This is a genomic window from Vibrio kasasachensis (assembly GCF_050337565.1).
Taxonomy (GTDB): domain Bacteria; phylum Pseudomonadota; class Gammaproteobacteria; order Enterobacterales; family Vibrionaceae; genus Vibrio; species Vibrio kasasachensis.
This window is the reverse complement of sequence record NZ_JAKJTB010000012.1, coordinates 288,357-346,027: the sequence shown is the minus strand read 5'-3', so window position 1 is coordinate 346,027 and position 57,671 is coordinate 288,357. Positions and strand designations below refer to the sequence as shown.

Sequence of the window (57,671 nt, the reverse complement as noted above, 5' to 3'; positions counted from 1 at the left end):
GCGCCGCAGAGGTCATCAATTTTTATTTGGTTCGCGTAGTTTTTTTCAATGAATTGGCGTGCAAGCTCGACGCGACGAGTGGATTCATCGTCAACATCCATTTCATGCATCCCATAGGCATTGAGTGACAAAGTGGTAGATTCATCATCCGCTAATGCGCATAAGGCTTGCAATACGCGCATCAACTGATGGTGTTGTTCATAGTGCTCAATACCACTAAGCAATTGATAGATATGATCTGCCGTATCAACACTGAATTGTAACCCGTAAGCGGCTCGTTTGAGTAAACGTCGAAGGTTTTTAAGCTCGGGCATTGTTTGGATGAGTGACTCTATCCATTGATGACGAAACCAAAAAATCAATGAATGATGCCCATGCTCTTCATCGCCGTCACTTCGCCCAGTGACCAAATGAGGCAGTCCTGGTCCGTAGAGCTGCATACTGTTGTGGTGGATATCACCAATACTGTCACCAGCAAAATAGCGCCCTTGAAATACGTTATTTTTATCGCGATAAAGCACCAACTCGTATTCTGAATGATAGTGCCAAGGGCAGGTGAACTCTTCTATCTTTCCGCGGCAATGGTACTCCTTGATTATCCAATTGAAGTTGTTTTCGCTGAGCACATTTTCAATGGTTGGCTTCATTCCCAAATCCTCATTCTCATTCTTCATGTTAAGGGTATTGAATATATCCTATTCAGTCAAAAAACATCCTTCATTTGACTGAAAAGTATCATCAAATGGAGGATAGTCATTAATATCTTTTTGAAAAACATGATTAAACTGAGGTCGCTGTCTCCAAGAGCTCCTGAGTACTTGGGTATGAATGAATAAAGGATTTATAGGAGAGGTTTATGTTCAAGAAAAAAGAAGCGCTGATATTCTTGATAATGACATTTATTACTGGGATTAGTGGCTCGTTTTTCTATCCGCTTTCAAGTCTATTCATCATAGAAGCGTTAGGTGCGAGTCCAATGATGCTGAGCGCCTATATGATCCTTTCGATTGTATCTTCCGTCTCGGTATCTCAGCTGATAGCAGCAAAATCGGATAAGGGGTGGAACCGGAAAAACATTTTACTGTTCTCGACGAGTTGTTATCTGATTACGATGATCGCGTTCAGTTTTATTCGAGACTACTACTTAGCAGTCGGATTTTCGATGGTTTTTGGTGCCTTGAGTGGGGCTGGGATGGGGCAATTATTTGCGCTAGGTCGAGAGTACGCGGACGAACATATCGAAGACAGTACCACATTCTTGTCGGTCATGAGGGCGGGTATTGCGATTGCATGGGTTGTTGGTCCGCCAGTCGCATTTACCTTAAAAGGGGCGTTCGGCTTTAGTGCGTCATTTATGGCCGCTGGTGGCGCAACGTTGATCGCCTTGTTGTTGGGGTTTCTCTATCTGCCAAATAGTGTGATAAAAGCGCAACAACAACTAGAGGTAACGCCAGAAGTAAAGCCAGTGGGGGCTACGGTCGTTCTATTTTGCGTAGCACTGCTTTTTATGTTTAGTGCAAACAATTTATATGTGATTACTATGCCTCTCTATTTGTCACAAGAGCTAAAAGTCGACGCAAGTTGGGTTGGCTACATGTTTGGCATGGCGGCGCTGTGTGAAATTCCATTTATGATTAAGGCAGGTCGTTTGGCTGCAAGGTTTAGCACCATGAAATTACTGGCTTTATCTTTGGTCAGCGGCTGCCTGTTCTTTGTTGCAATGCTTAATTTGACTGAGTTTTGGCAACTGTTGCTTATCCAGATCTTAAACGGCGTTTTTATCGGTATTACGGCGACATTAGGTATGGTCGCGATGCAAGACATGATGCGAGATCGATTGGGTACGGCATCAACACTGTTTTCAAACCTGCTGCAAATCAGTATGTTGGTTGCGAGTTTGTCGGTTGGTTTGGTTGGTGAACTGTATAGTTATTACGCGGCGTTTTATGTCTGTTTAGCACTGGCGGCTTGTTCATTGTTGCTATTGATGTATTTTGTGGTGGCAGAAAACAGAGTCAATCAAGCTGAACTAGCACAACTGACTGGTTAGAGACAACGGCCATTTATTGTTCTCAACAGGAGGAACAATAAATGGTCTGCTTGATAGATTGCTCGCACGGCGCACTGAATGCGGCGTTGGTAATTGGTCGTGGTGGTGAAAAAGTGAGTCGCTAGCTCCATGCACAATAGGTTGATTATTGGCAAGCTAGTGACTGATTTTCATTGAAAGTGTTGCTTTTAAGCCGCCCATAGAGCTGTGGCTTAGATGAAAGGTCCCGCGGTAGCTATGCGCCATTTCGCTGACAATATTCAAACCCAACCCGGTACCTGGAGTGGTTTCGTCTAACCGCACTCCGCGTTTAACAACATTATTGAGCTGCTCATTAGGAATGCCAGCACCGTCATCTTCAACAACGATGTTCACGGTATTGCTATCTTTTATTTCCGCGTATACGCGAATAATGCTGTTGGCCCATTTGTAGCCGTTTTCTAACAGGTTGCCGACCATTTCATCCAGATCGGTCTGTTCCACTGACACTTCGAGTTCTGACTCAATTTCATTGATCAGAGTAACGCCTCGTTCCGCGTAGACTTTGTCAAACGCCATTGCTATAGCATCAATGCGTTCCGCTGGTGATGCCTTAACTGATAAGATATTCCTTGAGCCCGCCATACGAGCACGACCGAGATGGTAGTCAATTTGGCTCTGTATTTGATTAACTGGATCAAGCAGTTGCTTCTTGTTGCTTTCAGGTAAGTGTTGAATTTCGTTTTTTAATACAGATAGCGGGGTTTTGAGCGCATGAGACAAATTGCCAGCATGGTGGCGAGCGCGCTCTAATAGTTCTTGGTAGTGAAACAGTAGCGCGTTAAGATCAGAAACGACCGGAGCGATATCTCGTGGATAATCGTCACCGAGGCTGGTTCGGTCTCCTTGGCGCAATTGATTCAGTTCCTTGTGCATTTTGGTCAAGGGGCTTAGAGACCAAGCAATCTGCACGAATATTACGGCTAAAACACCTAAATAGAGTAGAGCGAGAATAACCCACAATTCTCCCATCAGTTTACTCACTGTATCCTCAATAGGTTGTTCGTCGATACCGATCAAAATTGAAATCGGTTTATTGTATTCAGGAAAGTAGACCGAGGTTTCGATAAAAATCAAAGGTTCATTTTTAGCGCCAAATGCATCCGATTTTTTCTTATCAAATTCAATGGTTCTATCCCACAATGATCGAGAGCGTATTTGATTGTCTTGAGTCGATGCAGACCAATAAAGCCCGCTGTATGGCTGTGAGAATCGAGGATCGGAAAGTTGGGTTGAAAGCGTCAATACCCCCTCTTTATTGACTTCTAGATTGCCAGTAATTTCATCCATATAAATGGAAAGCTGTGATTTAGTGTCGGTGACCATGTAATTGTATACTTGCGATGGCACCATAACACCAGCTGCGATGATCATTGCAGTTAGCCAAATGACAGCCGCCAATACTAGGCGGTTTTTTAAGCTGAGTTGTTTGATCAGTGACAGCTTTTTACTCGGCATTCAATTGATATCCTAAACCACGTACGGTTTTTATTACGTTAGGGGCGATTTTTTTACGAATTCGTCCAATAAATACTTCGATAGTGTTGGAATCACGGTCAAAGTCTTGCTTGTAGATATGTTCCACAAGCTCAGTACGCGAGATAACCTTGTCGGAATTGTGCATAAAGTAGGCAACAACTTTATACTCCAATGCTGTTAGGCTTACCCCTTCACCTTGCCACATCACTTTTGACGTTCGGGTATCAAGGCTTAAGTTGCCCACTTGCATGATTGGTGAGGCATTCCCGGATGCTCGGCGTAATTGAGCTCGAATACGCGCAGTGAGCTCAACCATTTCAAATGGTTTGGTTAAGTAGTCATCCGCGCCTGCGTTTAAACCCTCAACACGCTGTGTTAACGTATCTCGAGCACTTAAAATAACCACGGGTGTATTGATATTCTCATCTCGAATACCTTTAAGTACGGTAAGACCATCTAACTTAGGTAAGCCGAGATCAAGAACTATTACATCCCACTCTTCAGATGTTGCGCGATAGAGTGCATCAATACCATCTTGTGATAGTTCAGGTACCCATCCTGTGTGTTCTAATGATTCAATTATTTGTTCACCGAGACGAGGCTCATCTTCCACTATTAGTATTTTCATTATTTTAGTCTTCTGTGTTTTTTAACGCTTTTTTTAAGTTTCTACCGCGAATTTCTATCATATCTAAGGTCTGAGCGTTGTACTCAACTTTGATGATATTGTTGTTATAGTTAATTTTTAGCTCATAAACCCAAATGTCGTCATCTTCTTCTAGCTCAACTTTTATAATTCGCCCGCGCAGATCTCGCTCAACAGCGGCGTACATTTCTGAAAACGGACGAATGTAACCTTTTTGTACCGCTTCGTAGACTTCGTCTTGATCTTCTTCAAATTCAATTTTGGTTCCGGGCTTTTCCACATCACGCACTAAGTCATGACCGTTATCATGCTTGTCGGCGTAACTCGGAAAAGCGAGGACCGTACATCCAACCAGTGTTACAAGGCTGATGAATAGTTTTTTAAACATAGAGTTACCTTTGCTCAAACATCCTATGGCGTCGTTCGCTATCGCATTTTTAATAGCATCAACTAACCCTATCATTGAGTATAAATATTTAAACATGAACGCAAAGTGAATTGGTCTAATTTTGATTAGCCAGACGTTAGCTCGTCTTCAAAAATTCGATCTCGCATTTTCCAAAAACGGCCAACTTTTCTCGCGATTACAAATTGAGGTGGGCGAAATCTATGTTGATGTGAGACCACTTTAGTAGGTGAGGTCTCTATAAATGGTCGGTGCTTGTCTGCCAAGTGTGGTCGTACGAATTGCTCCAGAAAACGTTGTTTTTGTTTGGGGGTTGTTAGCGACCAATATTCATGCACTGCAGCTTGGTTGTCACCATGATAGGTTACCTTCAACTGATTCTTACCTTTATCATCTTTAAATGTCGATAGGTCCATTTCTAAACACTCAAAGACTAGAGCATCTTTTAGGTTTAACGCCTCTTTAAGCTTTTTGTCAGGGTCGACTAAGGTCGCATCACACTCATGGCAAATACGCGCGGCGATGTCATTGTCTGCGCCGCACTCACCACAGTATTTGGCGCGGAATCGATAGCCACAGTGCTCGCGCTCAGCGGTTTCTTCGTCTTCAAAGTAGCCTTGGCAACGCCGACCAAAATGTTCAATTAAAAAGCCGTTGGTGTCTAGCTTACCCCAGAAGTTGTTATTGAAACCACAAGCAGGGCAGGGAATCGTGATGATTTCGCTGTCTGAATCGGGTTTTGGGTTACCCACTTCAGGTTGGTAAAGATCGTAACTGTTACCGGCGTAATCCAGCACCAAGCATTCTGTTTTACCGGGAGATAAGCGTAGACCGCGTCCAACGATTTGTTGATACAAGCTGATTGATTCAGTTGGGCGTAAAATAGCAATTAAATCGACATGGGGTGCGTCAAAGCCAGTAGTCAGAACGGAGACGTTAACTAAGTACTTAGTTTTTTGGTCTTTAAACTGTTGGATAATCGCATCACGTTCAGGTGTAGGGGTATCTCCAATGACTATTTCGGCTTGCTCTGCGGGTAACAACCCATGGATTTCTTGGGCATGACGCACTGTCGCTGCAAATATCATTACGCCATATTTGTTCTGTGCCATTTGGATGATTTGTTCAACAATTTGAGGGGTTGCGCGCTTGGCTTTGTCGATCACCATATCGAGTTCGGCTTCTTTATAGCGCCCTGTGCTGGCAGGTCTAAGTTGTGAAAAGTCATAACTTAATACTGGGGCATCCATCAATTTTGCTGGGGTTAAAAAGCCTTCATCGAGTAAATATCGAATAGGTAATTCAAAGATACAATCACGAAAGTATCGCGGCTCTTCACTTCGTACCTGCCCTCGCGTGTGGTATTGATATATCCATCCCACTCCTAAACGATAAGGGGTCGCGGTTAACCCCAGTACCTTCATTCCCGAATTAAGTTCACGTAGATGAGCAATGACTTTTTGGTAACTTGAATTTTCATCCTCAGGTACACGGTGGCATTCGTCGATAACCAGAAGAGAGAATTGGTCTTTAAACTCGTTAAGATTGCGTACTACTGATTGAACGGAAGCGAATACGACTTGTTGATTGGTTTCTTTACGACCAAGTCCCGCCGCAAAAATAGCGCCAGTTAAGCCATAACCTTCGTACTTTGAATGGTTTTGCTCAACCAATTCTTTTACATGAGCGAGTACCAAAACTCGCCCTCTCGCAAGGCGAGCAAGTTCAGCAATGACGAGGCTTTTGCCTGCGCCAGTAGGTAGCACAATAACGGCTGGCGTTGAATATTTTCGGAAGTAATGAATAACCGCTTTTACTGAATCGGTTTGGTAAGGGCGCAGGGTGTACATAAATTCTGTGAAATAGCTCAACTATTTAGTTTAGGCACACTATAATAGCGCAGCTAACAAAGATGAGGTATCTATGGCTCAAAATAAAGTGCAGCAAGACAAAGCACGCTTGGACAAATTTTTATGTGATGCGCTAGGCGTAACGCGCAGAGAAGCAACCATACTGATTAAGCGTCGCGAAGTAACGGTTAATGAAGAGGTATGTAAAGTTGCTTCAGTTAAAGTCACCAGTGAGTGCCGGGTGGAATGGCAAGGTCGTGAACTGAAAATGCGCGGTCCTCGTTACATCATGCTATTTAAGCCCGATGGTTTTGTTTGTTCTCATGAAGATGGTTTTAACCAAACAGCCTTCGCATTGATCGATGAGGTAAAAAAGGAAGATCTGCATTTTGCTGGTCGCCTTGATGTCGACACGACTGGTTTGGTGTTGATGACCGATGACGGAAAATGGTCACATCGTATTACTGCTCCAAAGCACAAATGTGAAAAGACTTATCGTGTTTTGCTCGCTGACGCTATTGGCGCTGATTACATTGAGAGATTTGCTCAAGGTATTGAGTTACGTAACGAGGCAGAAGCAACAGCGCCTGCAATTCTTGAGATTGTCGATGCATCCAATAACGAAGTTCTGTTGACCATTACCGAAGGTAAATACCATCAAGTGAAGCGTATGTTCGCAGCACTTGGAAATAAGGTTGATGAGTTGCATCGTGAACGTATTGGTAACATTGTACTTGATGAGACTCTTGAACCTGGCGAATACAGAAATCTAACGCAAGAAGAAATCGATTCGGTGTGGAAATAACGGGCAGTGATGCTTAGCTAGCTACGACTTCCTGACAAGAAAGAATACCGAGTTTAGGAAATTATTTATTTCCTATTGGGAAGTAGTGTTTTGCGCTGTTTTCAACGACGATAGACCCGATACTCTAAGGATAGGTTTTGTCTCAAACTCTGTTTGGTTGCAGCATGGATTGCTGCAGCGCAACCGCAACCGACTAGGAGACGTATGTCTAACACTGCTTCATCACAATCAGCTGCCCCACAAATCAGTTTTATTCTCTTTCTTGTATTGGGTGCGATTGGTGCGCTAACTCCTTTAGCGATTGATATGTATTTACCTGCGATGCCAACGATTGCTCGCGACTTAGGTGTTGGCGCGGGTGACGTTCAATTTACTTTAATGGCATATACTGCGGGGTTTGCTTTAGGTCAACTGGTTCACGGACCATTGGCTGACAGTTTTGGTCGCCGACCAGTCTTGATCCTGGGTGTGTTATTTTTTGGTTTAGCCTCAGTAGTCAGCGCGACTACTAATGGTATCGACGCTTTAACATGGGTTCGAACCGCGCAAGGTTTTGCTGGGGCGGCTGCGGCGGTAATCATTCAAGCGGTTGTACGCGATATGTTCGACCGTGAAGATTTTGCTCGCGCTATGTCCTTTGTCACCTTGGTCATTACAATTGCCCCTTTAGTAGCGCCAATGATTGGTGGTTATCTGGCCATTTGGTTTGGTTGGCGTTCTATTTTCTGGGTTTTAGCCATTTTTGCTGCCATTGTTATTTTATTGGTATTGTGGAAAATCCCAGAAACGCTCAGCGTAGAGAAAAGGCAGCCACTGCGATTGGCTACGACATTGCGTAATTACATGCGGTTATGCCGTAACCCAGTGGGAATGGGATTAGTGCTTTCTGGTGCATTTTCATTTGCAGGTATGTTTGCTTTCTTAACCGCAGGCTCGTTTGTATACATTGATATTTATGGCGTAAGACCGGATCATTTTGGTTACCTATTTGGCTTAAATATCATTGCAATGATTGTGATGACGAGTATCAATGGTCGTTTAGTGAGAAAAGTGGGTTCACATGCGATGCTACGTTTTGGTTTGTGGGTACAGTTAGCCGCTGGCTTGGGTCTCTTCACTGCTTGGTCGTTAGATTTTGGGCTGTGGGGTATTGTTATTTTTGTGGTGATGTACATAGGTACGTTATCAACCATCGGTAGCAACTCGATGGCTTTATTGTTAAGTGGTTACCCAACCATGGCGGGGACCGCATCTTCATTAGCGGGTACATTGCGTTTTGGTATTGGCTCCATAGTTGGTGGCGTTGTAGCAGCATTGCCAAATGGTGTTGCTTGGCCGATGATTTTAGTTATGACGGCATGCTCGGTTTTGTCTGCCGCATTTTATTGGTTATACGGAAGAAAGGCTTAATGGCTGAATATACAGTTGAAATTCAAAAGTTGGTAAATGCAGCATTGGAAGAAATCCACGCTGAACATCAGGCAAAAAAATTGGTCAATGCGTCAGTTTCAAACAACAACTTCCTGATTCGATGGGTAACTAAGGCCTTGAAGTCCCAGCGATTTGATCGCAGTGTGGTGGCTGACTTGACGCGTTGGCAGAAAGAGGGGCGTACTAAAGGGAATGCCTCTAATCTTATGTTTACCTTTGAGCGTATTTCAGCATTTTATGCAGAATTTTTTCCAATCGATGAAGAGTCAAAAGCGATTAAAGACAGCCAAATTAATGAGTTCCTTGATTTTATGGAACAAAATGATTGGGAAGTGTCGACCTCTGAGCCATTAATTGGTGTGGGTAAAGTACAAATCTATATTGAAGGTCAAAACTCATTTGCACTGTGTACTGAACAGTGTGATAGCTGTTTCGATGGTGAGTTAATGGTGAAACCAATGCGTTGGTTTGTTCGCGGGAATCATGCGCAATTTATCGAAATGGCAGCTAACGCTGGGTTTATGCTACATAAGGTGACGGATTATAAATCTAACGTAAAATATCATGGCGAATACATCCTGTTTCCGAATAACTTAGGTACACAATTAGCTGAAATCCCGAAGGATTTTATAGTTAACAAATAATGTGACAATTCACATACACTCGATTTGAGTTTATTTAAAGAGCTTTCCTAGGGAAGCTCTTTTGCTTTGTGGACAATGGCTTTAACCATGCCCTTAAATATAAATAAGTGCGCAGGCATCATTGCAAACCAATACAGTAGTCCTTTGAAACCTTGTGGGTGCCACCAAGCGGTAATGTTGAGTGTTCGCTTGTCACCATGATCTGTAACCGTAAATTCCAATCGCCCAAGTCCGGGACCTTTCATGCCAAATAATAACGAGAGAAACTGGTCTTTTTCACACCGAATTACTTTCCATGAATCAATACAGTCACCAATTTTTAGCTCAGGTCCTTGGGGCGAGCGACGAATTGGCTTGTTGCCGCCAAAGAAGATATCTAGCCACTCTCGAGTACGCCAAAGAGCATTGGCAAAGAAGTAGGGATCTTTTGGGTTACCAATGGTCTTAATCATCGTCCACAATTGTTTGGTATCCAATGTTGTTTCAATAGTAGCTCCAGTTTGTTTAGGGTAATAGCCATAGCCAGGCTGCCAGCGCTTAAGTGCGGCCGGGTCAAAGCCCCAAACATTGCTGAGAACAAATTTACCTTCTTGCTTAATACTCGCATTTACCATTTGTTTGAAACCAATAAGAGGCTGTGGAAATCGTTCTTCTATCAGTTTGGAATCCGCAATAAAGTCATGCTCTAAACCGGCAAGTAGAGCAGAGCCGATGTTCGAAGGAACCGACGTGACCATACCAAGCCAATATGACGCCATTTTAGGTGTGAGTAATGAGGTGGCATAGAGGCGGTAAGGGCGTTCGCTCGCATGACAAATATGTTTAAATTGTTCTCGATATGAAAGTATATCTGGACCACCAGCTTCGTATAGCTGATGCTCTCCCGTTGGGTGGCTAGCGAGCTGTAATAAGTAATAGTTGAGGTTTTCTAACGCAATTGGGTTGGCTTTGGATTCAACCCATTTGGGTGTAATTAGTGCAGGTAAGTTGTAAACAAAATCGCGCATTATTTCGAATGCCGCTGACCCAGGACCGATAATAACTCCGGCTCTAAGTTCTGTTATTGGCGTGTTACTTTGACGCAGTATATCACCAGTTATTTTTCGCGCTTGTAAGTGTTCTGAGTTTCCAGTTTGCGGTTGCAGTGCGCTTAAATAGATAACTTGTTCAACCTTGCTTTGCTGTAAAGCGGCTTTAAAGTTTTCAGCCAGTGACACTTCATAATCAACAAAATCGTGCCCCTGTGCCATGCCGTGTACTAGGAAGTATACGATATCAAACTGTGGAACTAACGCTAAGGTCGCTTCGCGATCGGCGAGATCAAGGTAAACGAGGGTAAGATGAGAGTGAGGTAAGGTACGAGCCTCTAGATAATCGATTTGGCGCGCGGCTGCGGTGACGTTGTAACCTTTATTGCACAGTTGCATTAGCAACTGCGAGCCAATATAACCAGAAGCACCAAGTACGAGTACATTCTTCATCATTCACCTGATCTAATCTATGTGATTGTTTTTAATTGAGTATATAATGCACAGCTCAGTTGGCAATATGACCATGTAAAATAGTCGAGGTTGTTTTCAATGTTTCTTTCTCAGGTGCTTACCCATACCCGAGGCGACTTTGTTCGTCGCCTGCTCGCGATTGCGGTGCCAATTACATTACAAAGCATTATGTTTTCAAGCCGAAGTCTTGTTGATGTGCTAATGCTAGGGCAACTGGGAGAGGCTGAAATTGCCGCGATTGGGGTCGCAGCGAGAGCCACATTTGTTACCACGATCATGCTGGTGGGTGTGACAACTGGTGGTGCGATGTTGACAGCACAGTACTGGGGGGCAGGAGATAAGCAAGGCGTACGGGAAAGTACCGCTTTGACTTGGTTTATGGCCACGATTTTCGCTTCCTTTAGCGTGCTTCTATTCATCTTCTTCCCACATGAAATTATGGGATTAACCACTGACTCACAACTCGTTAATCAGTTAGGTAGTGATTATTTGGTGTTGACCTCTGTGACTATGCTAGTGGTCGCTTGTGTGGCGAGTATGGCGGTGGGTCTGCGCGCCGTTCATCAGCCTGGCTTGAGTACATTTTTTAGCGGTATTGGCATTTGTTCCAACATCTTTCTCAATTGGGTGCTTATTTTCGGAAAGTTCGGTGTGCCAGCGATGGGGATCAAAGGTGCAGCAATTGCAACGGTGATCAGTGGCGCGATAGAAGTGGCCACTTTATTTGGGTATCTGTATTTCAAAAAGCATTTATTGGCTTTTTCGTTCACGGATATTCGAGCTATGCTAAAAATTGATAAAGTGACGCGTTTTTTGAGGCTTTCTATGCCAACAACGCTGAATTTTCTCGCATGGGCAGGAGGCTTATTTGCGTATCATGCAATCATGGGGCAATCCGGTGTGCAGGGGCTTGCTGCATTAGCGGTGATGACTCCCGTTGAATCTATCTCGTTGGCCATGTTGATTGGTATGGCCAATGCTTCTGCTGTACTTATTGGTAATCAAATTGGTGCTAAGAAATATGATGAAGCTTTTTATCAAGCGATTGGCATCCTATTTTTGAGTGTTTTTGTTGCGTTGGGCGTAGCGACGCTTCTTTTCATTTTCCGCGAATTAGTGCTTGATTCCTTTACTGCCCTAGGACCAGAAACAAGGGCACTTACCGACAAATTTATCGTAATTCTAAGTTTGGGTATCATTTTGCGCTGTGTTCCAATGATGGCGATAGTTGGCGTATTGCGTGCGGGTGGGGATGTAAAGTTTTGCCTATACCAAGATCTAATTGCTCAGTGGTTAATTGGCATCCCGCTGGCTGCCGTTGCAGCAATATATTGGGGCTGGCCACCAGAAGCTATTTATGTGTTGTTTTTGACCGAAGAGCTGATCAAATGGAGTGGTTCTATTTATCGAGTTAAAAGTAAGAAATGGTTGAAGAATTTGATTGAAAATTAGCAAGATAGATTTGTATATATGCATTCAAGTGCTACTCATGTGATCTGCTGTCCAAAGTGCTTCCTACTAGACGCTAATTAGTGTAGATTCACACTCCTAATTTTTCGATTGCGAGTGTTGGATGTTACGGCTAACAGACCTATGTAAAGGCTATGTTGATGGTGGTGAATTTCACCCAGTTTTACAAGGTGCTGAGTTGGTACTAGAGCAAGGCAAACAGATCGCATTAATGGGAGAGAGTGGCTCGGGTAAGAGCACATTACTTAACTTGATTGCTGGATTGGATACAGTCGATTCCGGTGAAATTGAGTTTCCTCATTTTATGATGCACCAGGAAACTGAAAGTAATCGCACAGCGTACCGACGTAATAATATTGGTCTCATCTTCCAGCAATTTAACTTACTACCCACGCTTAATATTGCGGACAATATCCGTTTTTGCCGCCAACTTAAAGGCTTACCAGACGATCAAGGTTTATGGCGCCAAATCCTTTCTGCTCTCGATCTTATGCCTTTGCTTGGTCGTTATCCTGAAGAAGTCTCTGGTGGGCAGCAGCAGCGAGCGGCTATCGCTCGCACTCTCTACATGGAACCGAAGCTGCTTTTAGCTGATGAACCAACTGGGAGCTTAGATGAACGAAATGCTGAAGCCGTCATGCGTTTGTTAACCTCTCTCACTCGCCAACTTGAATGTACTTTATTGTTGGTAACACATAGCGAAAAAGTGGCTCAACATATGGAAGGTCGCGTGCGCCTGCAAGGAGGGCAATTGCATGTTATGGCCCGTAGTTAAAGCGTTACTTGGCCATTACAGACGTTATCCTTTTCAAATCCTTCTTGTCTGGCTTGGCTTAACACTTGGTGTATCACTCCTTGTTGGCGTGACGGCCATTAACGAACATGCTAAAGAAAGCTACCAGCATGGTGAAAAGCTATTTTCCAATCCACTGCCTTATCGTATTCGTCCTAAACATGCTATTAATAATATTCCGCAGGGATATTACATTCAATTACGACGAGAAGGTTTCACTGAGTGCGCACCTTTCACTAGTGTTAACATTAATACCGCTAAGAACTTAGACCTAACACTCATTGGAATTGATCCAGTGGCAATGTTACAGCTAGAGCGTAATGTTTCTCTGCAACAATTGAGTGCGCTTGGTTTGATGAGGGCACCTTACCCAATTTTAGTTAGTCATGATCTTGCAAGATACATGCGTTGGCAAGACGGAGATTCGATTCGCCTAGCCGATGGCAGTGAATTGGGTCCTCTTCTTATTGAAAAAGAGCAAAAACTTAACGGTACGCGAATCATCGCCGATATGGCCCTAGTGCGCATGTTAGAGCGCAGTGCGGGAATATCTTCGATTGCTTGTGCTGAAATGACGCAAGCTAAATTAGAAAAACTCAAAATTTCGTTGCCTCATGGCTTGTCATTAGCTCGCAGCTCTCAGGCTGAGCTTGAATCGCTGACCCAAGCATTCCACATGAATTTGAGTGCCATGGGGATGTTGGCGTTTTTGGTCGGCTTGTTTATTTTCTACCAAGCGATGTCATTATCGCTAACCCAAAGGCAACCTTTGGTAGGCATTTTGCGCCAAACAGGTGTGTCAGGTTGGCAGTTAACGCAAGCATTGCTGATGGAGTTAGTGGTTTTAGTTTTGGTAAGTTGGTTATGCGGCAACGTGTTTGGCATGTTATTAGCTAATCAGCTTATTCCAAGCGTGTCGGCGAGTCTAGAGGATCTCTATAACGCGAATGTTGGATTCGCCATTCAGTGGAGCTTTAAGTCGAGCGCTTACAGCTTAGCAATGGCTCTAATCGGTGCGTTCGCGTCATGTGCATGGCCACTGGTTCGTTTGCTTCGCTCTCAGCCTATTCGTTTGACTATGCGTTTGTCACTGTTGCGTTTTACGGGAACAGAATTTTTAATTCAAGCCTTATTAGCTTGTGGTTTAGCCGTAGCGGCTGTTGCCATTTATCAAGCTCCCCAATCACAAGAGTCAGGCTTCATTATTATCGCACTGATGTTATTGAGCGTAGCGCTGTTTACGCCGTTTCTGCTTTGGCGTCTATTTACTAGTTTCAGTTATTCGATGCGTTGGGTGAAAGTGCGTTGGTTTTTCTCTGACGCGGCAGCAAGTATGAGTTATCGTGGCGTTGCGACAATGGCATTTATGCTGGCAATGGCGGCGAACATCGGCATTGAAACTATGGTAGGTAGCTTTCGAGATACAACTGACAAGTGGTTAAGCCAGCGTTTGGCCGCAGACTTGTATATTCATCCCAATAGCAGCTCGGCTGCGCGTTTAAGCTCTTGGCTTTCTAAGCAACCGGAAGTGAAATCCGTCTGGTGGCGCTGGGAGAAGGAAACACCGACCCCAAGTGGTTCATTGCAAGTCGTGAGTACGGGTGCTTCGGAAGGAGAGCTGCAATCACTTACGGTGAAGCTTGGTGTACCGAATTACTGGTACCATTTACATCATTCGAAAGGGGTCATGGTAAGTGAGTCTATGGCACTCAAACTTGGTATTCGACCCGGAGATTATATCGACTTACATGGTAAGGCGGGGCAAGGTTGGCAGGTTGTAGGGGTTTATTACGATTATGGTAATCCATATAATCAGGTGCTGATGTCCCATCGAAATTGGCTCTATACTTATGCAGGAAGTGGTAGTGTTGCTCTAGGTACGGTATTGAAAGATGGGGTTAGTTCTGAAGGGTTGAAACGGCGGATGGAATCTGTGTTTAGGCTCGGCTCTGAGCGTATTTTTGACAACGGAAGCATACACAAACAAGCCATGTCGGTGTTTGATCGGACGTTTTCGATAGCGGATACGCTAGGGAACATTACATTGGTTATTGCCGTGTTTGGTATTTTCTTCTCAACTGTAGCAGGAGAAGTGGCACGCCAACGGCATATTTCGCTATTGCGCTGCTTGGGAATGTCAGGTAAAGAATTGATCATAATGGGAAGTTTGCAGTTGTTTGTATTTGGCGCAATAGCCATTATTATTGCCATGCCATTGGGCTTAGCATTGGCGAATTTAGTAGTAGACATTGTGATCAAGCAGTCTTTTGGTTGGACATTAGAGCTTCAGTTCATTCCTAAAGCGTATATCAATACTATTTTGCTGGCGATGCTTTCACTTGTTGTGGCGGGCGCAATGCCAGTTCTTCGTCTGGTAAGAAATACCCCGATGAAGTCGCTTAGGGATGCGTTATAAATGAAACGATCGATCATAACTAAGCTATGTATTGTGGTTTCTATCGTTGTCGTACTGATTGTGGCTGCGGTATGTCTGACTTTTGGCGAAGGGGAAGCGAAATCGAGTAGCAACACCCACCAAGAGGTTAATGTTCTACTCAACAGTAATCCGGAACAATTTGACACGGTCACTTCGGGAAGCACTGTCGCGATTCCACGAGACTTTGCACCAAATCAAGACTATCAACATGGCTGGTGGCATTTCTTTGCGAGCGTAAAGGATGAACAAGGGCAACGCTATGGCATTCAATGGAGTTACTTCCGGATCGCCAGTGATGATCAAGATCGAGGTGGATGGCAAAATTCGCAATTGTATATTTCTCATATTGTTGTTTCTAACGATCATAAAGTGTGGAAAGAGCAGCGTCTGGCACGGGGTGGTATCGGTCAGGCTGGTGTTGAAGATATACCTTTCAAAGTGTGGATAGACAATTGGACTTGGAGTTCGCTTGGACGTACACCGTTCCCTGGAGAATTATCCATTGCGACGGACAATGTAAAACTTCAGTTAGACAGTATTGCTTCTGGTCCATTTGTTTTGCCAGGTCAACGAGGCTATGTGGCGAAAGATGATAAAACCGCCTTGGCTTCTCACAATCTGACGGCTCCATTTATTGATGTGTCTGGAGAACTATCGCTAGATGGTGAAAAAAGTTTTCGTATTGATGGTGAAGCATGGATGAGCAAAGAGTGGGGCAGTAGTGGCTTGTTACCCAATGTGCAGAAAGGCTGGGACTGGTTTGTGTTTCATTTAGATCATGAAACCACATTGTCGGTGCATCGCTATCGCTACCAAGATGCTCAATACCATACGGTTGCAACACTGTCGACGAATTCTGGCAAGGTCATTTCTTTAAAACAAAATGAGATTACGGTTGTACCACTGCAATCAACGCTACTGAATGGTAACAAGCTTGTGCCATTGAGTTGGGTCATTAACATTCCGAAGTACCAAATAAGCCTTACTACACAAGTATTAAATGCAAACATGTGGTTGCCATTTATACTTCCATATTGGGAAGGTCCTATTTCTACTACTGGCAGTCATACGAGTTTCGGCTTTATGCAGTTAGCTGGTTATTGATCTAAAGCTCAAAATCTAAAAATATGAGAATTTCACGATGTTTGTCATTTGTGAAATTTTTCTATGTTTCCTATTCTTTGTGCAGCAATCCCAAATAAAAACCTATTTGAAAGCAGGGAGTTGTAGCACGCTAAGATAAATCAATAAGATAGAATGCTAAGGAATATGCGTTCAATTTGGTCGTTTTGTTCGGAATTTCCGAGGTTTAACCTCCAAACAAGCGATTTTTCTAAACCGAAGGATAGCTATACACTCTCGCTATTCTTTGTTAATCGTTAACATAATAAATATAAGGACGATCACATGAGTGATATCTTTCGCGACTTCTTCAAGCTGGAATCAGCGGGAGGCGTGTTGTTGGTCATTGCTGCTGCTGTAGCAATGACTATTGCCAATTCACCATTAAACGAAACTTACCAAGCATTTTTGCATACTTATGTATTTGGTATGTCTATATCTCATTGGATCAATGATGGGTTAATGGCAATATTCTTCTTACTGATCGGTTTAGAAGTTAAACGTGAACTGCTTGAAGGTGCTCTAAAATCTAGAGAAACGGCTATATTCCCTGCAATTGCAGCGGTTGGCGGAATGTTAGCACCAGCGTTGGTTTACTTGGCATTTAACTTTAATGATCCTGCTGCGATTCAAGGTTGGGCTATTCCGGCTGCAACGGACATCGCATTCGCATTGGGTATCATGGCACTGCTAGGTAGCAGAGTGCCAATTAGCTTGAAAGTATTCCTACTGGCTCTAGCAATCATTGATGACCTTGGTGTTGTTGTGATCATCGCACTGTTCTACTCAGGCGATCTTTCAACGACGGCATTGGCGATTGGTTTTGCTATGACGGCAGCACTCTTTGTCCTAAACTCTCGGAAAGTGACTAAGTTACTGCCTTACATCATAGTGGGTGCAATACTTTGGATTGCGGTTCTTAAATCTGGCGTTCATGCGACGTTAGCTGGTGTTGTGATTGGCTTTGCCATCCCATTACAAGGTAAGAAAGGCGAAAAATCTCCGTTGAAACATATGGAGCACGCTCTACACCCTTACGTGGCATTTGGTATTCTGCCGTTGTTCGCGTTCGCTAATGCGGGTATTTCATTGCAAGGTGTATCAATGGATGGATTGACCTCAATGCTGCCATTGGGTATTGCGATGGGTTTACTGATCGGTAAACCGCTAGGTATCTTTAGCTTTAGCTGGATAGCAGTAAAAATGGGTGTTGCGAAATTGCCTGAAGGTATTTCGATGATGCATATCTTCGCAGTCTCTGTACTTTGTGGTATCGGTTTTACGATGTCGATCTTTATCTCTTCACTGGCCTTTGGTCCGGACAATGCGGCATTTGATACTTATGCGCGTTTGGGTATATTGATGGGTTCGACTACTGCTGCAATATTGGGTTACTTCTTATTGCATATCTCATTGCCGAAGTCTAAAGCGAAAGCATAAGATATACCCGTCATACTTGAAGTCGCAGCGGTGTTGGCTGTGTTCGTGCGCCCCAATCACATAGTTCACCTATGCTCAGGGACTTTCTTACTTGCCGCCTACCTGCATCTTCAAGTTTCTTGGGTATAGAAAAACGCCTCGGTATTTACCGAGGCGTTTTTGCATTGTTTAGAGATTATTTTTCAATCACACTGAAAATGGTCCACTCCTTAGCAACTTCTTCGTCGAAACCGACGACCGTCGCAGTTACCTTACGATTTTGTGCATGAGATAGTTCATCATTGCCATCTGATTCAAGATTGCTTTCGCCATAGCCTACGATGGTGACTCTGAAAGGCGCAAGCCCATTACTAATCAACTCTTGCTCTACAGCAATAGCCCGTTTTTTCGATAGGGTAAGGTTATATTCGGGAGCCCCCACTTTACTAGCGTAGCCTTGTACTTCAATCGATGTTTCTGGGAAGCGCTTGAGAAAATCAGACATAGTACGAATTTGATTTTCGAACAGAGGCTCTATTTTGGATGAGTCGTTGGCAAATAAAATGCGTAACTGCAATTCGTCTTCAGTCTCAATGACAAAACCACATCCATCATTGTCTATCTGCGAACCTAGTACAGTACCTGCGCAGAGATCCCGAGCGTTAACAACGCCATCGCGATCATCGTCGACTAGATCGGCAATCTGGGATGACTCAGGTGTTGCCATATAATCATATTCATCATCTTCACTGTTAGCCAATGAATAATTCGCTACAAATATACCGATCAGCAGTGGGAGTAAGGTTTGTGTTTTCATCATTAGTACTCCACTTGTTCAGTCCATTCTGAAGGGATTTCTATCAATAACGCATCCAACAAGTTTCCTGTTGCATTCATGACTCGGTACTTGGCGTATTGTTCTGAATAGTGAGCATCAAGATAGTCTTTACGTGCTTGGAACAATTCATTCTCAGTGTTGAGTAGATCCAACAAGGTACGTTTACCTATACGGTACTGTTTTTTGTAAGCAATCACAGTTTCAGATGCTGAGTCTACATGATCAGAGAGAAAGTTCTTTTGTTGCAGTGTTAGGTCTAACGCACTCCAAGACAGACGAAGGCTCTCTTCAACCTGACGATAAGTATTGTCACGCAGGTCTTTGGATTTGTTAAGTTGGTAGGCTGCCCGCTCTGACAAATCGCTATCGCTACCGCCATTGTAGAGATTGTATCGTAATCTCAACATCGCGAGTGTTTCTTCACTGCGTCCTTCGTCGCCTCCAGCATCATCGCGCCAAGACTGACTTGCCTCAATGGAGATAGTTGGATAGTAGTTGCCTTTGGATTGTTTATATTGGTATTTGGCTGCATCAACATCCACTTTTGCGACCATGATAACCGGGTGATTCACATACGCTTCGTCAATGGCTTCAGATAACGATAAAGGCAGTTTTGATTCATCTGCTCGTGGGTATATCAACCCTAGTGGTTGTTGACCGACTAAACGGTGAAATTGGGTATGGGTATCAATTAAGTTATTTTGGGCGGCTAATAAGTTGCCATGAGCTTTAGCAATACGAGCTTCGACTTGGGTAACATCAGCGGTAGAACCGATGCCTGAATCCGCTCTTTTTTTGATGTCGCGATAAATTTCTTTGTGTACCGCTAAATTACTTTCAGACAGCGCGAGTATTTCGGTAGATTTAACTGCATCGAGGTAAACCTGAGTTACTTTTAGCGCCATATCAGAAGCGTCAGAAAGAAGTTGTAAGCGGATAGATTCGGCATCGGCGCCTGTTCGGCTAATATCGTTTATGGTTGAATTACCATCCCACAATAGTTGAGTAAGGCTGAGCGTCGCTTCTTTACGGGTAAGATCGGTATCATCTCGTCCTGTGGAGTTTGCAGGGTCTATTCCTTCATAACCGATACCAGCGTCTAAATCGATGCTAGGTAAGTACGCACCGCCGGCTGCATCATGCTGCTTCATCGAGCTTTGGTATTCGTTATAGGCTTGCTTTATTTCGGGGTTATTTTTTAGGGTAATAGCGACAGCTTGCTCTAAAGTTTGAGCATGTAACTGACTGCTTGTGATAGGTAACAAGGCGATAAGTAATGCCATTTTTATTTTCACGATACTCTCCCTATCCGAAGAACTTTAAATCTATATAGCGTTGTCAGATCGGTCATTTAGAATTTGTTTATGATGTAGAGATTAGTTTAGCTTGGTACAAAAGTAGAAATTTGCTAGAAAAAATCTCGTGATAATTAAGCTACTTGGCTATTTTCGATAGTACTTTTTTGTTATCAACTGGTCGTGAGCCCCCCTAAACGCTAGCTTTAAAGGAAGCTGTGATAAACCTGATATCGAACCGATATCCATAGTTAGTAGGGGATCGGCTTATGAATATAGTATCTTTAGCACCATTACTCTTGGCTGATGGTGTTGTTGTCATTAATGGCTTAGGGCAGGCGAGATTATTGCAGCCTGGTGAAAATGCAGGTCCTGGGGAAGTGATTATTTCTCAAGGTAATCCGCAGGAATTATTGCAAGTCGAAACAGTTGATAGCAACGGTCAAATAGCGCCACTTAATCTTGATCCTCAAACGCAAAGTATCGTTGAGCAGTTGGAATCAGGGCAAGACCCTACGATTTCTGAAGAGTTTGCTCCGGAAGCGGGTGAAGAATTGGGTTCAAGTCCAACAGTATTTGGTGCAATTTCACGAGATGGAAGCGAGACTATTGCTACGACGTTATTTGAAACACGTGGTCTGGAATCGGTTGGTCTTTCTGAAACGCAAAGTTTGTCTTTACTGGAATTACTCAATGCGTTCAACCAGATCACACCAGAACCGCCGAATGCCCCCCCTTCTTCTGACAACTTTACTTTTAGTTATGCAGAAAACTCAGCAGATGACACTGTCATAGGGACAGTAATCGCGACCGACCCTGAGGGCTTGCCTGTCACTTATTCAATCGAATATGGTGAAAATGATCCTTTAGACGGGCTATTCGAGATTACTGATGCGGGTGAAATCAGTTTAACGCCAGAAGGTGTTGAAACGTTTACCAATGATTTTGAATCGGATCCTAATAGTCATCAAATTACGGTGGTCGCTTCAGATGGTGTCAATGAAACGCCGATAGTCGTTACTCTAAATGAAACGGATGTAAATGAACCTCCCGTGTTTGATCCTCCAGAGGATGGTGATGAATACATTTTCTGTTACGACGAAAATTCCGTTGATGCTTATGTGATCGGTAGTGTCAATGCTGTTGACCCAGAAGGAGGTTCGGTAACTTACTCCATTGAATACGGCGTTAACGACCCGCTAGATGGTTTGTTTGAGATTGACGCCGACGGCAACATCTCTCTGACCGCTGAAGGTGTCGATGCGTTTACCAATGATTTTGAAACCTTAGGTAATCAACATCAAATTACAGTGATCGCTTCCGATGGCGTGAACGACACACCGATTACGGTGAAACTGCACGAGCAAGACCTCAATGAACCACCTGTATTTGACCCACCAGAGGATGGTGATGAATACATTTTCTGTTACGACGAAAATTCCGTTGATGCTTATGTGATCGGCAGTGTCAATGCTGTTGACCCAGAAGGAGGTACGGTAACTTACTCCATTGAATACGGTGTTAACGACCCGCTAGATGGTTTGTTTGAGATTGACGCCGACGGCAACATATCTCTGACCGCCGAGGGTGTCGATGCGTTTACCAATGATTTTGAAACCTTAGGTAATCAACATCAAATTACAGTGATCGCTTCCGATGGCGTGAACGACACACCGATTACGGTGAAACTGCACGAGCAAGACCTCAATGAACCACCGGTATTTGATCCACCAGAGGATGGTGATGAATACATTTTCTGTTACGACGAAAATTCCGTTGATGCTTATGTGATCGGTAGTGTCAATGCTGTTGACCCAGAAGGAGGTACGGTAACTTACTCCATTGAATACGGTATTAACGACCCGCTAGATGGTTTGTTTGAGATTGATGCCGACGGCAACATATCTCTGACCGCCGAGGGTGTCGATGCGTTTACCAATGATTTTGAAACCTTAGGTAATCAACATCAAATCACAGTGATCGCTTCCGATGGTGTGAATGAAACGCCGATTAGCGTTAAGTTACACGAGCAAGATGTTTACGAGCCAATCCCCAATAATCCTCCAGAAGCAGAAGATTTTAATGTTGATGCAGGGGCGCAAATTATGGTTCCTATCACTTTTGATTCGTTAATTGGCAGTGAGGACCATATCTCCGACATTGAAGATGATGCGAACGACGTTAAAGTTAAGATCATGATCACCTCTTTACCTGAAAGCGGTGAATTGCTTTATACCGATGAAAGTGGTGTCACGCGCAAACTGACAGAGGATGACCTTCATGTACTCGGTGATACCATTGACCCGGATAAACTGTTTATTTCTGACAATATCGCTTACGTCCCCGGCAATGGAGATGAATTTGAGTTGGGTTACAGTGGTGACCCGGAAGACATTGTTTTAGAAGATGGGTTCTTTAATTGGGGTGAATATGTTAGCGATACTGAACGTCTAATTACACTAGAAAATGGCAATACAGTAGGTATCAGCATTACCGATAACAATGACAAGCCTTTAAAACAGTATACAAATGGTCCCTCTCATATTGGATATGGTATTGGTGATACCGATGGTAGCGGGATGAATAAGAAAGAAACCCTTGCGATTGATTTGACCAATAATCCCCTTGCTGTCATTACGTTAGGTTTAGATGGTATGGGGGGGCATTTTGTAGCGAGCAGTAACGTTCATATTGAAGCAACATATACCTTGCAAGATGGCACGGTTGTCGTCGAAAAATACCAGAAAGATCCGGGTGATGTGGGCAATGAGCAGATCCTGTATGAGTTTACCTATTCTTCCCCTGATAATCCCGTTGTTGGGGTAGAACTGAGTTCAAATGGCGGCAGTTGGGAGTTACGCTATCTATCAGGGCTACAAAATAGTGAAGAAGAAGTGACGTTTGATTACATCGCTGTTGATTCTGACCTTGCAGTGAGTAATGAAGCAGAGGTGGTCATAGATACTTCTGATTCAACTGGTTACACAGTGTTGGCTGCGGAGAACGAGGAGTCTCTAGAGGCATTACTTGGTAATGACTTGTTAATTGGTGACGAAGGCGAAAACGTGTTTACTTGGTTGGATGCGACCTTGGATTCTGGTACTGATGTGGTTAAAGATTTCACTTTAAATGAGGACCTTATCAATCTAGATGATTTGTTGGATCAAACTGACAGTGCAGATATAGATGAATTGATGGCTAAGATTGGCGTGTCAATTGTTGATGAAAATATCGAGTTGTCTATCCCGCATGGCAGCAATGAACAGACAATTGTTATAGAAAATGGTGTCGACATCCTTAGTGCATACATAGCTCCAGATGACAGTTATGATTCGCTCGAATTACTTGCTCATATAATCAAAAACGATGCCGCTTAATAGTGGTGAGATCATTGGTTGAGCCCCTTGTTGCTTATTATGTTTGGTAGGAAGGGGCTCAATAAAGGTAAGATAGCTGTTAATAGAAATATTAAAAAACATTGCCAAGAAATGACCGTTTATGATATTTTCCTGCGCAATCTCGGAGATGATTCTGGGGGATACGCGAGTGAACATTCGGGCTGAGTGAACACTCGTAGGGTAGGTATCGATAAACCTTTATCGATAGACGGGATACTTATGCTGCAATAGCGGCATGTGAATGGGAAACCCAACATTGAAAATATACAACACACACTCTCTAATCAGCTTTGTTCTACCAAAATGTCCTGTATTACAAAACAGCAGCATAACTGAGCCTTGATCCCTTACTTTGACATGTAATCCATCTTTTTGATGGAATCGATTTCGCACGCCTATAGCTTGCGGAAGCACTGTTGTATCTCGCGTATTTAATTATTGTGCGAGTAGACTGCATTTCAAGGGATTATTCATGAGCACAGCCTTTGAAGTCGATATTGAAAATATCGCAACTTATTGTTCGACCCAAATTCCACACGTGGAAGGAACATACGACCTAGCACTTGACCAATTATTAATTGAGCAAGAGCAAAGTGAATCTCAAGTTCGTTCTTACCCACGCCGTCTTCCGATTGCGATTAAAAAAGCCTATGGTGCGTTAGTGGAAGATACGCGCGGTCAGATGTTTCTAGATTGTTTAGCCGGTGCGGGTACATTAGTACTTGGTTATAACCATCCGGAGATAAATCAAGCACTAAAAGACCAATTGGATTCGGGTCTACCATATCAAACGCTTGATATCACCACAGAAGCTAAAAACAACTTTATTAAACGAGTCAAACGGTTTTTACCTAGTGAACTAGCAGACAATGCTGTCATTCAGTTTTGTGGACCTTCAGGTGCAGACGCCGTAGAAGCCGCGATCAAACTGGCCAAGCAAACCACCGGACGCAATACCATGTTTGCCTTCCGAGGTGCGTATCATGGCATGACGAATGGCACTATGGGTATGATGGGAAACTTGAATACCAAAGCTCGTCGTACTGGGCTTATGTCTGATGTTCACTTCATGCCATTCCCATATGATTTACGCTGTCCTTTTGGTTTAGGTGGTGAAGAGGGCGCTAAAGCGAGTATTCGCTATATTGAACGTCTGCTAGAAGATGATGAAGCCGGGATTATGAAACCTGCCGCCATGATCGTTGAGCCGATTCAAGGGGAAGGTGGTGTTATTTCTGCCCCCGCATTTTGGCTTAAAGAGTTACGTCGAATCTGCGATGATCATGGGATTTTATTGATTTTCGATGAAATTCAATGTGGAGTTGGTAAAACTGGAGACCATTTCGCTTATCAAGAGTCTGGTATTCAACCTGATATCCTGTGTCTTTCCAAAGCGATAGGTGGTGGATTACCGATGTCGCTTTTAGTCATCAATAAACGATACGACACTTGGCTTCCTGGTGAACATACCGGAACTTTTCGTGGTAATCAGTTAGCGATGATTTCAGGGGAAAAGGCGCTAGAAATTATAGAACGCGATGGGCTTGTCGAACATGCCAATGTTGCCGGGCAGTATTTTAGACATGGTCTGGAAGCGATCCAAAAACGCGTAGACTGCATTGCAGATATACGTGGCAAAGGGCTGATGATCGGTATAGAAATTAGCCAACCCGGTGGTGCGCTAAATAAATTTGGTGAGCCTGTTGCTGATGGTGGGCTTACTTTACGGATTCAGCGAGCCGCACTCGAACGTGGTCTAATGGTTGAAAAAGGTGGTAGAGAAGGGGCTGTTATTCGCTTGCTACCTCCTTTGATTATCTCCTATGAGCAAATTGATTTTGCGCTACGCGTAATTGAAGAAGCCATTTTGGTTGCGGGTGGTAATCCAGTTGAAGCTAAACAGCAAGATGATTGGCGTGAACACTTTATTCATACGGGTTCGCAAGGTAGTGATTGTTTTGCCAAAGCGATGAATCATACTACTTCGGCAATGAAGCAAGTGTTTGAGCAAATAGATGCCCCATACTCAGGTGTTGAGCCAACATTGCTACAAAATGCCATCAATGCGGTCGATTTAGACAACCAGCAGAATAGCTTAACCCAAGTTATCTCGGATACCGCTGAGCTAGTAGCGAAAAACTCCATTATAGTGCAACACCCGAATTGTATAGCCCACCTACATACCCCACCGTTAATGCCATCAGTAGTAGCTGAAGCAATGATTGCGGCATTGAATCAATCAATGGACTCATGGGATCAAGGCTCTGCCGCTACCTATGTAGAACAAAAAGTGGTTGATTGGGTGTGCGGCAAATATCAACTGGGTACTGATTCCGATGGTATTTTTACTAGTGGTGGTACACAAAGTAATTTGATGGGCTTATTACTCGCTCGTGATTGGATTGCAGATAACCGTGCAGCACACTCAATTCAGAAAGATGGCTTGCCCGATTTTTCCGATAAGCTGCGTATTCTTTGTTCGAATAAATCTCATTTTACGGTTCAAAAATCAGCGTCGTTACTTGGTTTAGGTGAGAAAAGCGTTATCAGCGTTGAGTGCAATGGTAACGGTACACTGAAAATAGAAGCGTTGAGTGATGAAATTGAAGCACTTAAAGCGCAAGGTTTGATCCCATTTACGATAGTGGGCACCGCGGGGACAACTGATCACGGTGCTATTGATGATTTAGCAGCCATTGCGCAGATAGCCAAGCAACACCAACTTTGGTTCCATGTGGATGCAGCCTACGGTGGTGCGCTGATATTAAGTCAACATAGACAGCGGCTCTGTGGAATTGAGTTAGCCGACTCTTTAAGCGTTGATTTTCACAAATTGTTTTTCCAAACGATCAGTTGTGGTGCGCTGCTTATCAAAGACAAAGCCAACTTTAAGTACTTGCTTCACCATGCCGATTATCTTAATCGAGAGCATGATCAGTTGCCCAATTTGGTTGATAAATCTATTGCAACGACTAAACGTTTTGATGCGTTAAAGGTCTTTATGACTATGCAAAGCGTCGGACCTCATGCATTGGGCGAAATGTACGATCACTTAATTGAGCAAACGCAACAAGTCGCTGAACTAGTTCGCCAGCATGACGGCTTTGAACTACTTGCCGATCCTTCACTAACTACTGTGCTGTTTCGTGCAGTAAATCAGACGGTCTCGGATTTAGATGCATTTAATCAAGCTCTGAGGCTTGAAGCTCTAACGCGCGGTATTGCTGTACTAGGTGAGACTATCGTGGAAGGCAAATCTGCCTTGAAATTTACAATTTTAAATCCGTGTTTAAAGATGTCAGATTTTGAATCTTTACTTAACGAGGTTAATTCTCTAGCGGCTGAGCTAGTTAAATAGGGGTAATGGAAAACTATGGCAATTCTACAAATTGGTGCAGGTGGTGTTGGTTGGGTTATTGCTCATAAAGCAGCGCAAAACAATGACGTTTTAGGTGATATTACGATTGCATCACGCACAGTTAGTAAATGTGAAAAAATCATCGAATCTATCCAGAAAAAGAACAATCAAAAAGATAGTTCGAAGAGACTTGAAGCGCGCAGTGTTGATGCCGACGACGTCAATGAATTGGTTGCGCTGATCAACGATGTTAAGCCCGATTTAGTTATAAATGCCGGACCTCCTTGGGTCAACATGGCAATTATGGAAGCGTGTTACCAAACGAAGGTTTCCTACTTAGATACCTCGGTTGCTGTGGATCTATGCAGTGAAGGGCAGCAAGTACCGGAAGCTTACGATTGGCAATGGGGCTACCGTGAAAAATTTGCTGAGGCAGGCATCACTGGTATTTTAGGCGCGGGTTTCGATCCGGGTGTGGTTTCTGTTTTTGCAGCCTACGCCGTCAAACATCTATTTGACGAGATTGATACTATCGACGTGATGGATGTGAATGCTGGTGACCACGGTAAGAAGTTTGCGACTAACTTTGACCCAGAAACCAATATGCTAGAAATCCAAGGGGATTCTTTCTATTGGGAGAACGAAGAATGGAAGCAGGTGCCTTGCCACTCTCGTATGCTTGAATTTGATTTCCCTAATTGTGGTACGCACAAAGTGTACTCAATGGCGCACGATGAAGTACGCTCGATGAAAGAGTTTATCCCAGCAAAACGCATTGAGTTTTGGATGGGTTTTGGTGATCGTTACTTGAATTACTTCAACGTAATGCGTGATATTGGTCTATTGAGCCCTGAAGCGTTAACACTGCATGACGGCACCGTGGTTCAGCCACTACATGTATTAAAAGCGTTATTGCCAGATCCAACTTCGCTTGCTCCGGGCTATACAGGTAAAACATGTATTGGTACTTGGGTGCAAGGTCGTAAAGATGGTAAAGACCGTAGTGTCTTTATTTACAACAATGCCGATCATGAAGTGGCGTATGAAGATGTTGAACACCAAGCGATTTCATACACAACGGGTGTACCCGCTATTACAGCAGCTCTGCAATACTTCCGTGGTGAGTGGGCTGAGAAAGGTGTGTTCAATATGGAGCAGTTAGACCCAGACCCATTCCTAGAAACTATGCCTACAATTGGTTTAGATTGGGATGTATTGGAGCTAACAGTGGGTCAACCAGACATCAAGATATTGAAATAATGCTGGTTAAATAAGAATACCTCAGCCGATACAATCGTATCGGCTTTGTTGGATTTATTAGTGGCGGTAGAAATGCATCACAACGAACTTAAAACCCCTTACTTCATGATCAATGAAGAGAAGTTGCTAGCTAATCTTGAGATAGCTAAGCAGCTAAAAGAAATATCAGGCGTGAAGCTGGTGCTAGCGCTCAAATGTTTTTCCACTTGGGGTGTATTTGACATTATAAAGCCGTATCTAGATGGGACGACCAGTTCGGGACCATTTGAGGTAAGGCTGGGGTATGAAACGTTTGGTGGTGAAACGCATGCTTACAGTGTCGGCTATAGTGAAGATGATGTACGTGAAGTCGCCGATATTTGTGACAAGATGATTTTCAATTCGCAGAGCCAACTTGCCGCATATCGTCACTTAATTGAGGGAAAAGCATCACTTGGGTTACGTTTGAACCCGGGTGTTAGCTATGCTGGGCAAGATCTCGCCAATCCCGCGCGCCAGTATTCTCGCTTAGGTGTGCAAGCCGATCAAATTCAACCAGAGATATTTGATTCGATTGATGGCGTGATGTTTCACATGAACTGTGAGAACAAAGATGTCGATGCGTTTATTGCGTTACTTGATTCGATCTCTAGTCAATTTGGTCAGCATCTAGATAAGCTCGAATGGGTAAGCCTAGGTGGGGGAGTGTTTTTCACTTATCCAGATTACGACATCGAAAAACTAGGTTTAGCTCTTAAAGCATTTTCAACAAAACATGGTGTTCAACTCTATCTCGAACCGGGCGAAGCAATTATTACTGCAACGACGGATCTTGTCGTGACAGTGGTGGATATCATTGAAAATGAAAAGAAAACCGCAATTGTTGATTCTGCAACCGAAGCTCATCGGCTGGATACACTTATTTACAATGAACCCGCTTCGATCTTAGAAGCAAATGAGGGTGGGGCGCATCAATATGTGATTGGTTCGTGTTCATGCTTAGCGGGCGATCAGTTCTGCGAAGCGAGTTTCGATAAACCGTTAGCAATAGGTCAACGTCTGCATATCCTCGATAGTGCAGGCTACACCATGGTTAAGTTAAATTGGTTTAATGGTTTACGTATGCCGTCGGTGTATTGTGCTCGGTCCAACGGGGACATTCAGAAATTGAATGAGTTTGATTATTCAGATTTTAAACGCTCACTTTCACAGTGGAGTATAACTTCAATCTAAATATGCAGTTCCAATGAACAATAAAGCCCGCGTTAGCGGGCTTTATTCATCGAGATAAATCGTTAGTTATTTTTGAACAACAACTCGCGTATCTTCACTTAAAGATTCAAGTTCTTTAGCGACATCCTCAATGAGTACATTACGCGGTAACCGCAGTGAAATTTGCGAAGTGAATAGGCTTGAACTCACTCCACCCCCACCAGCAATGAACACTCGTTGACAATCTATATCCAGAATGTCGATACCTTGGTCATCCAATAGATGAGTTATTTCATTTACTAGACCTGCACGGTCATTAGCATCGAGCCTAAGTTGGAAAATAGTTTCGGCACTGTGTTTATGTGCTGAAGAATCAACAATTCCTATCAATAAGTTAGGTTGTTCTTTAAACGCTTGTTTAACGATATCTGCATTCTCACTAGGCATTTCCACCTTAATAACAGCAGCGACTTGATCTTCAATAAAATTGATTTTGCTAATGAGCCATTTACCACCATTTTCATGAGTGACTGCGGCAAGTTTTTTAATTGTGGAAGGTGACGCTTTTCCGACAAAGTTTACGATGAAAGTGGTTTTCATATGATGCCTCCTGAATGCATGCGAAAGGCGGAGATAAAAAGCGGAACAGATGATTATTCTTGTTTTGCTTTAGTTTCAGTGTAGAACGCAAGGGCTTGTTAGGTTTGATCTATGTCAATTTTTTGACCTAAATTACTGCTTGTGTGGTGAGAATCCAACGTTAAGCACAAATATATCTTCGGGGCTTTCCATTAAGTAACAAAAATTTAAAACGTTACTTGCAACTCGACACCATAAAATACAGTGTCATAACTTGCCCCCGCATTGGCAGCAAATTGGGCTGCTTCTTGGTTGCCAAACCAAGGAGTACTGCTGTATTTCAGTTCGACACTGCCACCCCATGCGTTAGTCACCCATCCGTGAATGTGCCCAACTGGATTGAGGAAGAACAAGGTGACACTTCCCATCGATTCTGACCCCCAAACTTCGCCACCTGATGCAACAATGTCTTGCTCGGCTTCGAACATGAGCTCACCTACCACCGAGCCGAAGAAAGGCGTGATGAATAGATCTTGCCATGAAGGCACTTCGGCAAATGCTTCTACGCCATACTCCCAAAAAAAGGTGGAAAGAAACGCCGAATATAGAAACGAATCGAATTCATCATAGCCAGCATGGCGTGCCGCTGTGTAATAGACCCCGCCAAAGTACGGGTGCATGATATAGTTCAAAAAGTGTTCGTCACGATCCCATACAGGACCTTCTTTCACATTGTCGACCCATTTTTGTCCGAGATTGGAGAGGTCACGATCGTCTGATTCCCACTTAGTTATGGATTCTGGCAGCAAAGTCATCAACCCTACGGTAACCACACTGAGCCCGAGAATCGTGTAGGTTTGTTCTTTGAGGTAATCCCAATCTTGTTGGTCAGAGATCTGTAAATATCGTGGTGTAGATGAAAGTTCTAGCTCTAAATCAATTTCACTGTGATGTAGAGCGTTAAAGTCTTGAAAAGAGTAGAAGCTGGGCTCCGGACTGATTACACTGTTAGATTCAAACAGTTCAAAACGCAATGAGTCGAGTTCATTGCTTATTGCGCTGGTAGATGCTAATAGTGAAAGCGCTAAAATGGCGGTATGTGTTTTTCGCACAAGTAGCTCCGTTATTATTCTTTTAATGATGCTAGTCACAGGTAACTGCCGAAGCAGCCAATAAATCAACAAGAAATTGACGAAACATTCTCTAGACAGTGTAGTAAATACAAATAGGAGTGTTGGTATGGATTTGGATAAATCGATCAATCGTTAATTTTCTGTGGAAGGGAAAATATTTTGAAAATCGCAATGTTAAGTACAGGCGAAGAGGTATTGCATGGAGACATCGTTGATACGAACGCGTCATGGATGTCTGAGATGTTCTTCCAGCAGGGCTTCCCTTTAACTAAACGCTCTACGGTTGGTGATACCTTTAATGGCTTAGTCGAAGAATTGCTGATGTTGAGCTTTAACAGCGACGTAGTGGTGGTGAATGGTGGGCTCGGTCCAACGAGTGACGATCTTAGTACCCAAGCCGCGTCAGTCGCCGCGGAGTTGGATTTAGAGCTCTCTGAAGTATGGCTAAAACGCTTACAGCAGTTTTTCGCTGAACGTGGTCTTGCTATGCCGGAAAGCAACCGTAAACAAGCGATGTTGCCTGCAGGGTCGACTTTAATTGATAACCCGATTGGTACGGCATGTGGTTTTAAAATGCTGATCAATGAATGCGTTTTCTATTTTACTCCTGGTGTTCCTAGTGAGTTTAAGCGCATGGTAATTGAACAAATTATTCCTGATCTACAACGCAGTTACAGCAAAGTAGAAGGTTTGGATTGTGGGCGGGTTTATACGTTTGGCACATCAGAGTCTGCACTATCAGACAAGCTGGATAAACTGCACTTACCGCAAGGTTACCAATTGGGATACCGTTCGTACTTGCCTTATATCGAGGTGAAACTGTTTGGTCCTAAAGGCGATCTTGATACTCGCCTTAAATTGATGCAGATAATTTACAAATTGATTGAAGCGAACGTGGTGAGTATCGATCAACCAATGGATGAATACGTTGGTCAGCTCATTGCCGAACGGAAAATGTCGATTTCGCTTGCTGAGCGATCAACGCATGGCAGCGTAGCCAATTGGTTGCATTCAAATCAAGATGCGCAGAATTATTGTGGGCATGGTTGGGTACTTGGCGGCAAAGTTGAAGTCGGCGCGGGCGAGGGTGATCTGCTTGCAGAAACGTTAGCGCTGGCTGGCGCAACGAAAGAAAAATGCGCGACCGATATTGCCATTGTGTCAGGCAGACTGGTTGAGAATACTTTTACTGTTTCATTGGCCACTCCGGAAGGAGAATGGGGGCAAGTGTTAACGTTTAATCGTCGTTTTACTCGCCAAGACCAAGTCACGCTAATCACCACAGTTTGTACTGATATGCTGCGTCGTTATTTATCAGGGAAGCCAATGTTTGCGGACTATAGCTCGCTAACGAGAGACAAACAAATGCACGTACCCAGAAGTGTATTAGGTTGATCTTTTTAGAGGTTGAATACTTTAATCAAAATTGGCAACAAGCTTATTCTAAATTCATCTAAGAGTTAATTACTTGTTTATTAATGTAATTTAAAAATTTCTTAGATTTGAAACATATGACTTGGTAAAAAGATCATAAACTAAAAGTTCTTGATCAGAAACGCGCTAAGGAGAGTGGTATGTTTCAGCAGTCTAAGATTTTGGTTTGGTATCAAGTCGCGAGCCAGAAAGTGGTGTTAGGTGAAGCATTTAACTCTAATAAATATGATGTGCATTCTTTATGGCGTCGTACCCCAGAAGAAAATGATCCGCACCAAGGGATGGGTTTTCGCTTGTCACTGTTTGATGATGGTGGGAGGGAGATTGCTGGAAAAGCAATTTCAATGAGCACTGCGGACCTATTACTATCCGGTGAGTGTTTAAACGAAGTTTACTAATTCTGAGAAACGAATAAAAAAAGACCAGTCACTGACTGGTCTTTTTGCATTTATGCACGCTTAACTTTGAGTTTATATACAACTTCATCAAGTTCAATATCGGTTTTTGCCCGTGTTATACAAGGCAAAATTTCATCCGCTTGTGTATATGCCATTGCAAAACCAACGTATTCGACCTCGCCAGATTTGAGCTTGCAGCGACATGCGCCACAGTGCCCATCACGGCAATTGTATTCAACTTCAATCCCGGCATTCTCGATTGTTTCCAGTAGAGTATTACTCGGGTTCGAGGCGATGGTGACCTTTCCGTTAATTTTTACACTGGGCATTAAAGCTCGAAGTCCTTAAAGTCATCTGCTTTTGCATCACTTTCAATCTGACCAACTAGGTAAGATGAAATTTCAGCTTCTTGAGGTGCAACTTGAACGTTGTCAGAAGACAACCAAGCATTAATCCAAGGGATCGGGTTTGACGTAGCATCAGGGTACGCAATCGGCAAACCGACTGCTTGCATGCGCACGTTGGTGATGTACTCGACGTATTGGCATAAGATATCTTTGTTCAAACCAATCATTGAGCCATCTTTAAATAGGTATTCTGCCCATTCTTTTTCTTGCTCAGCGGCTTCTTTGAATAGGTCAAAGCATTCTTGCTTACACTCTTCAGCGACTTGCATGAATGTGAAGTCATCTTGGCCATTACGCAGCAAGTTAATCATATGCTGTGTGCCAGTAAGGTGCAGCGCTTCATCACGAGCGATTAGCTTGATGATTTTTGCATTACCTTCCATCAACTCACGTTCGGCGAATGCGAATGAACAAGCAAAACTGACATAGAAGCGAATGGCTTCCAATGCATTAACTGACATCAGACATACATATAGCTTTTTCTTCAAACCATATAGGCTGAGGTTGACTGTTTCACCAGCAATCTCGTGCGTACCTTCACCAAAGCGATGGTAGTCATTGGTCATCTGGATCAGTTCATCGTAGTAGCGTGAGATATCTTCAGCACGCTTGACGATGTGCTCATTTTCCACAATATCATCAAATACGACGCCTGGGTCATTGACGATGTTACGAATAATATGAGTGTAAGAGCGAGAGTGAATCGTTTCAGAAAAAGACCAAGTTTCAATCCAAGTCTCTAACTCTGGGAGAGAAACCAGTGGCAGTAGTGCAACGTTAGGGCTACGACCTTGGATTGAATCCAGAAGAGTTTGGTACTTCAGGTTCGAAATGAAAATGTGCTTCTCATGGTCGGGTAACTTGTTGTAGTCGATGCGATCACTCGATACATCGACTTCTTCAGGTCGCCAGAAGAAGGAAAGTTGCTTTTCGATTAGCTTTTCGAAGATCTCAAATTTCTGTTGATCGTAACGTGCAACGTTAACGGATTGACCAAGAAACATAGGTTCCTTTAGCTGGTCGTTTTTATTTTGGTTAAAAGTACTGTAAGCCATAATGCTTCAATTCCTTTTATGCCCCCCGATAATCAAGGGGCGAATGTTCGTTAAAGAAAATTATTGTCGACTTCAGACCTATAAATTAGATCTTACAACCGCCGCCCGCACAATCGTCATCAGCAGCTTGAACTGCATCGTTCTGATCGTCTTTCGCGCCATCACGAGTATTGTGATAGTAAAGTGTTTTAACACCATACTTGTACGCTGTTAGCAGGTCTTGCAACAGTTTCGTCATCGGCACTTTGCCACTTTCAAAGCTGCTAGGGTCGTAGTTCGTGTTAGCTGAGATAGCTTGGTCAACGAACTTTTGCATAATTCCGACTAGGTGCAAGTAACCATCATTGGAACCGATGTTCCATAGCAACTCATAGTTGTCTTTGAGGTTAATGAAATCAGGGACTACCTGTTTCAAAATACCGTCTTTCGATGCTTTAACTGATACGAATCCACGAGGTGGCTCAATACCATTCGTTGCATTAGAAATCTGAGAAGACGTTTCTGACGGCATTAATGCTGTTAGGGTTGAGTTGCGTAGACCGTGCTGCATGATTTCTTGGCGAAGTTCATCCCAATCGTAGTGAAGTTGCTCGTCACAGATACTATCAACATCTTTTTTATAGGTATCGATAGGCAGCAAACCTTTCGCATAGTTTGTCTCATGGAAAAGAGGACATTTGCCTTGCTCTTTCGCCAGTTCTACAGATGCTTTCAACAAGTAGTATTGAATGGCCTCAAACGTTCGGTGGGTCAGCGCATTGGCACTGCCATCTGAGTATTTGACACCGTTCTTCGCTAGGTAGTAAGCGTAGTTAATAACTCCCACACCTAGCGTACGACGATTCATGGTTGACTTGTACGCAGCTGGAAGTGGGTAGTCTTGGTAATCGAGTAGTGCATCTAGAGCGCGAACCACAAGTTCAGATAGCTCTTTCAGGTCATCAAGTTCGGTGATTGTACCTAGGTTAAATGCAGAAAGCGTACATAGCGCGATCTCACCAGAATCGTCTTCAACGTTAACCAGTGGTTTAGTTGGTAATGCAATTTCCAAACATAGGTTTGATTGGCGAACTGGTGCAACTTCAGAATCAAATGGGCTATGAGTATTGCAGTGGTCCACGTTCTGAATGTAAATACGACCTGTTGAAGCGCGCTCTTGCATTAGCAAAGAGAACATTTCGATTGCTTTTACAGTCTCTTTCTTTACTGATGGATCGTTTTCGTATTTCACATACAAACGTTCGAACTCGGCTTGGTTCTCGAAGAACGCATCATAGAGTCCTGGCACATCAGATGGAGAAAATAGCGTAATATTGCCGCCTTCCACTAGGCGTTGGTACATTAACTTGTTTAGCTGCACACCGTAGTCCATATGACGAACACGGTTTTCTTCAACACCACGGTTGTTTTTTAGCACCATTAGAGATCGTGCTTCACCATGCCACATAGGGTAGAACACCGTGGCTGCGCCACCGCGAACACCACCTTGTGAACAACATTTAACCGCTGTTTGGAAGTATTTGTAGAATGGAACACAGCCAGTGTGGAATGCTTCACCGCCACGGATTTCAGAGCCAAGTGCACGGATGCGGCCTGCATTGATACCGATACCAGCGCGTTGCGATACGTAACGTACGATCGAACTTGCTGTTGCGTTAATCGAATCAAGGCTATCACCACATTCGATTAGTACACATGAGCTGAACTGGCGAGTAGGGGTACGTACACCAGACATAATTGGCGTAGGTAGAGAAATCTTAAACGTAGAGGTTGCATCATAGAAACGCTTGATGAAGTCAAGACGCGTTTCTTTCGGGTAATTAGCAAACAGACACGCAGAAACCAAAATATACAAAAACTGTGCACTTTCGTAGATTTCACCAGAGACACGGTTTTGTACGAAATACTTACCTTCTAGCTGCTTAACCGCGGCATAGGAGAAATCCAAGTCGCGATTGTGCTGTAGATAAGCATCTAGCTCATCTAGCTCAGCTTTGGTGTAGTCTTCAAGAATGTGCTTGTCATATTTACCCATGTCGACTAAACGTGACACATGGTTATACAAGGTTGGTGGCTCGTATTGACCATACGCTTTTTTGCGTAAATGGAATACCGCCAAGCGCGCTGAGAGATATTGATAGTCTGGAGTGTCTTCAGATATCAGGTCAGCAGCAGACTTGATGATAGTCTCGTGAATGTCGGATGTGGTAATACCATCGTAGAACTGAATGTGAGCTCTTAGTTCTACTTGTGAGACCGATACGTTATCCAGACCTTCCGCCGCCCAAGTAATGACGCGGTGAAGCTTCTCTAGATCAATATTTTCTTTTCGGCCGTCACGCTTCGTGACAGTGAGTTGTTGTTTCATTGTGGTTCATTTCCCTAAGAAAACTGATGAAAGCCGTGTTTTAGTGTAATTTTTGTAAATTATGATTTGGCTTTATGGTCGATATCTATCTTTATATTGTAGTGCAAACACAAGATATAGGGGTAATCTCGTCTGCGAGTTACAAGATAGTGCTATCAGTGCAGGTTTTCAAGTCGAACTTCGTGGAGTTCTTGTGGATAACTGGAAAATAAAAAAAAATCAGTAAGTGGATACTAACTCATGAAAATAGGCGTGGCGTGACTGTGGAAAATTACGGTTTTTGATTCGGTTCATTGTTAACCGCAGTTAAAAAAAAACATCTTGATCTTAGACAAAAAATGGGGGTTGATTTAGAAGCTATTATTCTGGAATCGATCGCACGTATTTCGTGCAAATTTGTTCAAAAAAGGCAGGGTTAATGTGCTCCTGCCTTAGATCGTGTAAATAGTGTTCTATCTAGAATTTTCGGGTGTGAACGATGTAATTTACCTCGACGTTACGGCCCAGTTTATAACTGTCGGTCAATGGATTGTAATGCAATCCCGTAATGCCATATTCGATAAGATCTGTTTGATCGATCATTTTGATCATTTCAGAAGGGCGTATGAATCTGTCATGGTCATGGGTACCTTCCGGGACAATGCGCAGTAGCTTTTCCGCACCGACAATCGCAAATAAGTAAGATTTCAAATTACGGTTCAAAGTAGAGAAAAAGACGTGACCACCAGGTTTTACCAATTCGGCACATGATTTAATCACAGAAAGCGGATCTGGAACGTGTTCCAGCATTTCCATGCAAGTTACTACGTCGTAGTGACCAGCGTTTTCAATGGCATGATCTTCGATCGTGCTCTGAATGTAGGTTAACTTAGTTCCGGTTTCTAATGCGTGTAGACGCGCGACTTCTAATGGCTCTTTGCCCATATCAAGTCCGACAACAACAGCGCCTTCTCTTGCCATGCTTTCAGCTAATATGCCGCCACCACATCCTACATCTAGTACCGTTTTACCAAAAAGACCACCTGCGTTATCTAATACATAATCTAGACGAAGCGGGTTTATTTGATGCAGAGGTTTGAACTCCCCCTCCAAATCCCACCAACGTGAAGCCATCTCTTCAAACTTCTTGATCTCATTTGGATCTACATTCTGTGCTTTGGTCATAATCCATTTATCTTATTGGCAAACTTCAGTTGGCATTATAACGACAAATTTGGCGCTCTCCATAGTGAATGCATCTTTTGTCTCACATTGGCTAAAATACAACCAACTATCAGTGCGCTATGTAAGTTGTGTGCAAATAGTCGGCAATTGATTCACAACAGACCTCACAACCTGATAAAAGGAGAGGGAAAGTGATGCCGAAGAGGGTATTTGTATGCTATATTTTTGCACCTTACACGTATCGTATTTACGATCTGATAATAGAGGGATAATGGCTCTATGAGCGATTTAGCTAAAGAGATCACGCCCGTAAACATTGAAGACGAGCTTAGAGGTTCGTACCTAGACTACGCGATGTCAGTTATCGTGGGTCGTGCTCTTCCAGATGTGCGTGATGGCCTAAAACCAGTACACCGCCGCGTACTTTTCGCGATGAACGTACTAGGCAACGATTGGAATAAATCATATAAAAAATCTGCCCGTGTTGTTGGCGATGTAATCGGTAAGTATCACCCGCATGGTGATAGCGCGGTGTACGATACAATCGTACGTATGGCTCAGCCATTCTCATTGCGTTACATGCTAGTAGACGGTCAAGGTAACTTTGGTTCGGTCGACGGTGACTCAGCAGCAGCAATGCGTTACACCGAAGTTCGCATGGCAAAAATTGCCCACGAATTATTGTCTGACTTAGACAAAGAAACTGTGGATTTCGTACCTAACTACGATGGTACGGAACAAATTCCAGCGGTTCTTCCAGCAAAAATTCCTAACCTACTGGTCAACGGTTCTTCTGGTATCGCAGTAGGTATGGCAACTAACATACCACCTCACAACTTAGTTGAAGTGATTGATGGCTGTCTTGCATATATCAATAATGAAGAGATCACTATTGATGAGCTGATGGATTACATTCCAGGTCCTGACTTCCCAACGGCAGCTTTAATTAGTGGCCGTAAAGGCATTGTAGACGCATATAAAACCGGTCGCGGTAAAATTTATATGCGTTCAAAAGCTGAGATTGAAGTAGAGAAGAATGGTAAAGAAACCATAATTGTCACTGAAATCCCATACCAAGTGAACAAAGCTCGCTTGATCGAGAAGATCGCTGAGCTAGTAAAAGATAAGAAAGTAGAAGGCATCAGTGCGCTACGTGACGAATCTGATAAAGATGGTATGCGTATCGTAATCGAATGTAAGCGTGACGCTGTGGGCGAAGTGGTTCTCAACAACCTCTATACTCAAACTCAGCTACAAACGACTTTCGGTATCAACATGGTTGCACTAGACAATGGTCAACCTAAGCTATTCAACCTTAAAGAAATGTTGAAGTGCTTTGTTAACCACCGTCGTGAAGTTGTTACTCGTCGTACTATTTTTGAATTGCGTAAAGCTCGTGAACGTGCACATATCCTAGAAAGTTTGGCATTGGCACTAGCGAACATCGATGAAATCATCGAGTTGATTCGTAATGCGTCAACGCCAGCAGAAGCGAAAGCAGGTCTTATCGCTCGCGGTTGGGATCTTGGTAACGTAGCATCAATGCTTGAGCGTGCGGGTACAGATGCCGCGCGTCCAGAATGGCTTGAGGCTGAATACGGTATTCGCGATGGTCAGTACTACTTGACCGAGCAACAAGCCCAAGCAATTTTGGAGCTGCGTTTACACCGTCTAACGGGTCTTGAGCATGAAAAGATTCTTGATGAGTACAAAGCGCTTCTAGACGAAATCGCCGAGTTAATGCGTATCCTTGCTGATACTGATCGTTTGATGGAAGTGATTCGTGAAGAACTAGAATCAGTTCGTGATGCGTTTGGTGATGCACGTCGTACAGAGATAACAGCGGCAAGCCACGATATCGACCTTGAAGAGTTGATTGCACGTGAAGACGTCGTTGTAACTTTATCTCATGAAGGTTACGTCAAGTACCAAATCCTAAGTGACTATGAAGCTCAGCGCCGTGGTGGTAAAGGTAAGAGTGCGACTAAGATGAAAGAAGAGGATTACATCGAGCGACTGCTTGTTGCGAATACTCATGACAACATTTTATGTTTCTCCACTCGTGGTAAAACATACCGCTTGAAAGTATACCAATTGCCGCAAGCAAGCCGAGCTGCTCGTGGTAAGCCAATTGTGAATATCTTACCGTTGGAAGATGGTGAGCGTATCACGGCAATTCTACCTGTTTCTGAATTTAGTTCGGATAAGTTTATCTTTATGGCAACTGGTGACGGTACTGTTAAGAAGACTTCTCTAGATCAGTTCGCGAACGTACGTTCGAATGGTTTGATTGCAGTCAATCTTCGTGATGATGACTCGTTAATTGGCGTCGATATTACCGATGGTCAGAGCGACATTATGCTGTTCTCTAAAGCTGGTAAAGTCGTACGCTTTAGCGAAGATAAAGTTCGTGCTATGGGTCGTACTGCGGCGGGTGTTCGCGGTATGAGACTAGCTGGCGATGATCAAGTAGTGTCATTGATTGTTCCTTCGAATGACGGCGAAATCTTAACCGTTACGCAAAACGGTTATGGTAAGCGTACCGAACTTGCAGAGTACCCAACTAAAGGTCGCGCTACGCAAGGTGTTGTTTCTATTAAGGTTTCAGAACGTAACGGCCCAGTTGTTGGTGCTGTTCAAGTTGAAGTTGGCGATGAAATGATGATGATCACTGACGCTGGTACGCTTGTTCGTACTCGTGTTTCTGAAGTGAGTCAGGTTGGTCGTAATACTCAAGGTGTTACGTTGATCCGCACTGCAGAAGATGAATCAGTGGTTGGTCTACAGCGCATTGACGAGATTGAAGAAGCTGAATTATTAGAAGAGGGTGAAGAAGGTGAAGTAGTTGCAACTGAAGCAACAGCAGAAGCCGAAACTCCAGCTGATAACGAAGCGGAAGCGGATGATTCATCAGAAGACTCTGCTGAATAACGTTTCAACTCTGAAATAGAAACCGAGCCTAGCGCTCGGTTTTTTTTGTCTTTTTTTTGAGTAGAGTAGCTTAAGCCTAGACAAATGTGTCAGTTTCTGTTGAATTAGTTGTGTTACAGAGAAGTTAACAAAAAATTAATACCATCAGCTAGGAGCTAAATATTATGAGTATGGAAACTTGGGTGATTTATTTTTTCGCGATCTTAATACTAACCGCATCGCCAGGACCAAGTTCGTTATTATGTATGACTAAAGGTGTTAAACAGGGTTTTAAAGTTGGTTTGTACACAGCTTTAGGAAGTTTAACCGCGATTACTATTATATTGACCTTATCCTTTACAGGACTTGGTCTAGTCATTGGCTCATCTGAGTTTTTGTTTAGTGCGATAAAATACACTGGTGCTGCTTATCTCATCTATCTTGGATTACGTGCTATTTTCTCCAAAGAGCAAGAGTATCAACAACGCCAAGATCTGTATCAAGAGAGCTTAACGCCGATTAAGCATTACGCGTCAGGGTTTATCGTTGGTAGTAGCAACCCCAAAGCAATCCTATTTTTCACGGCACTGTTTCCGCAGTTCATTAGCCCAGAACAATCCCTGATTATTCAGTATCTTATTTTTACTGCCACTTTTATCGTTATGGAATTCTCGTGGTTAGCGATCTATGCATTACTGGGCGCGAGATCGTCCAACTGGCTATTTGCCAAAGGACGCGCAAAACTATTTAATCGTGTTACGGGTGGTGTATTTATCGGAGCGGGAACTCTTCTTTCTACGGTTTCGAAAGCATAAGTGACTCGCAAAGCGTCCCTTTCTAATTTGTTATATTAGCCAGAGGAGTGTGAACAGAGGAGCAGTATTCATGCCTGATGGACAAATGACAGAAATGGCGATTAGCAACTATCTAGGTGTGTTGATCGTTTTGTTTTTGGCTTACCCATTCGCATTAGTTGCCGTACAAATGTTTTGTTATGCAGATGTTGTGAAGAAAAAGTACACTAAATATCTCAATATTGTGGTGGGATTGGCATTTGTTTTTTTGCTTATTATGCACTTACAAACAGAAGTTATTTATGGCAAAGAACTTCTAGATTCACTGTCCAATAAGTAGCGATTACCCGCTAATAGGTGCTGCGAAATCTAATTCGGGCACCTTTCCTTTTAACATTACCTCTCACTTTTCATTAACCGAATATATCAATTATTACGGCCCTCAAAATATCATTCGATTTATGGTGCATCGTACGGGATTTATGGCTAATATCGCAGCCTTCTATTGTGCTGTAGGACTGCAAAAAAATTGAATATCTCATTAAAACAAAAATTAATTGGTGCAAGTTTATTAGCTGTAGTGCTAATGGCTGGTGCTCTCACTTGGCTGTCTGCTGACCAACTCTATAAACAAACAAGAAACGGTATGTATGCTCGAGCTGAGAGTCTAGCAAACACCGCCGTTGTTAGTATTTCAGATTGGATAACCATTCGAGAAGATATTGCGTCAGCGTTTAACCGTTATGCTAATGAAACTGAAATCACGCCATTTTTGCAACAAGCTAGAGTGGCTGGTGGTTTTGACGAAATTTACTTAGGTACCGCTACTGGTGCTATGTATCGATCTTATCCTGAACGCACTGTCGCGGGTTATGATCCGAGAACGCGTCCATGGTACAAAGCAGCCAACCAAATGGGCAAACAGGTTATTACGGAAGCATATATAGATGCGATAACAGGGTCATTGCTGGTTACGATCGCGGAGCCAATTAGCTTAAACGATGGTACTAAAGCGGTTGTGGGTGCAGATATTTTGATCGATCAGCTAATTGACGATGTGATTAACTTAAATGTTGGCGAAAACGCACATGCAATGTTGATTGATATGCAGGCCGATACATTCCTCGCTCACCCAGATAAAAATATGTTGTTAAAGCCAGTATCTTCTTTGGATTCTGAGCTTAACATGGGAATCATCAAGTCATTTTCCGAACGCGGCGCAATTAAAATCGTAGAGCGTAATGGGCTAGAAAAGCTGTACTACTTTAAAGCAGTTCCCAATACCCATTGGATGTTCGCCATTGAAATGGACAGACAAACGGAGCAAGCAGGTCATAGCTTTTTACTGACAGAGCTCATTATAACTGCTGTGATTATTACTATTTTGGTAGCGATGGCTATCTCATGGTTAGTAAGTTTCTTGTTCCGAGATCTACTACGAGTTTCAAAAGCACTTGATGAGATTGCATCAGGTGAAGCGGATCTTACTCAACGCCTAGTACCACACAGCAATGATGAGGTCGGACGCCTAGCAATAAGCTTTAATACCTTTGTTAACAACATGCACCAAATGGTTTCGAAGTTGAGTTTAGTTTCCGCAGCGTTGAGTGAGCAAGCAACACTGACCGCGCAGCAAGCTGATGAACGTAGTACGCGAATTCGTACTCAGCAAGATGAAATTAATATGGTTGCAACCGCAATCAACGAGATGGCAGCTGCAACTCAAGAAGTGGCTGGCAATGCGGATAATACCGCGCAGCATTCATCGCAGGCAGTCGATGTTTGTATTAATGGCGGCTCGCAAGTTGTTCAGACGCAAACATCAATCAAAAATCTGGCTCAAGAAGTAGCAGTGGCGACACAAGTCATTCAAGAGTTAGAAGCCCATGGTCACAGCATCAATACGATACTGTCTACTATTCAGGGCATTGCGGAGCAGACGAATCTGCTTGCTCTCAACGCAGCGATTGAAGCGGCTCGTGCGGGTGAGCAAGGTCGTGGTTTTGCTGTTGTGGCTGACGAGGTTCGTGTACTAAGCCAAAGAACACATTCTTCAACTCAAGAAATTCAACAGATGATTGAAACACTTCAAGCGACTACCACAAGAGCGGTTGGTATTATGAGTGATAGCCGTCTACTTGCGGATACTAGTGTAATTGATTCGGATTCAGCAGCGGAAAGCCTGACTCTAATCCAAACTGCGGTTGAAGCGATCAGTGATATGGCAACACAAATAGCCTCGGCAGCGGAAGAGCAAGCATCAGTAACAGCTGAAATTACGCGTAATACTGTAGGTATTCGTGACGTTTCTCTGGAGCTTGCAACTGAAGCGACGGAAGCGGCACAACAAGCGTCGCAATTGTCTCAGCTGTCATTTGAACTTGAGAGTGAAATTAATCGCTTTAAGCTTTAATGATTAAAACGCTATTTTATATAAAGCTCGGATTCACCGAGCTTTTTTTTAAACATGGCTTTCCAAAATGGAAAAATAGCTTTCACCTTATTTCAATTGTGGACATTTGTTAACTGGCATAAAATCCTTATAAATTATAAGGAATATTCCATGTCTAACTCTCTAAATACTTTTCAACAGCGTATCCATAGTATCGTTACTGATGCGAATCTAAACCCTAAGCAGAAAAATCAGTTTCTTGCTTTGGAGGCAGAGGCAAGCCTGCCTTATATGCCAATTTCTAACGAAGTTGAAAAGGCGATGGAAGAGGGCATTTTGTGTGACATGTTTGAAGGTCACGCACCATTTAAGCCACGCTATTTGTTGCCAGATTACGCTAAGTTTCTAAATCAAGGTTCCGAATACTTAGAGCTTGAGCCTGCGAAAGATTTTGATGATGCTTTGAATTTACTGACCATCATCTATCACCATGTACCTTCTGTGACCAATATTCCAGTTTATCTAGGACAACTTGATGATGTCTTAATGCCTTATGTTGGTGAGCTTTCTGATCACGAAATTTACACTAAGTTGAAACGCTTCTGGATCATGCTTGACCGAACGTTACCTGACGCTTTTTCGCATGTGAATATTGGCCCTCACGATAACGTCATTTGTCGTACTATTTTGACGGTAGATGCTGAACTGAAGCAGATCGCGCCAAATTTAACATTTATGTATGACCCTGAGGTAACGCCGGATGATTTGTTGCTCCAAGCGACCACAAACATCTGTGAGTGCAGCAAACCACATATTGCGAACTACCCAATTCATGCACAAAGTTATGGCGATAAAAAATTTGGTATTGTGAGCTGTTATAACTCATTGCCACTTGCTGGTGGTGCCAATACGTTAGTTCGAATGAACTTAAAGCAGGCAGCAACTAAAGCTAATAACGCACAAGATTTCTTAGATAATGTATTGCCGCAATACTGCGCGATAATGATTGATCTGATTGATTCCCGTAGCAGTCATCTGCATGAAAAATCGAATTTTTTCAAAGGGTTTTTAACGCTGGAAGGATTAATTGAAGAATCCCGTTTTGCCCCTATGTTTGGTATCTACGGTATGGCCGAAGCGGTTAATATTTTGCTAGAGAAAGAGGGAAAGCAGCTTCAGTACGGACATTCGATTGAGGCCAATGAATTGGGGCATGCAATTTCAGCGAAATTGGCTGAAATTGTAGAAAACTCTCCGGTAAAATATGGGCTTGAAGGTCGTTCATTGCTACATGCACAGGGTGGGATCAACATTGATGAATCAGTGACTCCGGGTGTACGAATTCCATACGGAACAGAACCAGATCCGGTTACGTATGTCCAAGCAACGGCAGGGCATCACCAATACTACAAATCTGGTATTAGCGATATCTTAACCATTGATGAAACAGTGAAATCAAACCCGCTAGCGATGTTCAATTTATGTAGAGGTGCACTAGGTTTAGGTTTCCGCGAGTTTTCAGCTAACGTAGCATCGAACGATCTAGTTCGAGTGACTGGCTATATGGTTAAGCTATCTGATATAGCTAAATTTTCCGAGCAAGGATCACGAACCAACACAACATTTTTGGGTGCTGGCGCGGCAGAAAATACCGGAATTCTTGAGCGCTCGCCACGTGTAGTGAGCATGGAAATGTCACCAACCTATAAGTAAATATTAATGAGCGCAGATTCAAAAAGGCAGGGCATTGTAAGCCGAATTTTGAACTTCTCTTGTGTTGATGGACCAGGCAACCGCCTGGTCATTTTCCTTCAAGGTTGTAACTTCAATTGCATCACCTGTCATAATCCACACACTATTAATCACTGCGATCATTGCGGAGATTGTGTTGCTATCTGCCCTACAAATGCATTGTCTCTAGATCGCCAAAAGCGGGTGATATGGGAAAACAGCCTGTGTACGCAGTGTGATCAATGTTTGGATGCATGCCCACGAAGTTCGAGCCCGAAAATCACACAATATAGTGTTGCTGGCATGATCGAATTGATCCGAAAACAGCATTTATTTCTAGCTGGTATTACGGTCTCTGGTGGGGAAGCAACACTCCAACTGCCCTTCATTGTTGAGTTGTTTAAAGCGATTAAATTAGATACAGAGCTAAGTCATTTGAGCTGTTTTATAGACAGTAATGGCTACCTTCCAGCGAGTGGTTGGCAAAGGGTACTGCCTTACTTGGATGGGGCTATGATCGATCTTAAATCGTGGCAAAATGAGACACATCAATGGTTAGTCGGAAGAGATAACCATCGCGTGATTCAATCAATACGACTCTTGGCTGCACAAGAAAAGCTGCATGAGCTGCGTCTATTGCATATACCCGGTAAAAGTGACCTTGATGAACAAGTCGATGCACTTGCAGCGCTTATCCACTCGTTACCAGCCAAGGTAATTATCCGTTTGAATGCATTCCAACATCACGGTGTTGTAGGGCAAGCGCTCAATTGGGATAAATGCAGTGAGTCGCAAATAGAGGACTTTCATCAGGTGCTTAAAGCCAAAATTCCAAACACTATTGCGCTGCCGAGTGTCTATTTATAGCAAAGGTTGCCACGAAATCATTGGGCTAATAATCAGCAGCTAGCTGAGAATAAAGCCACTTAAGGGCGGGGTCGTTAAGACTCGCCTCATTCCATACCAAACTGTAAGCTACTTTTCCGTATTCAAATGGTAATGTTTTTTCGACTAACCCTTTAGCCTGTAATGCCTGATTGGCCCACATTTTTGAACAGGTCAGCAAGTAGCTAGATTGATGACACAAAACAGCTGCCGCGCCGAAATCTGACACTGAAATAGCGACTTGTCGGCTACCGTATTGCTGCTTTAAGTTCTGTTCGAAGTATGGCTCTGACAGATCTCTATCGTGAATACCGATGTGCTGATAGGAGAGGTAGGCTTCAATAGTGAGATCTTCATCAATTAGGGGATGGTGGGGATTCATTAAGCAGATCATCTTATCACTAAACATTTGCTTCCATACTAATTCGCGGCTTTTGGTTGGAGGCTGGCTAATGTCATGGGGTAACAACATAAAGTCGACTTGACCACGGATCAAAGCATCGAAACTCATTTGTTCTTTCGCATAAACTTTAATTTGATTAGCTGCAGGGAGCTGAGTGCATATTTGACTGATTTTCTCTGCGAATAACTCGAAGGTACTTTCTCGCATGGAGAGCGAAATAGAGCCAGTAAAACACTCTGGTTTGAAATCACCTTGATGAAGAATACCGTTCATACAGGCAAGGATCTTATGAATCTGTGGTGCAATCCCGAGAGCAAATGGGGTCGGCACTAGCTGTGAACCATCTCGGTAAAACAGTTCGTCGTTTAGCTGTTCTCGAAGCTGGCTAATTGTCTTACTCACACTTGATGCCGTGACATATAAGGTATTTGCCGTTTGAGTTACGCTATGGGTACTGAGCATGACGTGCAAGACGGTTAGGTGTTTTAAGCTAATGCGAGAAAGGGCAACAAAATCCATGATTAAGAATTCAATAACAAATGCAGAGGGCGTTATTATAGCGCGCTCTGCATCGGGCGACGACTATCGATATGGTAAAAAAAAGCGCCCGTAGTTCAAGAGCGCTTTTTCACTATGTGAACAAGTGAGCCTTAATCAATCAAGCCGTATTGAGCGGCAAGGATATCGATAATTTCTTGTTTTGGATTCGCACTTAACTCTATTGGGTGACCGATAACTTTTTCAGCGATAGCGGTATACGTATGTGAAATCCCCATTAGCGCATCTAGTGGTAATTCGTTATCGCGTGCCAATGCTTCACGTTCTGGCATTCGGTCTTTGTTTAATAGAATGTCTGCATCAGGGAAGTGGTTCAGTAAGAATTGGCGGAAGCCTTCTTTCGAGTTTTCGATGATACTACCTTGTTGGTAAGCATTTTGATCCCAGATACGAGATGAATCAGGCGTTCCAACTTCATCCATGTAGATCAGCTTTTCATGACCAGATGCATCCGTGACATAACCAAACTCAAATTTCGTATCAACAAAGATTTGATCAACTTGAGCTAGAGCGTCACTAATTACATTGAAACCTTGCTTTAGTAGGGTTTCGTATACCGCAATGTCATCAGAGGATGAGAAATTAAATGCGGCATAATTGTCTTCAATGTTCTTGCGGGTGATGTTGACATCATCTGCTGCAGGAACATCAGGAATTCCTTCTAAAATTCCCTTGGTAGAAGGCGTCATTAGTAGCTCATGGAGTGGTTTGTCTTTTTCTAACCCTTCTGGCAACTCTATACCACAAAAATTTCGCTCGCCTTTGCTATAAGCACGCCACATCGAACCGGTGATGTACTTGCGGCAAATTGCTTCAATCATAATTGGTTTGGCTTTTTGTACTATCCAAACCAATGGATGTGGAATATCGAGAATGTGGCTGTCAGCTAAACCATTTTGCTTAAATAATTTAAACCAATGATTAGAGATTGCATTAAGCGCAGCACCTTTACCGGGTACGCCTTTTAAGCCTCCTTCACCATGCCAAATACAATCGAACGCAGAGATTCGGTCACTGATTACCATGATAGCTAAAGGTGCATCCGGCGCGACATTGTAACCTTTCTCTTTAATTAAACGTCGGCTATCTTCTTCTGTTAACCAATAAACAGAACGAACTTTGCCACTATGAACCGGTTTGTTAGTGCGAATAGGTAGGTCGTCGTTAACGGCGAGAACTTGATCTGCGAGACTCATGAGATATTCCTATCGTTTACAAGAAAATGACTAGTGCGATTGGCAAGCATAATACCAGAATTGAGGGTGGCTTCCAGATAAAAAGCAAACGTTTGCTTAATTTTTTAGTGCAGTCGTGTTCAGATAAGAATCAATAAAAAATGATCGTCTAGCGAGAACAGTGAATTCGGTTACAAAGAAAGGCCCCTCAATATAGGAGGGGCAAAAGACAGTGCTGAATTCTGTTGAACTTATTAATGGAACTGACTTGCTCTGCCTTCAACAAAAAATACTTCACAGCCATGACGGAATGCAAGATCTTGTAAGAGAGATTGGTTTACACAGTCTATTTGAGTTGAAGCCACAACGGCGCTCGCGTTGTTTGATTTGATTGCCTTAATTACAATTGCCAGTTCAGATTGGGAGTTAGAAGGCTTGAGCTGAATAATTTTCTGGCAGCTAATATTAGATGCAGAAAATTGTGAGTAGTCAGGGCGAGGGCATTCCGCCGTGAAAAAAATCCATTGCTTTTGTATAGAAAGACCAGCAAGACGATTCAACACCGAGTCATCAATGTTCATAGGTTGGGTAGGCTGAGCCAAAACATTGTATTTTGAAAAAGTACGACTGTGAGTATTTGAATAAATCATGATTACTGTCCTTATGTACACACTGTATGGTTATACAGTAGTTGTTTCATCAGGAGTGGTCAAGGTTTTTGTGTAATAATTAATCGAGCCGACGGCTCGACTTGAATGGAATATTATTAATTCATTGAAATTATTGTGTTTTTATTGATGTTTAAACATGGGGTAACCAAAGCCAACTTACTCAAAGGCTCTGGTCTAATACTGTATATAAAGGAATGAATAGATGTTGTGTGCAGTGGTTTGGGTTAGCGACCTATACGATGTTTGTTTGGAAACGATGAGGATAATCACTAAAAATACCATCTATATTTGGTAGGTGCGTCAATTGATTCGGGTTGTTTACCGTAAAGCACCAGACTTGATAGCCTGAATTTTTTAACTTGTTCACTTGCTGTTTGTTGGCGTATTTAATATTGAGATTACAAGCAACGGCGTGAATTTCACTGAGTAGTTGCCAATCATTGTCTGTTAATCTTTCGCTCAATACTGCAATTGGGTGGTCGATCTCAGAGCGATAAACCTGCCGAAGAGTGGCGTGGTCAAAACTAGAAATAAGAATTCTATCTCTAGCGAAATTGAATTGATGCAATTGTATATTGAGTTCGTTTACGACATCAGTATAGCGATCCGTATCAATTTTCACTTCGATGTTTAACCCAATATCAAGCGGAGCGATTAGCTTGAGCAACTGCGTTAGGCTCATTATTGATTGGAAGTTAAACTGCGGAGAAAACCATGCGCCGAAGTCGAATTGTTGAAGTTCTTCTAAGGTGTACTGATCAACACGACCAAAACCATTGCTACATCGATCAATCGTATGGTCATGACAAACCACCAGTTGGTTATCTCGGGTCGGTTGCACATCGACCTCTATCCAAGTCAATCCCATATCAATCGCGGCTTGAATGCTAACAAGAGTGTTCTCAGGATATAGCCCCGCCACTCCGCGATGCCCCACAATAGTTAGTGCCATTGCCTTTCCTTTTATGTGTTGTAGCACCTAAGTATTTTAGCTTTAACTCAATAGAGTGAAAATATTTTATCTCTAAATTACCTATATATATCCGTGATACTTGAAGTTGCAGCGGTGTTGGCTGTGTTCGTGCGCCCCAATCACATAGTTCACCTATGCTCAGGGGACTTTCTTACTTGCCGCCTACTTGCACCTTCAAGTTTCTTGGGTATAGCGGAAACGATCTATTAGTGAATTATGGCTGATAAAGCTACTCAAGTTGAAAATCTGACTGTGAGAACGGTATTCGATTTTCGATTTTTAACCCATAATTTTCTTCATCACAATGTTTCGTTAAAACATAAGCTTATCGAAATTTTCTCAATATACGATCGTGATTTCTAAATTTTCAATATTAGCAACATTCTTGAATGGTGAGAAATGATGCGTTTTGTGTTTTGTCGATTTTCTTGTTGTTGTGCTAACTTTTTGTGCGTAGATGAACATGTTTTTGATGAAAAAACAGCAGTCTATAGAATAATAAAAGAATAGTTATGCAACTAAATTACAGTGGCAACATCTACAGATACTTACTTTTCTCTGCACTATTGGGTCACTCAAGCTTTGATAGGTGGTACTTTTGCTAGGCTTGATTTCTGAGAGTTTGATTTGTTGCATAGAAAACCATTGATGTTTTTATAAGGAAATATGAAATGAAAGGCTTAATGCTAGTTTCAATGTGTGTAGCAATAGCTGGTGGAATCTCACTGAGTGAGAATGTCAATGCTTCCGCTGAGTTTGCGACGATAGGTACCGGAGGACAAACAGGCGTCTATTATGTTGCTGGTCAGTCAATCTGTCGTTTCGTTAACCGCGGCGGAGACGAGCATGGCATTAAGTGTAACGCTCCAGCCAGTGGTGGAGGAGTCGCTAACGTTAATGGTTTACGCAGTGGCGAATACAACTTCGGCATTATGCAGTCCGATCATCAATTCAAGGCATTGGAAGGTGTTGCACCATTTCAAAATAGTCAGCCTATGAAAAACATCCGCGCGGTATTTTCTCTTCAAAGTGAAGTGTTCACAATTTTGGCGCGTAAAGACGCCAATATAAGTCATCTTGAAGATTTGATCGGTAAGCGTGTAAATATTGGTAATCCGGGGTCTGGTCAGCGCGATACATTTGAGCAGATCATGCAAGTAAAGGGATGGGAGCCTTCTGTATTTAGTTTGGTATCAGATCTAAAACCGGCAGAGCAAGCTTCAGCCATGAGTGATAACAATATTGATGTGATGAGCTATTTTGTCGGTCACCCAAATGGAGCAATCCAAGAGGCATCCACTACAACGGATGCCGTGCTCGTGGCGGTGACAGGTTCTGATATCGATAAATTGTTAGCCGACAAAGCGTACTTTACTAAAGCGGTGATTCCGGGCGGAATGTACCGTGGCAATCCCAATGATACCCCTTCAATTGGTGGCAAAGCGGTATTATCAACCACGGCAGAAACTGATCCTGAATTGGTTTATCAAGTTGTTAAGTCAGTATTCGACAATATCGACCGTTTCAAGCGCTTACATCCAGCGTTTAAAGATCTCAAAGAGATTGAAATGATAGAAGTAGGCTTATCTGCACCACTGCATGAAGGCGCTGTTCGTTACTACAAAGAGCGTGGTTGGTTGTAAACATCATCATCAAATTGTTCACTAATCAGATAGTGAAATACGTTTTATTTTCCTATTTAGATTTTTTCCACTTCTAAGCCCTACGCGGGTCCCTTGGTAGGGCTTAGCTTTTTAATTTGAGAAATATTATGGATAAACCGATGTCTGCAACTGCAGCTCCGACGTCGGCTCAAGAGTTAATCGCTCAGGATGTTGGCGTACGTTTACCCGGTGGAGTGATGGAAAAAACCATTACGTTACTGGCTTTGTGTTGGTCACTATTTCAACTTTGGATTGCTTCGCCGTTACCTTTTGTGGTCGGCTTTGGTGTGATGAACGATACCGAAACTCGTGCTATTCATCTGGGCTTTGCCTTGCTGCTCGCTTTTTTGGTATTTCCTGCGTTAAAGCGTTCTGCAAGAGATCGAGTACCGGCAACCGATATGATGTTTGGTTTGATCGCTTGTGCTTCAGCACTCTACTTATTTGTTCTTTATGAAGAACTTGCAACTCGTCCGGGTATCCTGACCTCAGGAGATTTTGCCACTGCACTGATCGGTTTGCCTCTATTGCTTGAAGCCGCTCGGCGTGTGCTAGGTCCTGCATTGCCCGTGATTGCACTGGTTTTTATTGGTTATAGCCTCGCAGGACCGTGGATGCCCGGTTTATTGTCGCACCGCGGCGTACAACTAGAGGCGTTAGCCAATCATCAATGGATCACGACCGAAGGTGTGTTTGGTATCGCGCTAGGTGTTTCGACCAGTTTTGTCTTTTTGTTTGTGTTATTTGGTGCGCTACTCGAGCGAGCGGGGGCAGGGCATTATTTTATTCAGTTAGCATTTAGTATGTTAGGGCATTTTAGAGGTGGACCGGCAAAAGCGGCAGTTGTTGCTTCGGGTCTGACTGGGCTTATATCAGGTTCATCGATCGCTAACGTCGTGACAACAGGGACATTTACAATCCCGATGATGCGCAAAGTCGGTTTTAGTGCAGAAAAAGCGGGTGCGGTAGAAGTGGCATCCTCTGTTAATGGGCAAATTATGCCACCAGTCATGGGCGCAGCTGCTTTTTTAATGGTGGAGTACGTTGGTATTCCTTATGTTGAAATAATCAAACATGCCTTTTTGCCTGCGGCGATCTCTTACATCGCGCTTCTTTATATTGTCCACCTTGAGGCCCTTAAGCTAGGCATGCAACCTCTTGATACGGTTAAGTCAAAACCATGGCTCATGCGCCTTATTGGTTTCGTGTTTGGTGTTGTGCTTGTTTGTGGTCTTTCGTTGCTGGTGTATTACGGGTTAAGTTGGCTCAAGCCGATGTTAGGAGATTATACCTTACAAGGCGTCGCAGTGATGTTAGTCATTGTGTACATCGGGCTACTTAAAATAGCTGCGAGCAATGAACCTTTAGAACAAGAAAATCCAGATAAGCCGCTTGATCAACTACCAGACACTCGCCAGGTATTACTCTCTGGTCTGCATTATCTATTACCAGTTGTGGTGTTAGTGTGGTGCTTAATGGTAGAGCGTTTATCTCCGGGACTGTCGGCATTTTGGGGTTCAGTTATTCTTGTCGTGATCGTGTTAACACAACGTCCATTACTGAATTGGTTGCGAAAAGATGGCAAGCACCATTATGGCGACATCAAAGATGGGGTCATTGATCTTCGTGAAGGCTTAGTTGCTGGTGCACGCAATATGATAGGGATTGGCATTGCCACCGCGACAGCGGGCATCATTGTAGGCGCAGTTTCGCAAACTGGTGTTGGTTTAGTGCTGGCAGATTTAGTGGAAATACTCTCACTGGGTAACTTGGTATTGATGTTGCTTTTGACTGCGGTATTAAGTTTGATTCTCGGGATGGGGTTACCAACCACGGCAAACTATATAGTTGTGTCGAGTTTGTTAGCGCCCGTGATCGTTACGTTGGGTGAGCAACATGGTTTAATCGTGCCATTAATTGCGGTGCATTTGTTCGTTTTTTATTTCGGAATTATGGCAGATGTAACACCACCTGTAGGGCTTGCTTCATTTGCCGCTGCGGCAGTATCGAAAGGAGACCCGATAAAAACGGGGATCACCGCTTTTTATTACAGCTTGCGTACTGCGGCACTTCCTTTCCTCTTTATATTTAACACCGATTTATTGTTGATTGATGTTGATTGGGGGCATGGAGTCGCTATCTTTATTGTTTCAACCATTGCGATGTTGATCTTTGCTGCGGCAACTCAAGGCTGGTTCTTAACGCGAAACAAATGGTATGAAGGCGTTTTGTTACTCGTCGTTGCGTTTACATTATTTAGACCGGGATATTGGGTTGATCAAGTTGTTGAGCCTTACCAATCAAGTAATCCTGCACAATTGGTGCAAACTCTTCAATCGCTAGAGCAGGGTAGCGTGCTTAGGATGAGGATCAGTGGCGAAGACAGTGTAGGGAAAATGCGAGATTTCTCAGTATTACTTGAAGTGCCAGATGGCGAGACAGGGCAAGACAAACTGGATGCACTCGGCATTGTCACTTATCAACAAAGCGAGCAGACGCTGATTGATGTAATTGGCTTTTCCAGCCCAGCAGAGGCGGCAGGACTACAGTTTGATCAACAAATTGTTGATGTGAAAATTCCAGTGGAGCGATTCAGTAAAGAGTGGATGTGGCTTCCAGCTCTAATGTTGTTTACTTTAGTGGTAGCGATGCAACGTCGTCGATTGAGAAAGGCTGTGCCACTAGTTAACGCTTAATCGTGTAAAGTCGTAGTTTAATAAACCCGGCATATGCCGGGTTCATTTCAAATGACGCTAACTTCCTAAGCAAATCCGCAATAATTGAGTAATTCATCACTCTCTCTTGTACTGATAATGATTGAGATTTAGAATCGCCTTCCTTTGTTGTTTCCTGCGAATAAAAATGTCAAAAATTTTAGTTGTTGATGATGATATCGAGCTTTGTCAACTCATCTCTGAAGTGTTGGTTATAGAGGGCTATCAAGTGACTTGCGTCCATTGCGGAGAAAGTGCTCTGCAATACATTGAAAAAAATCCAGTCGATTTGGTATTGCTTGATGTAATGCTGCCTCAACTTAGTGGTTTACAAGTGGCGCGCAGAATTTGCCAACGTTTTGCTACTCCTATTTTAATGCTTACCGCATTAAATGATGAGTCGTCAATGTTAGAGGGGTATCAAGCTGGCGCGGATCAATATGTGGCCAAACCGTTTAAAGTACCAGAGTTGTTAACTCGTATTAAGGCAATCTTTCGTCGGGTTGGGTTAGAAAAGCAACGGCAGAATAGCACTCTCACCGAGGACAGTTTTGGCGAGACCATCTCCGGCTTACCATTCACAGGTACGGAAGCCGATTTACTCAATTATCTTGTGCGTAATGAAGGAATTGTGATTTCTAAAGCTGAGCTGCAAATCGAAGTGCTAAAAAAAGAACTTAGCCCATTTGATCGCAATCTCGACATGCACATTAGTAACCTACGTCGCAAACTGGTTGAAGCTGGCATGTCTAAACAGCACATTAAAACAGTGAGAGGAAAAGGGTATAGCTTTGTCACTTGTGTTAGAGAATAGAGCGGTGAAACGGCTTACCTCACTATTTATGGGAAAACGTAAACACAGCCTAGCATTTGAGTTATTTAGTTATATGTCAGGCGTCGTTCTTTGCATATTGCTACTGCAATATGCCACTGAGCAAGCTTTGTTGAGAACTCTGCTGGTATTGCCGGAGTCAGTGAAAACCCAAATGCGCGATATAGCTTATCAAGCCAACGTCATGATTGAAGATGGTGATATGGATGAGTTAGCCGATTGGGAAGAGGCTCAACCTTTTTACTTATTTGTCTTGGATAAAAACAACCAACCGATTACCCATCGCGATATGCACCCTCACTTTGAGTTTAAGCTCAAATTCTTGCGAGAGCTTGGTGGAAATATGGGTGAGCGAGTGAATAAACCGCTAATAGGAATACCTTTAGCTGATAAAAACACCTTGGTGATCCAACTATCAAGTCATTTGCATCCGGCACATCGTTTTCTAAATTACTTAAACGTGAGTAAATTTGTGATAGCACTGGTGATTTTGACTTTGTTTTCGCTGATTTTAGCTCGTAAGTTACAACTACCACTAAATCGATTACGTGAAGCAAGCCATCGATTAGCGCAAGGCGAGTTTAATATCAATGTCGTCGTTGAGCTGCAATCTAAGACAACTGAGTTTAATGAGTTGGCACAAGATTTTGATGAAATGAGTCGGCAGATACATTCATTGGCTGAAAAGCAAAAACGACTCATTCGTGATGTATCCCATGAATTGCGCACACCGTTAGCAAGGCAAAATTTAGCGTTGCATCTTCTTAAGCATAAAGTATCTGCCAAAGAACTAGAGCTTGTTGAGCGTGTAGAAAGAGAAGTCGAAGAAATGGACAATCTTGTTGCCGAAATTCTCACTTATAGTCAGCTCGAAAATGCGCGTTACGACGTTAACCTAAAGCCAACTTGCTTGGAAAGTTATACCAGTTCACAAGTTGAACAAAGCCAATTGGAATTGCGTTCTCATCAGCAGTTGAGGTTCTGGCCATCTGAAGAATTCGTTCCGGTTATGGCTGATGAAAGGCTGATTATACGCTGCCTGCGCAACTTAATAGCGAATTCAATCAAATATGCCGGAGAAGATGCTCATATTGATGTGTTTATTTATCGAACAATAGAGGATGATTGTGAATACATGACCATTGCCGTGCAAGATGATGGCAGGGGGATTGCAGAGAATAAACTCGATCTGGTTTTCCAGCCTTTTACTCGTATCGAATCTTCACGGGATAAAAAAACGGGCGGTTATGGGCTAGGTTTAGCGATAGTTCAGCAATCAATGGGGTTGATGAAAGGAAAGGTTCAAGCTCGAAATCGCAAAAATGGGGGGCTGCATATTGAACTGTTATTCCCAGTGAAAAAAACACGCTGATTAGCGTGTTTTTTTCATAATGCATTACCAATGCAAAGAATGTAAATTTAATGCTAATGATATTAATTATCACTTATATTTCCCTCCGAAATAACAAGCAGTCGCACTGCGGTTGTCATTAAATAAATTCGGAGAATAAGATGTTTACTAAGAGTCCGCTTGCGTTAGTCATTGGCGCTGTATTAGCGACTCCTGCAATGGCAGAGAGTGTTAACACTGATGAGCACATGGTCGTGGAAGGTCGAGAATATGGCTACAAAGTAGAAAGCAACTCGACGGCTATGCGTATGGATGCCACTCAGTTAGAAACTCCAGGGCAAGTCGCGGTAATTAGTGAGCAGCTTATTGATGAGCAACGTGCTAGTAAACTGGGAGAAGTACTGCAAAATGACGCAAGTGTTAGTGCTGGTGGCACGGGACGAAACCGTGAAAAATTCTCATTGCGTGGCTTTGAAGTTAACAGTGCTACTGGCTTTCTAAAAAATGGTCACCAGCATTGGTCTCACTATCGCCAGCCAGTTGAATTGCTTGAACGAGTTGAAGTGGTAAAAGGACCATCGGGTCTACTATATGGCAGCTCGGCTCCGGGTGGCCTAATTAATATGGTGACTAAAAAGCCGACTAAC

At 43.1% G+C, this 57,671-nt stretch carries 43 protein-coding genes and 2 pseudogenes (2 of these 45 cut by a window edge); 27 read left to right on the top strand and 18 right to left on the bottom strand.

From position 1 onward, the window contains the following. Nucleotides 1–647, bottom strand: partial view of a helix-turn-helix domain-containing protein gene (locus L4C38_RS10375; protein ID WP_428797470.1) — the 5' portion only. Its footprint begins 250 nt before the window's first position; 647 of the gene's 897 nt are visible here — the first part of the coding sequence; it begins with the start codon at nt 645–647; its stop codon lies off the left edge, out of view. A gap of 209 nt (nt 648–856) precedes the next feature. Between L4C38_RS10375 and L4C38_RS10370 the strand changes: the two genes are divergently transcribed. After that, the gene (locus L4C38_RS10370; protein ID WP_428797469.1) at nt 857–2,050 is read left to right on the top strand and encodes a sugar efflux transporter; all 1,194 of its coding nucleotides are present in this window, start codon (nt 857–859) and stop codon (nt 2,048–2,050) included. A gap of 156 nt (nt 2,051–2,206) precedes the next feature. On the opposite strand, the gene L4C38_RS10365 is transcribed toward L4C38_RS10370, so the two are convergent. The 4 genes from L4C38_RS10365 to radD all read right to left on the bottom strand — a co-directional run bounded on the left by L4C38_RS10365 (nt 2,207) and on the right by radD (nt 6,470). After that, a complete protein-coding gene (locus L4C38_RS10365; protein WP_428797468.1) occupies nt 2,207–3,547 on the bottom strand; it encodes an ATP-binding protein in 1,341 nt (446 codons plus the stop codon). Then, nucleotides 3,537–4,196 (bottom strand): response regulator transcription factor, encoded by a 660-nt coding sequence (locus tag L4C38_RS10360; protein WP_428797467.1) that lies wholly within the window; start codon nt 4,194–4,196, stop codon nt 3,537–3,539. Before L4C38_RS10360 ends, L4C38_RS10365 begins: the two co-directional genes overlap by 11 nt. Nucleotides 4,197–4,200: 4 nt before the next feature. Next, on the bottom strand, nt 4,201–4,602 hold the full coding sequence (locus L4C38_RS10355; protein WP_428797466.1) for a PepSY domain-containing protein: 402 nt from the start codon (nt 4,600–4,602) through the stop codon (nt 4,201–4,203). 125 nt (nt 4,603–4,727) lie between these two features. Next, nucleotides 4,728–6,470, bottom strand: coding sequence for a DNA repair helicase RadD (gene radD, locus L4C38_RS10350; RefSeq protein WP_428797465.1), 1,743 nt, complete (start codon nt 6,468–6,470; stop codon nt 4,728–4,730). Nucleotides 6,471–6,543: 73 nt separating this feature from the next. On the opposite strand from radD, the gene rsuA reads away from it, so the two are divergent. The 3 genes from rsuA (at nt 6,544) to L4C38_RS10335 (ending at nt 9,350) form a co-directional block, all read left to right on the top strand. Further along, on the top strand, nt 6,544–7,275 hold the full coding sequence (gene rsuA, locus L4C38_RS10345; RefSeq protein ID WP_428797464.1) for a 16S rRNA pseudouridine(516) synthase RsuA: 732 nt from the start codon (nt 6,544–6,546) through the stop codon (nt 7,273–7,275). A 204-nt stretch (nt 7,276–7,479) separates the two neighbouring features. Further along, nucleotides 7,480–8,685: a Bcr/CflA family multidrug efflux MFS transporter gene (locus L4C38_RS10340; RefSeq protein WP_428797463.1), complete on the top strand. Its 1,206-nt coding sequence runs from the start codon at nt 7,480–7,482 to the stop codon at nt 8,683–8,685. Beyond that, nucleotides 8,685–9,350, top strand: coding sequence for a DUF2913 family protein (locus L4C38_RS10335; RefSeq protein ID WP_428797462.1), 666 nt, complete (start codon nt 8,685–8,687; stop codon nt 9,348–9,350). Before L4C38_RS10340 ends, L4C38_RS10335 begins: the two co-directional genes overlap by 1 nt. A 47-nt stretch (nt 9,351–9,397) precedes the next feature. Here the strand turns inward: L4C38_RS10335 and L4C38_RS10330 are convergent, their stop codons facing one another. Then, entirely contained in the window at nt 9,398–10,831 is a 1,434-nt protein-coding gene (locus L4C38_RS10330; RefSeq protein WP_428797546.1) for a DUF2867 domain-containing protein, read from the bottom strand. Nucleotides 10,832–10,930: 99 nt separating this feature from the next. Between L4C38_RS10330 and L4C38_RS10325 the strand changes: the two genes are divergently transcribed. The 5 genes from L4C38_RS10325 to nhaA all read left to right on the top strand — a co-directional run bounded on the left by L4C38_RS10325 (nt 10,931) and on the right by nhaA (nt 18,114). Beyond that, nucleotides 10,931–12,304, top strand: coding sequence for an MATE family efflux transporter (locus L4C38_RS10325; protein WP_428797461.1), 1,374 nt, complete (start codon nt 10,931–10,933; stop codon nt 12,302–12,304). A 121-nt stretch (nt 12,305–12,425) separates the two neighbouring features. After that, nucleotides 12,426–13,097, top strand: a complete 672-nt coding sequence (locus L4C38_RS10320; RefSeq protein WP_428797460.1) for an ABC transporter ATP-binding protein — start codon at nt 12,426–12,428, stop codon at nt 13,095–13,097. Further along, nucleotides 13,078–15,531, top strand: a complete 2,454-nt coding sequence (locus tag L4C38_RS10315) for an ABC transporter permease (protein WP_428797459.1) — start codon at nt 13,078–13,080, stop codon at nt 15,529–15,531. The genes L4C38_RS10320 and L4C38_RS10315 overlap by 20 nt, the downstream gene beginning before the upstream one ends. Further along, nucleotides 15,532–16,656 (top strand): lipocalin-like domain-containing protein, encoded by a 1,125-nt coding sequence (locus tag L4C38_RS10310; protein ID WP_428797458.1) that lies wholly within the window; start codon nt 15,532–15,534, stop codon nt 16,654–16,656. Between the two features lie 303 nt (nt 16,657–16,959). Then, on the top strand, nt 16,960–18,114 hold the full coding sequence (gene nhaA, locus L4C38_RS10305; protein ID WP_428797457.1) for a Na+/H+ antiporter NhaA: 1,155 nt from the start codon (nt 16,960–16,962) through the stop codon (nt 18,112–18,114). A 175-nt stretch (nt 18,115–18,289) separates the two neighbouring features. Here the strand turns inward: nhaA and L4C38_RS10300 are convergent, their stop codons facing one another. Both L4C38_RS10300 and L4C38_RS10295 read right to left on the bottom strand, forming a co-directional pair. Beyond that, nucleotides 18,290–18,910, bottom strand: coding sequence for an OmpA family protein (locus tag L4C38_RS10300; RefSeq protein WP_428797545.1), 621 nt, complete (start codon nt 18,908–18,910; stop codon nt 18,290–18,292). Nucleotides 18,911–18,912: 2 nt separating this feature from the next. Then, a complete protein-coding gene (locus L4C38_RS10295; protein WP_428797544.1) occupies nt 18,913–20,214 on the bottom strand; it encodes a TolC family outer membrane protein in 1,302 nt (433 codons plus the stop codon). A gap of 281 nt (nt 20,215–20,495) precedes the next feature. Here L4C38_RS10295 and L4C38_RS10290 point away from each other — a divergent pair, with 281 nt between their 5' ends. The 4 genes from L4C38_RS10290 to nspC all read left to right on the top strand — a co-directional run bounded on the left by L4C38_RS10290 (nt 20,496) and on the right by nspC (nt 29,454). Further along, nucleotides 20,496–23,603 (top strand): cadherin repeat domain-containing protein, encoded by a 3,108-nt coding sequence (locus L4C38_RS10290; RefSeq protein ID WP_428797456.1) that lies wholly within the window; start codon nt 20,496–20,498, stop codon nt 23,601–23,603. Between the two features lie 493 nt (nt 23,604–24,096). Then, nucleotides 24,097–26,982 carry a pyridoxal phosphate-dependent class III aminotransferase gene (locus L4C38_RS10285; RefSeq protein ID WP_428797455.1) on the top strand — a complete coding sequence of 962 codons (2,886 nt, stop codon included), beginning with the start codon at nt 24,097–24,099 and terminating at the stop codon, nt 26,980–26,982. A gap of 15 nt (nt 26,983–26,997) precedes the next feature. After that, a complete protein-coding gene (locus L4C38_RS10280) occupies nt 26,998–28,242 on the top strand; it encodes a carboxynorspermidine synthase (RefSeq protein WP_428797454.1) in 1,245 nt (414 codons plus the stop codon). Nucleotides 28,243–28,314: 72 nt separating this feature from the next. Beyond that, a complete protein-coding gene (gene nspC / locus L4C38_RS10275) occupies nt 28,315–29,454 on the top strand; it encodes a carboxynorspermidine decarboxylase (RefSeq protein ID WP_428797543.1) in 1,140 nt (379 codons plus the stop codon). 66 nt (nt 29,455–29,520) lie between these two features. Here the strand turns inward: nspC and L4C38_RS10270 are convergent, their stop codons facing one another. Together L4C38_RS10270 and L4C38_RS10265 are read right to left on the bottom strand one after the other, a co-directional pair. After that, nucleotides 29,521–30,033 carry a glycine cleavage system transcriptional repressor gene (locus L4C38_RS10270; protein WP_428797453.1) on the bottom strand — a complete coding sequence of 171 codons (513 nt, stop codon included), beginning with the start codon at nt 30,031–30,033 and terminating at the stop codon, nt 29,521–29,523. A 206-nt stretch (nt 30,034–30,239) separates the two neighbouring features. Beyond that, nucleotides 30,240–31,163: a DUF3943 domain-containing protein gene (locus tag L4C38_RS10265; RefSeq protein WP_428797452.1), complete on the bottom strand. Its 924-nt coding sequence runs from the start codon at nt 31,161–31,163 to the stop codon at nt 30,240–30,242. A 138-nt stretch (nt 31,164–31,301) separates the two neighbouring features. On the opposite strand from L4C38_RS10265, the gene L4C38_RS10260 reads away from it, so the two are divergent. After that, a complete protein-coding gene (locus tag L4C38_RS10260; RefSeq protein ID WP_428797542.1) occupies nt 31,302–32,540 on the top strand; it encodes a CinA family nicotinamide mononucleotide deamidase-related protein in 1,239 nt (412 codons plus the stop codon). 179 nt (nt 32,541–32,719) lie between these two features. Further along, complete coding sequence (locus tag L4C38_RS10255; RefSeq protein ID WP_428797451.1) at nt 32,720–32,977, top strand: hypothetical protein; 258 nt, start codon at nt 32,720–32,722, stop codon at nt 32,975–32,977. Nucleotides 32,978–33,027: 50 nt separating this feature from the next. Here L4C38_RS10255 and yfaE read toward each other — a convergent pair whose 3' ends face one another. The 4 genes from yfaE to ubiG all read right to left on the bottom strand — a co-directional run bounded on the left by yfaE (nt 33,028) and on the right by ubiG (nt 37,971). Continuing rightward, complete coding sequence (gene yfaE / locus L4C38_RS10250) at nt 33,028–33,306, bottom strand: class I ribonucleotide reductase maintenance protein YfaE (RefSeq protein WP_428797450.1); 279 nt, start codon at nt 33,304–33,306, stop codon at nt 33,028–33,030. Further along, nucleotides 33,306–34,439 carry a class Ia ribonucleoside-diphosphate reductase subunit beta gene (gene nrdB, locus L4C38_RS10245; RefSeq protein ID WP_428797449.1) on the bottom strand — a complete coding sequence of 378 codons (1,134 nt, stop codon included), beginning with the start codon at nt 34,437–34,439 and terminating at the stop codon, nt 33,306–33,308. Before nrdB ends, yfaE begins: the two co-directional genes overlap by 1 nt. Nucleotides 34,440–34,524: 85 nt before the next feature. Beyond that, nucleotides 34,525–36,807, bottom strand: coding sequence for a class 1a ribonucleoside-diphosphate reductase subunit alpha (gene nrdA, locus L4C38_RS10240; RefSeq protein ID WP_428797448.1), 2,283 nt, complete (start codon nt 36,805–36,807; stop codon nt 34,525–34,527). A gap of 456 nt (nt 36,808–37,263) precedes the next feature. Continuing rightward, nucleotides 37,264–37,971, bottom strand: a complete 708-nt coding sequence (gene ubiG, locus L4C38_RS10235; protein ID WP_428797447.1) for a bifunctional 2-polyprenyl-6-hydroxyphenol methylase/3-demethylubiquinol 3-O-methyltransferase UbiG — start codon at nt 37,969–37,971, stop codon at nt 37,264–37,266. Nucleotides 37,972–38,250: 279 nt separating this feature from the next. Here ubiG and gyrA point away from each other — a divergent pair, with 279 nt between their 5' ends. The 7 genes and pseudogenes from gyrA (at nt 38,251) to L4C38_RS10200 (ending at nt 46,665) form a co-directional block, all read left to right on the top strand. Next, on the top strand, nt 38,251–40,902 hold the full coding sequence (gyrA, locus tag L4C38_RS10230) for a DNA topoisomerase (ATP-hydrolyzing) subunit A (RefSeq protein ID WP_428797446.1): 2,652 nt from the start codon (nt 38,251–38,253) through the stop codon (nt 40,900–40,902). A gap of 164 nt (nt 40,903–41,066) precedes the next feature. Next, nucleotides 41,067–41,696 (top strand): LysE family translocator, encoded by a 630-nt coding sequence (locus L4C38_RS10225; RefSeq protein ID WP_428797445.1) that lies wholly within the window; start codon nt 41,067–41,069, stop codon nt 41,694–41,696. Nucleotides 41,697–41,781: 85 nt separating this feature from the next. Beyond that, entirely contained in the window at nt 41,782–42,015 is a 234-nt protein-coding gene (locus L4C38_RS10220) for a hypothetical protein (RefSeq protein WP_428797541.1), read from the top strand. A gap of 246 nt (nt 42,016–42,261) precedes the next feature. Continuing rightward, nucleotides 42,262–42,933 (top strand): annotated as a pseudogene (locus L4C38_RS10215) (PDC sensor domain-containing protein); the annotation flags it as partial. Continuing rightward, nucleotides 42,919–44,088: pseudogene (locus L4C38_RS10210) on the top strand (methyl-accepting chemotaxis protein); the annotation flags it as partial. The pseudogenes L4C38_RS10215 and L4C38_RS10210, both read left to right, overlap by 15 nt. A 150-nt stretch (nt 44,089–44,238) precedes the next feature. Then, the gene (locus L4C38_RS10205; protein ID WP_428797444.1) at nt 44,239–45,780 is read left to right on the top strand and encodes a YjjI family glycine radical enzyme; all 1,542 of its coding nucleotides are present in this window, start codon (nt 44,239–44,241) and stop codon (nt 45,778–45,780) included. Nucleotides 45,781–45,786: 6 nt separating this feature from the next. Next, nucleotides 45,787–46,665 (top strand): YjjW family glycine radical enzyme activase, encoded by an 879-nt coding sequence (locus L4C38_RS10200; protein ID WP_428797443.1) that lies wholly within the window; start codon nt 45,787–45,789, stop codon nt 46,663–46,665. Between the two features lie 25 nt (nt 46,666–46,690). Here the strand turns inward: L4C38_RS10200 and L4C38_RS10195 are convergent, their stop codons facing one another. The 4 genes from L4C38_RS10195 to L4C38_RS10180 all read right to left on the bottom strand — a co-directional run bounded on the left by L4C38_RS10195 (nt 46,691) and on the right by L4C38_RS10180 (nt 50,442). Next, nucleotides 46,691–47,605, bottom strand: coding sequence for a LysR family transcriptional regulator (locus tag L4C38_RS10195; RefSeq protein WP_428797442.1), 915 nt, complete (start codon nt 47,603–47,605; stop codon nt 46,691–46,693). A gap of 131 nt (nt 47,606–47,736) precedes the next feature. Next, on the bottom strand, nt 47,737–48,840 hold the full coding sequence (locus L4C38_RS10190; RefSeq protein ID WP_428797441.1) for a phosphoribosylaminoimidazolesuccinocarboxamide synthase: 1,104 nt from the start codon (nt 48,838–48,840) through the stop codon (nt 47,737–47,739). Nucleotides 48,841–49,073: 233 nt separating this feature from the next. Continuing rightward, nucleotides 49,074–49,469 carry a hypothetical protein gene (locus L4C38_RS10185; protein WP_428797440.1) on the bottom strand — a complete coding sequence of 132 codons (396 nt, stop codon included), beginning with the start codon at nt 49,467–49,469 and terminating at the stop codon, nt 49,074–49,076. 253 nt (nt 49,470–49,722) lie between these two features. Beyond that, complete coding sequence (locus tag L4C38_RS10180; RefSeq protein WP_428797439.1) at nt 49,723–50,442, bottom strand: glycerophosphodiester phosphodiesterase family protein; 720 nt, start codon at nt 50,440–50,442, stop codon at nt 49,723–49,725. 692 nt (nt 50,443–51,134) lie between these two features. On the opposite strand from L4C38_RS10180, the gene L4C38_RS10175 reads away from it, so the two are divergent. The 5 genes from L4C38_RS10175 to L4C38_RS10155 all read left to right on the top strand — a co-directional run. After that, entirely contained in the window at nt 51,135–52,106 is a 972-nt protein-coding gene (locus L4C38_RS10175; RefSeq protein WP_428797438.1) for a TAXI family TRAP transporter solute-binding subunit, read from the top strand. A 140-nt stretch (nt 52,107–52,246) separates the two neighbouring features. Beyond that, on the top strand, nt 52,247–54,823 hold the full coding sequence (locus L4C38_RS10170; RefSeq protein WP_428797437.1) for a TRAP transporter permease: 2,577 nt from the start codon (nt 52,247–52,249) through the stop codon (nt 54,821–54,823). 166 nt (nt 54,824–54,989) lie between these two features. After that, nucleotides 54,990–55,655: a response regulator transcription factor gene (locus L4C38_RS10165; RefSeq protein WP_428797436.1), complete on the top strand. Its 666-nt coding sequence runs from the start codon at nt 54,990–54,992 to the stop codon at nt 55,653–55,655. 28 nt (nt 55,656–55,683) lie between these two features. Then, entirely contained in the window at nt 55,684–57,045 is a 1,362-nt protein-coding gene (locus L4C38_RS10160) for a histidine kinase sensor domain-containing protein (protein WP_428797540.1), read from the top strand. A 140-nt stretch (nt 57,046–57,185) separates the two neighbouring features. Next, nucleotides 57,186–57,671: the start of a TonB-dependent siderophore receptor gene (locus L4C38_RS10155; protein WP_428797435.1), read on the top strand. 1,629 nt of this gene lie beyond the right edge of the window; only the first 486 of its 2,115 coding nucleotides appear in the window; its start codon is at nt 57,186–57,188; its stop codon lies off the right edge, out of view.

Coding starts and splice junctions, on each gene's coding strand:
- L4C38_RS10370 (WP_428797469.1), top strand. CDS start 857: ATGTTCAAGAAAAAAGAAGCGCTGATATTCTTGATAATGACATTTATT.
- L4C38_RS10365 (WP_428797468.1), bottom strand. CDS start 3,547: ATGCCGAGTAAAAAGCTGTCACTGATCAAACAACTCAGCTTAAAAAAC.
- L4C38_RS10360 (WP_428797467.1), bottom strand. CDS start 4,196: ATGAAAATACTAATAGTGGAAGATGAGCCTCGTCTCGGTGAACAAATA.
- L4C38_RS10355 (WP_428797466.1), bottom strand. CDS start 4,602: ATGTTTAAAAAACTATTCATCAGCCTTGTAACACTGGTTGGATGTACG.
- radD (WP_428797465.1), bottom strand. CDS start 6,470: ATGTACACCCTGCGCCCTTACCAAACCGATTCAGTAAAAGCGGTTATT.
- rsuA (WP_428797464.1), top strand. CDS start 6,544: ATGGCTCAAAATAAAGTGCAGCAAGACAAAGCACGCTTGGACAAATTT.
- L4C38_RS10340 (WP_428797463.1), top strand. CDS start 7,480: ATGTCTAACACTGCTTCATCACAATCAGCTGCCCCACAAATCAGTTTT.
- L4C38_RS10335 (WP_428797462.1), top strand. CDS start 8,685: ATGGCTGAATATACAGTTGAAATTCAAAAGTTGGTAAATGCAGCATTG.
- L4C38_RS10330 (WP_428797546.1), bottom strand. CDS start 10,831: ATGAAGAATGTACTCGTACTTGGTGCTTCTGGTTATATTGGCTCGCAG.
- L4C38_RS10325 (WP_428797461.1), top strand. CDS start 10,931: ATGTTTCTTTCTCAGGTGCTTACCCATACCCGAGGCGACTTTGTTCGT.
- L4C38_RS10320 (WP_428797460.1), top strand. CDS start 12,426: ATGTTACGGCTAACAGACCTATGTAAAGGCTATGTTGATGGTGGTGAA.
- L4C38_RS10315 (WP_428797459.1), top strand. CDS start 13,078: ATGTTATGGCCCGTAGTTAAAGCGTTACTTGGCCATTACAGACGTTAT.
- L4C38_RS10310 (WP_428797458.1), top strand. CDS start 15,532: ATGAAACGATCGATCATAACTAAGCTATGTATTGTGGTTTCTATCGTT.
- nhaA (WP_428797457.1), top strand. CDS start 16,960: ATGAGTGATATCTTTCGCGACTTCTTCAAGCTGGAATCAGCGGGAGGC.
- L4C38_RS10300 (WP_428797545.1), bottom strand. CDS start 18,910: ATGAAAACACAAACCTTACTCCCACTGCTGATCGGTATATTTGTAGCG.
- L4C38_RS10295 (WP_428797544.1), bottom strand. CDS start 20,214: ATGGCATTACTTATCGCCTTGTTACCTATCACAAGCAGTCAGTTACAT.
- L4C38_RS10290 (WP_428797456.1), top strand. CDS start 20,496: ATGAATATAGTATCTTTAGCACCATTACTCTTGGCTGATGGTGTTGTT.
- L4C38_RS10285 (WP_428797455.1), top strand. CDS start 24,097: ATGAGCACAGCCTTTGAAGTCGATATTGAAAATATCGCAACTTATTGT.
- L4C38_RS10280 (WP_428797454.1), top strand. CDS start 26,998: ATGGCAATTCTACAAATTGGTGCAGGTGGTGTTGGTTGGGTTATTGCT.
- nspC (WP_428797543.1), top strand. CDS start 28,315: ATGCATCACAACGAACTTAAAACCCCTTACTTCATGATCAATGAAGAG.
- L4C38_RS10270 (WP_428797453.1), bottom strand. CDS start 30,033: ATGAAAACCACTTTCATCGTAAACTTTGTCGGAAAAGCGTCACCTTCC.
- L4C38_RS10255 (WP_428797451.1), top strand. CDS start 32,720: ATGTTTCAGCAGTCTAAGATTTTGGTTTGGTATCAAGTCGCGAGCCAG.
- yfaE (WP_428797450.1), bottom strand. CDS start 33,306: ATGCCCAGTGTAAAAATTAACGGAAAGGTCACCATCGCCTCGAACCCG.
- nrdB (WP_428797449.1), bottom strand. CDS start 34,439: ATGGCTTACAGTACTTTTAACCAAAATAAAAACGACCAGCTAAAGGAA.
- nrdA (WP_428797448.1), bottom strand. CDS start 36,807: ATGAAACAACAACTCACTGTCACGAAGCGTGACGGCCGAAAAGAAAAT.
- ubiG (WP_428797447.1), bottom strand. CDS start 37,971: ATGACCAAAGCACAGAATGTAGATCCAAATGAGATCAAGAAGTTTGAA.
- gyrA (WP_428797446.1), top strand. CDS start 38,251: ATGAGCGATTTAGCTAAAGAGATCACGCCCGTAAACATTGAAGACGAG.
- L4C38_RS10225 (WP_428797445.1), top strand. CDS start 41,067: ATGAGTATGGAAACTTGGGTGATTTATTTTTTCGCGATCTTAATACTA.
- L4C38_RS10220 (WP_428797541.1), top strand. CDS start 41,782: ATGACAGAAATGGCGATTAGCAACTATCTAGGTGTGTTGATCGTTTTG.
- L4C38_RS10205 (WP_428797444.1), top strand. CDS start 44,239: ATGTCTAACTCTCTAAATACTTTTCAACAGCGTATCCATAGTATCGTT.
- L4C38_RS10200 (WP_428797443.1), top strand. CDS start 45,787: ATGAGCGCAGATTCAAAAAGGCAGGGCATTGTAAGCCGAATTTTGAAC.
- L4C38_RS10195 (WP_428797442.1), bottom strand. CDS start 47,605: ATGGATTTTGTTGCCCTTTCTCGCATTAGCTTAAAACACCTAACCGTC.
- L4C38_RS10190 (WP_428797441.1), bottom strand. CDS start 48,840: ATGAGTCTCGCAGATCAAGTTCTCGCCGTTAACGACGACCTACCTATT.
- L4C38_RS10185 (WP_428797440.1), bottom strand. CDS start 49,469: ATGATTTATTCAAATACTCACAGTCGTACTTTTTCAAAATACAATGTT.
- L4C38_RS10180 (WP_428797439.1), bottom strand. CDS start 50,442: ATGGCACTAACTATTGTGGGGCATCGCGGAGTGGCGGGGCTATATCCT.
- L4C38_RS10175 (WP_428797438.1), top strand. CDS start 51,135: ATGAAAGGCTTAATGCTAGTTTCAATGTGTGTAGCAATAGCTGGTGGA.
- L4C38_RS10170 (WP_428797437.1), top strand. CDS start 52,247: ATGTCTGCAACTGCAGCTCCGACGTCGGCTCAAGAGTTAATCGCTCAG.
- L4C38_RS10165 (WP_428797436.1), top strand. CDS start 54,990: ATGTCAAAAATTTTAGTTGTTGATGATGATATCGAGCTTTGTCAACTC.
- L4C38_RS10160 (WP_428797540.1), top strand. CDS start 55,684: ATGGGAAAACGTAAACACAGCCTAGCATTTGAGTTATTTAGTTATATG.